The 46,904-nt window shown below is 36.5% G+C and carries 28 protein-coding genes; 13 read left to right on the plus strand and 15 right to left on the minus strand.

What is annotated here, in order from left to right; all coding sequences use genetic code 11:
- Positions 1–247 precede the first annotated feature (247 nt).
- From FLACOL7796_RS01235 to FLACOL7796_RS01285, 11 genes are all read left to right on the plus strand, one after another.
- The gene (locus FLACOL7796_RS01235; RefSeq protein ID WP_173968997.1) at positions 248–3,340 is read left to right on the plus strand and encodes a SusC/RagA family TonB-linked outer membrane protein; all 3,093 of its coding nucleotides are present in this window, start codon (positions 248–250) and stop codon (positions 3,338–3,340) included.
- Positions 3,341–3,351: 11 nt separating this feature from the next.
- Positions 3,352–5,292 (plus strand): RagB/SusD family nutrient uptake outer membrane protein, encoded by a 1,941-nt coding sequence (locus FLACOL7796_RS01240; RefSeq protein ID WP_173968998.1) that lies wholly within the window; start codon positions 3,352–3,354, stop codon positions 5,290–5,292.
- Between the two features lie 148 nt (positions 5,293–5,440).
- Entirely contained in the window at positions 5,441–7,156 is a 1,716-nt protein-coding gene (locus FLACOL7796_RS01245) for a glycoside hydrolase family 43 protein (protein WP_173969000.1), read from the plus strand.
- A 54-nt stretch (positions 7,157–7,210) separates the two neighbouring features.
- Positions 7,211–8,452, plus strand: coding sequence for an SGNH/GDSL hydrolase family protein (locus FLACOL7796_RS01250; protein WP_173969002.1), 1,242 nt, complete (start codon positions 7,211–7,213; stop codon positions 8,450–8,452).
- A gap of 96 nt (positions 8,453–8,548) precedes the next feature.
- Positions 8,549–11,209, plus strand: a complete 2,661-nt coding sequence (locus tag FLACOL7796_RS01255) for an alpha/beta hydrolase-fold protein (RefSeq protein WP_232067264.1) — start codon at positions 8,549–8,551, stop codon at positions 11,207–11,209.
- A 61-nt stretch (positions 11,210–11,270) separates the two neighbouring features.
- Positions 11,271–12,827, plus strand: coding sequence for a glycoside hydrolase family 43 protein (locus FLACOL7796_RS01260; RefSeq protein ID WP_173969007.1), 1,557 nt, complete (start codon positions 11,271–11,273; stop codon positions 12,825–12,827).
- Positions 12,828–12,871: 44 nt separating this feature from the next.
- A complete protein-coding gene (gene xyl3A, locus FLACOL7796_RS01265) occupies positions 12,872–15,466 on the plus strand; it encodes a xylan 1,4-beta-xylosidase (protein ID WP_173969008.1) in 2,595 nt (864 codons plus the stop codon).
- A gap of 60 nt (positions 15,467–15,526) precedes the next feature.
- Positions 15,527–17,470 carry a glycoside hydrolase family 97 protein gene (locus tag FLACOL7796_RS01270; RefSeq protein WP_173969010.1) on the plus strand — a complete coding sequence of 648 codons (1,944 nt, stop codon included), beginning with the start codon at positions 15,527–15,529 and terminating at the stop codon, positions 17,468–17,470.
- Positions 17,471–17,711: 241 nt separating this feature from the next.
- On the plus strand, positions 17,712–21,833 hold the full coding sequence (locus tag FLACOL7796_RS01275; protein WP_173969012.1) for a hybrid sensor histidine kinase/response regulator transcription factor: 4,122 nt from the start codon (positions 17,712–17,714) through the stop codon (positions 21,831–21,833).
- Positions 21,834–22,395: 562 nt separating this feature from the next.
- Positions 22,396–25,404, plus strand: a complete 3,009-nt coding sequence (locus FLACOL7796_RS01280) for a SusC/RagA family TonB-linked outer membrane protein (RefSeq protein ID WP_173969014.1) — start codon at positions 22,396–22,398, stop codon at positions 25,402–25,404.
- 13 nt (positions 25,405–25,417) lie between these two features.
- A complete protein-coding gene (locus tag FLACOL7796_RS01285) occupies positions 25,418–26,911 on the plus strand; it encodes a RagB/SusD family nutrient uptake outer membrane protein (RefSeq protein ID WP_173969016.1) in 1,494 nt (497 codons plus the stop codon).
- Between the two features lie 162 nt (positions 26,912–27,073).
- On the opposite strand, the gene FLACOL7796_RS01290 is transcribed toward FLACOL7796_RS01285, so the two are convergent.
- Complete coding sequence (locus FLACOL7796_RS01290; RefSeq protein WP_173969017.1) at positions 27,074–28,543, minus strand: MFS transporter; 1,470 nt, start codon at positions 28,541–28,543, stop codon at positions 27,074–27,076.
- Positions 28,544–29,266: 723 nt separating this feature from the next.
- Between FLACOL7796_RS01290 and FLACOL7796_RS01295 the strand changes: the two genes are divergently transcribed.
- On the plus strand, positions 29,267–30,562 hold the full coding sequence (locus FLACOL7796_RS01295; protein ID WP_173969019.1) for a glycosyl hydrolase family 8: 1,296 nt from the start codon (positions 29,267–29,269) through the stop codon (positions 30,560–30,562).
- Between the two features lie 74 nt (positions 30,563–30,636).
- Here FLACOL7796_RS01295 and FLACOL7796_RS01300 read toward each other — a convergent pair whose 3' ends face one another.
- From FLACOL7796_RS01300 to FLACOL7796_RS01310, 3 genes are read right to left on the minus strand one after another with little or no spacing between them, the layout of a single operon-like run.
- Positions 30,637–33,294, minus strand: coding sequence for a S9 family peptidase (locus FLACOL7796_RS01300; protein ID WP_173969021.1), 2,658 nt, complete (start codon positions 33,292–33,294; stop codon positions 30,637–30,639).
- Between the two features lie 18 nt (positions 33,295–33,312).
- Complete coding sequence (locus FLACOL7796_RS01305; protein ID WP_173969023.1) at positions 33,313–34,719, minus strand: RagB/SusD family nutrient uptake outer membrane protein; 1,407 nt, start codon at positions 34,717–34,719, stop codon at positions 33,313–33,315.
- A 10-nt stretch (positions 34,720–34,729) separates the two neighbouring features.
- Entirely contained in the window at positions 34,730–37,747 is a 3,018-nt protein-coding gene (locus FLACOL7796_RS01310) for a SusC/RagA family TonB-linked outer membrane protein (protein ID WP_173969025.1), read from the minus strand.
- A 512-nt stretch (positions 37,748–38,259) separates the two neighbouring features.
- Between FLACOL7796_RS01310 and FLACOL7796_RS01315 the strand changes: the two genes are divergently transcribed.
- On the plus strand, positions 38,260–38,598 hold the full coding sequence (locus FLACOL7796_RS01315) for a hypothetical protein (RefSeq protein WP_173969027.1): 339 nt from the start codon (positions 38,260–38,262) through the stop codon (positions 38,596–38,598).
- Between the two features lie 378 nt (positions 38,599–38,976).
- On the opposite strand, the gene FLACOL7796_RS01320 is transcribed toward FLACOL7796_RS01315, so the two are convergent.
- From FLACOL7796_RS01320 to FLACOL7796_RS24620, 11 genes are all read right to left on the minus strand, one after another.
- Positions 38,977–40,107 (minus strand): relaxase/mobilization nuclease domain-containing protein, encoded by a 1,131-nt coding sequence (locus tag FLACOL7796_RS01320; protein WP_173969028.1) that lies wholly within the window; start codon positions 40,105–40,107, stop codon positions 38,977–38,979.
- The gene (locus tag FLACOL7796_RS01325; RefSeq protein WP_232067265.1) at positions 40,092–40,484 is read right to left on the minus strand and encodes a plasmid mobilization protein; all 393 of its coding nucleotides are present in this window, start codon (positions 40,482–40,484) and stop codon (positions 40,092–40,094) included. Before FLACOL7796_RS01325 ends, FLACOL7796_RS01320 begins: the two co-directional genes overlap by 16 nt.
- 285 nt (positions 40,485–40,769) lie before the next feature.
- Positions 40,770–41,231, minus strand: coding sequence for a hypothetical protein (locus FLACOL7796_RS01330; RefSeq protein ID WP_173969033.1), 462 nt, complete (start codon positions 41,229–41,231; stop codon positions 40,770–40,772).
- A gap of 138 nt (positions 41,232–41,369) precedes the next feature.
- Positions 41,370–42,080, minus strand: coding sequence for an HNH endonuclease (locus FLACOL7796_RS01335; protein ID WP_173969034.1), 711 nt, complete (start codon positions 42,078–42,080; stop codon positions 41,370–41,372).
- A gap of 111 nt (positions 42,081–42,191) precedes the next feature.
- On the minus strand, positions 42,192–42,803 hold the full coding sequence (locus FLACOL7796_RS01340; protein ID WP_173969036.1) for a hypothetical protein: 612 nt from the start codon (positions 42,801–42,803) through the stop codon (positions 42,192–42,194).
- Between the two features lie 161 nt (positions 42,804–42,964).
- The gene (locus tag FLACOL7796_RS01345; protein ID WP_173969038.1) at positions 42,965–43,834 is read right to left on the minus strand and encodes a DUF4238 domain-containing protein; all 870 of its coding nucleotides are present in this window, start codon (positions 43,832–43,834) and stop codon (positions 42,965–42,967) included.
- A 52-nt stretch (positions 43,835–43,886) separates the two neighbouring features.
- On the minus strand, positions 43,887–44,606 hold the full coding sequence (locus FLACOL7796_RS01350; RefSeq protein ID WP_173969040.1) for a hypothetical protein: 720 nt from the start codon (positions 44,604–44,606) through the stop codon (positions 43,887–43,889).
- Positions 44,607–44,908: 302 nt separating this feature from the next.
- Positions 44,909–45,229 carry a hypothetical protein gene (locus FLACOL7796_RS24870; protein ID WP_173969042.1) on the minus strand — a complete coding sequence of 107 codons (321 nt, stop codon included), beginning with the start codon at positions 45,227–45,229 and terminating at the stop codon, positions 44,909–44,911.
- Positions 45,180–45,788: an AbaSI family restriction endonuclease gene (locus FLACOL7796_RS01360; RefSeq protein ID WP_173969044.1), complete on the minus strand. Its 609-nt coding sequence runs from the start codon at positions 45,786–45,788 to the stop codon at positions 45,180–45,182. The genes FLACOL7796_RS24870 and FLACOL7796_RS01360 overlap by 50 nt, the downstream gene beginning before the upstream one ends.
- Before the next feature lie 200 nt (positions 45,789–45,988).
- Entirely contained in the window at positions 45,989–46,537 is a 549-nt protein-coding gene (locus FLACOL7796_RS01365; RefSeq protein ID WP_173969046.1) for an ATP-dependent Clp protease proteolytic subunit, read from the minus strand.
- A 158-nt stretch (positions 46,538–46,695) separates the two neighbouring features.
- The coding region (locus FLACOL7796_RS24620) for a hypothetical protein (RefSeq protein ID WP_232067266.1) at positions 46,696–46,904 on the minus strand (209 nt) is incomplete at its 5' end.

Here is a 46,904-nt window from a genome sequence, read left to right on the forward strand (position 1 = left end):
TTTGTTAACTTTTGTAAAAATTCATTTTATAATTAATAACAATCAATCTCTTCTGAAATAGTTTTTTGATAAAAATTCAATTTTTTAATTATAAAACTAACTTTTACATTTTTTTTAAAGCTATTTTTTTTGTAATTATCAATAAAAATCAACACAACCGATTGTGTATTATTTGTTTTTCTATATATTTGTTTGAAATACACTTATTAACTAAACCAAAGTTCTAACTTAATTTAAATCAATTTTTATGACTAACTTTTTTGTTACAAGTAAGCAAAAGCGTTTCAAATGCTTTTGTTTTTTGATGTTAATGTTTGCGTTTTCCTATCATGTGAATGCGCAGACAACAGTTACAGGTATGGTCTCAGATGCAAATGGGCCAATTCCTGGGGCGAATGTAAATTTAAAAGGTACAAAAAATGGAGTAAGCACCAGTTTTGATGGTAATTATTCTATTAGTGTTCCTGCAAACGGTATTCTTGTTTTTAGTTTCATAGGTTTGAAAAGCAAAGAAGTTGCTGTAAACGGACAAAAGACGCTGAATGTTACCCTTGAAGAAGATTTGAGTACATTAAAAGAAGTTGTTGTTATTGGTTATGGTACTCAAATGAAAGAGTCTGTAACAGGATCAGTAGCTTCTATAGGAGGTAAAGAATTAAATGAAGTTCCTGCTGCAAACGTAACACAGGCTTTGCAAGGCAGACTTCCGGGAGTAGAATTAACGCAAACATCATCAAAACCGGGTGCTGCTATGCAAATTCGTATAAGAGGAACCAGATCTCTTACAGGAAGTAATGATCCTTTGATTGTACTAGACGGAGTACCGTTTGCCGGTTCGATAGGAGATATTAATCCGGTGGATATAAAATCTGTTGATATCTTAAAAGATGCCTCTGCAACGGCTATTTATGGTTCGCGAGGAGCAAATGGGGTAATTATGATCACCACTAATAAAGGACGAAAAAATCAAGCTGCTACTTTTAGCTATAATGGCTTTAGCGGTATCAAACAAGTTTTTGGCAGATACCCAATGATGAATGGGGCTAAGTTTGCAGCTCTTCGTGATTATGCAGGATTATATGTAGATGGAGTAGATGAAAAAAGAACCACTAATATAGACTGGCAGGATTCGCTTTACGGAGCGGGTGAAATGATCAGTCATGATGTTAGTGTTGCGGGGGGAACTGAGAAAGCTTCCTATAATGCAGGATTGGGATATTACAAAGAAGAATCGGTTCTTCCGGGGCAAAAGTATGAGCGTTTTAGCCTTAGAGGAGGTTTAGATCAGCAAATTGGACAAGCGTTTCGCATTGGTTTTACAACCAATAGTAATTACGCAGTTACAAACGGAGACAACATTGGTACAGGAACTATTCTGGGAACTTCACCATTAGCTAATCCGTATAATGCTGACGGATCTTTAAAGAGAATAGTAAGTATGGCAGCTGATGATCAGTGGGTGTACAACAGAAAATCGATTAACAGTTTAGGCGATGCTTATGTAAATCAAAACAGAGCTTTTAGTTCTTATAATAACGTTTTTGCCGAATTAAAAATTCCGGGAGTAAAAGGTTTAAAATACCGTCTTAACACCGGACTTAATTTACGTACCTCAAATAACGGATATTACGAAGGACAAGGAGTTTTTGATGTAAATCCGGCTACTTTATCCAATGCATCAATAAGTAATGCTTTGTCAACACAATGGCTTATCGAAAATCTTTTAACTTACGACAGAACATTTGCAGAGAAACATACTATAAACTTTGTTGGACTTTATTCAAACGAACAATATACAGGAAACAGCTCTCAGGTTTCAAGAAACGGAATTACCTCGGATGCATTTCAGTTTTATAATTTAGGACAAAGTGAAGAAGAAGCTGTTATTAATCCGGCAAATCAGGATTATACACAATGGGGACTTCGTTCTTATATGGCCAGATTAATGTATTCCTATGACAATAAATATTTCATTTCAGGAACTATACGATCTGACGGATCTTCAAGATTATCCGACGGAAATAAATGGGTAACCTATCCAGCGGTTTCTGCAGGTTGGAACGTTTCAAACGAGTCATTTATGAAAGGCATAAAAGAAACGGTTAATCTGGTAAAACTACGCGTAGGTTACGGAGAAACGTCTAATCAGGCAGTTGCACCTTATGCCACTTTGGGAGCTTTAAGCACAAGACCTTACAATTTTGGAAGCACTAATTCTACAGGGGTATATGTAACAGAATTACCAAACCCGAATTTAGGATGGGAGTTTTCTACCACTTGGAATTATGCTTTAGATTTTGGCTTGTTTAATAATCGTTTGACAGGTACTGTGGAATATTACAATACACAAACAAAAGATCTTTTACAAAGAGTTGGTTTGCCTGCAACATCCGGAGTAAGCGGATATGTGGCTAACGTAGGAGCAACAGAAAACAAAGGATATGAAATATCTTTAAACGGAGTAATTCTTGACAATCCTGACGGATTAAGCTGGACGGTTGGATTTAACCTTTATGCCAATAAAAACAAATTGGTTTCTCTTGCTTCAGGAGCTGAAAGAGACGAATCAAACTCTTGGTTTGTAGGGCGTAATATTAATTCAATCTATGATTATGAAAAAGTTGGAATCTGGCAGGAAGGCGATCCTTATATGTCAATTTTAGAACCTGGACCAACGGGTATTAACCAACAAGGAACCGTTGTGGGATCAATTAAAGTAAAATATACAGGAGATTATAATGCAGACGGAACACCAACAAGAGCCATAAATGCAAGCGACAGACAAATTATAGAAACAGATCCTGATTTTCAGGGAGGTTTCAATACAAACTTAACCTATAAAGGATTTGATTTTTCATTAGTTGGAGCTTTCAAAAGCGGAGGTGTTTTAATAAGCACGCTGTATGGCGGTGCGAGTTACCTTAACTTAATGAACGGTAGAAGAAGTAACGTTGATGTCGATTACTGGACACCGGACAACAGAGATGCTGAATTCCCAAACCCAAGAGGTATTAGAAGTGGAGACAACCCAAAATACATTTCGACAATGGGGTACTTTGATGCTTCTTACTTAAAGATCAGAGCCCTTACACTTGGATATTCAATAGATAAGCGTTTTGTTAAAGATTTAGGTATAGATAAACTAAGACTTTATGTTACGGCGCAAAATCCATTTGTATTCTTCTCGCCTTATCATAAAGCATCTGGGATGGATCCGGAAACAAATTCATTCGGAGATGAAAATCAGGCAGTAGCCTCCTACCAAAGAAGATTTTTGGTTATTGGTACTAACACGCCCAGCACCCGAAACTTTTTATTTGGACTTAACTTAACATTTTAATCAAAGAAACTATGAAACGATATATTTTTAGAAATTTAATAATAGGTTCAGCAGTTTTACTTTCCTTTTCCAGCTGTACGGATATCTTAGAAGAAAAACCGCATGATTTTTATGAACCGGGTTATTTTAAAACAGAACAAGGAGTAATACAAGGATTAACATCTCATTACGCCCACCTTCGTTATATTTACGGACAAGCCTACTTTTATAATGCCACTCAAACCGGTACAGATGAGGCGACTTACGCTCAAAGTGCAGATGGAAATTTTAAAGATCATGATTTATCAGGAGTTGGTGTAATTAATCCAAACTCAAGCCGTTCAGATGTTTTATGGAACAATTCATACAATGATATCAATACGGCCAGCGGTATAATTGAAAACGGAGCTGAGGTAGGAGTATCAAGCAGTCTTATTGCCGAGTCTAAATTTTTCAGAGCTTTCGATTATTTCTTATTGGTACAAACTTTTGGAGGAGTGCCTTTAGATTTAGGAGCCGGAGAATTGAAATTCAACAGTAAACCTTCGAGATCTTCTAAGCGTAATACCGTTCCAGAAGTGTATACAAAAGCTGTTTTTCCGGACTTGAAAGCCGCGGTGAGCGAATTGCCAACTGCGCCACGATTAACAGGAACAGCAACCAAAACATTAGCCCGTTTAATATTGGCAAAAGCGTATTTAACCTATGCATGGTGGTTAGAAAATCCTAATAATATTGCAACTTATCCAGAAGCTCCACGAACAGATCCTGACGGGCACAATGCGCAGTGGTATTTTCAGGAAGCCTATAATTTAGCAGTTGAAGGAATAAATAATCCGGGAGCTTATGGCCTGTTAGATTCTTTTTATGATGTAAATGCAGGGGCAAGCGATAGAAATAAAGAAGTAATGCTTTATGCAGATCATACCGAGTCAAGTGAATATTATAACGGAGGAAGTTTAACTTACGGAAGCGGTGGTGCACCGGATAACTTTGCCGGATGGATGGTCACTTGGAATTATACTGCTTTGAGAAGTAAAAATGGAGCAGCCGCAGTTTCTTCAGTACAACGTGAAGCCAATCAATTTTTAGGACGTCCGTGGACAAGAATGGTACCTCCAATTGAAGTATTCACCAAAACTTTTGCAGACAAAACAAATGATTCAAGATACGACGGAACCTTTGCAGCAGTTTATCGCGGTAACTGGAATTTGCAGGGAACAGGACTTACAACCGTAGCAACACTTACCAACGCAAACGGATTAACGATCAAACCTGGTGATGCAGTATTGACATTTTTAAATGATGAACCAGCAACACCAATTACTTATCCTTCAGGACAAGGAGACAGCGGTGTAGGAGCAGGAGTACTTCCGGGAAGAGCAGATTATGTAATTTCTCCTAACGGAATAAGCCGAATTGTATATCCGGGCTTTTGGAAGTTAGGTCCATATCGTACTGATAATGCAGGGGGATTAGGACAGCCAAATGCAGCAAGCACAAGACCATTTCCTGTAGCAAAATTCTCTGAATTGTATCTGGTAGCCGCAGAAGCAGCTGTAAAAGGCGCAACGGGATCTCTAAGCGCAAGAACACTTGTAAATGTAATCAGAGCCAGAGCAGGAAAATGGCGTTGGGATAATAATGGAAATGTAGCAAAAATTGCAGATAACAGCGCAGCGATGACAGCTGCTACTCCTGCAATAATTGATATTAATTATATCCTGGCAGAACGTTCACGTGAATTTTTCGGAGAAGGATATCGTTGGTATGATTTAGTGAGAACACAAAAATGGAATGAAATTGCCGGAAAATATTCAATAGGAGGATCTAATTACGGACAGCATACACCAGAGGTTGTAACCAGAATTATTGATGCGCATCATTACCTGCGACCAATTCCGCAAGGTCAGTTAGATGGTATGGAAATGAGTGCAAGTGAAAAAGCGGCCTATCAAAATCCGGGTTATTAATTTTTAACTTTTTTAGCAAATTGAGAACATACTTATAAGAGTTGATTTTACAGTTACTTTATAATGGTTTGAGTTTGTTAGCTAGAAGCCGGGGGGCATTTCTCTCGGCTTTTTAATATTTTTTTCAAATAAGTAAATAGTATAAAAAATGATGAAAAGAAATATAGTTTTTTTACTGGCAGTAGCACTTTTGTGTTGTTACACAAGTACTGCTCAGAGAAAAAAGCAATCTAAAAACACAGCAGTTTTTTCAAATGTCATTTACAACGGAGATGATCAGATTTATAAAAACAATCCCTTAAAACCAGATGAGTTTTATACACCAATTTTGCAGGGATGTTATCCTGATCCTGCCATTACAAAAAAAGGCGACGATTATTATATGGTGTGTTCCTCATTTGCGATGTTTCCCGGCGTGCCTATTTTTCACTCCAAAGATCTGGTGAACTGGACAGATTTAGGAGGAGTTTTAAATAATGTATCGGAATTTAATCCGCATGATACAGGTATTAGTGCCGGTGTATATGCGCCCGGAATTACGTACAATCCGCATAATGATACTTTTTATATGATTGTTACGGCATTCTCCGGCGGTCTTGGAAACATTATCGTAAAAACAAAAGATCCAATGAAAGGTTGGGGAAGTCCAATAAAATTAGATTTTGGCGGCATTGATCCTTCTATCTTTTTTGATGAAAACGGCAAAGGTTACATCATTCATAATGATGCGCCTGATAAAGGAAAAGAATTGTACGAAGGACATCGTGTAATTAAAATTTGGGAATACGATCTTAGTACAGACAAAGTAATTCCCGGTACAGATAAAATCATTGTAGATGGAGGCGTAGATCTTTCTAAAAAACCGATTTGGATTGAAGCGCCGCATTTATATAAAAAAAATGGAAAATATTATTTAATGTGCGCCGAAGGCGGAACTGGAGGCAATCACAGCGAAGTTATTTTTAGCAGTGATAATCCAAAAGGACCATTTAAACCATCATCAAACAATCCTATTCTTACCCAGCGTTATTTCCCAAAAGACAGAGCCAACAAAGTAGATTGGGCGGGTCACGCAGATCTAATTCAAGGTCCTGATAATAAATATTATGGAGTCTTTCTAGGCATTCGTCCAAATGAGAAAGACCGGGTAAATATTGGTAGAGAAACTTTTATATTGCCTGTAGACTGGTCGGGTGAATTTCCTGTTTTCGAAAACGGATTAGTCCCGATGCAGCCAAAATTAAAAATGCCCGCCGGAGTTACCAATAAAACAGGAAAAGACGGTTTTTTTCCTAACGGCAATTTCACTTTTAGTGAAAATTTCACCTCTAAAAAATTAGACTACAGATGGATTGGTCTGAGAGGACCTCGCGAAAACTTCAGTACATTAAGTAAAAAAGGCTTAGAAATCACACCATTTGAAGTAAACATAAAAGAAGTCAAGCCAACTTCGACACTTTTTTACAGACAGCAGCACAATACATTTTCTTTTACCGCAACAGTAGATTTCAAACCACAGTCAGAAAAAGATTTGGCAGGAATTGTTTGCCTTCAGAATGAGCGTTTTAATTATGTGTTTGGTATCACAAAAAAAGGAAACGATACTTTTATTGTACTTGAAAGAACAGAAAAAGGACAGTCAAAAATTATAGCAAGTTCTAACATCAAAATAACAAATTCATTACGCCTACAGGTAAAAGCCGCGGGAGACAATTATGAATTTAATTATGCTGCCAATGGCGTTGATTTTCAAACCTTAGGAGAAACTGTTTCAGGAGATATACTTTCTACAAATGCCGCCGGAGGTTTTACAGGAGCACTGGTAGGTTTATATGCTACTGCTGCAAATGATGCTCATCCATAATTAAGAGAAAAAGGATTTTCTTAATTCGAAACTGAACTTTTAATCTATAATAAAATGAATGTAAAAATAAAGTCTCTTAAATGGCTAGTACTTTTAAATCTGCTGCTTTTAATGGGATGCACTACTAATAAACCATCCGTTAAAACAGCAGATAAAAAAGAAGTTCAAAATTTTACAGGCACCTGGGCAACCGCTCAAATGCTTGTAGAACCCCATAATATGGCTCCTGCACCCGGATTGGCGCAAAATACACTTCGTCAGATTATTAAAGTATCATTGGGCGGTAGAAAAGTCAGACTTCAATTTTCTAATTTGTTTAGCCATCAGCCTACAGTTTTAAAATCGGTAAGTATTGCAAAGGTTATTGAGGCTCCAACGGTCGATGCAAAAACGCAGAAAACACTAAGTTTTAAAGGAAAACCACAAATAATTTTGGCACCCAATGAAGAGGTTTTTTCAGATGTTGTAGATTTTGAATTAAAACCCGGACAGCTTTTGGCCATTACCATTCATTACGGAGAAGTTTCCTCAACAGTATCAGGACATCCCGGTTCTCGTACAACGTCTTATATTTTAGAAGGAGATCAGATGCAAAACGAATCTTTTTCAGCAGCAGTAAAAACAGATCATTGGTATTCTATTATGGGAATTGATATTGTTGCCGGAAAAAAGCAGAGTAATGTAGTTTGTTTAGGAAATTCAATCATTGACGGGCGAGGATCAGGAACAAACAAGCAAAATCGATGGACAGATATTTTAGCAGCACGATTAAACGCCAATAAAAACACAGCACATATAGGAGTTTTAAACTTAGGAATTGGAGGAAATTGTGTCGTAAAAGGAGGTTTAGGCCCAACCGCTTTAAAGCGTTTCGACAGAGATGTACTTTCTCAAAAAGGAACCAAATGGCTTATTATTCTCGAAGGAATAAATGACATTGGAGGCATTCGAAAAGAAGAAGATGCCCCAATTACAGCAAAAGAAATTATTGATGCTTATAAAATAATGATTGATAAAGCCCATGCAAAAGGAATAAAAGTATTTGGAGCCACCATTTTACCATTCGAAAAATCTTTTTATGACGCCCCATTTAAACAACAGGCAAGAGATATTGTCAATCAATGGATTCGTACCAAAGGCAACTTTGATGCTGTAATTGATTTTGATAAAGAAATGGCTTCGGACATTGGTTCTAAAACAATTTTGTCAGACATGCACGATGGCGATTTTTTACATCCAAATGAAAAAGGCTATCAAAGAATGGGAGAAGTTATTGATTTGGGTTTATTTAAATAACTGTTTCCAGAACTAATTTTTAAGTACAAATTTTAATTAAAGTATAAAATGAAATCAATAATCAGGTTTTCAATAGTGACAATTCTTTTTTTAACAATGCAGAAAGGATATTCTCAGGATTCCGATTTTCATATTTATTTGAGTTTAGGACAATCCAATATGGAAGGTTATGCTAAAATAGAACCACAGGATAAAACCGATGTTAATCCTCGTTTTCAGGTTTTAGCTGCAGTAAATTGCCCCGAACTGGGACGTGAAATGGGAAAATGGTATACCGCAATACCACCTTTGTGCAGATGTACCACCGGACTCACTCCAATGGACTCCTTTGGAAGAACGATGGTTGCAAATCTTCCCGAGAAAGTAAAAGTAGGGATTCTCAATGTGGCTGTTGGAGGTTGTAAAATCGAGCTTTTTGATAAAAATAAATGCGAAAGTTATGTAGCAGATTCTCCGGATTGGTTAAAAAATATCGTAAAACAATACGATGGAAATCCATACGGAAGATTGGTAGAAATGGCCAAAATTGCCCAGAAAAAAGGAGTCATAAAAGGCATTTTATTGCATCAGGGAGAATCGAATACAGGCGATACGCTTTGGCCACAAAAAGTAAAAATAGTATATGATAATTTAATAAAAGACCTGAATCTCGATCCTAAAAAAGTACCGTTACTTTCCGGAGAAACCGTAAACGAAGATCAGAAGGGTAAATGCGGCAGCATGAATAAAATAATTGCAACATTGCCTGAGGTAATTTTCAATTCTTATGTTATTTCCTCAAAAGGCTGTAAAGCTGAACCGGATTTTCTGCATTTCAACGCTGATGGTTACAGAGAATTAGGCCGACGTTATGCCGAGAAAATGTTATTGTTATCAGGTTACGCTTTATCTAATAGCAAAGAACCTTTTATCGTTCAGGCGCCCCTTGGATTTGATGTCGTTAACCCCAATATAAAAGCGGGAAAAATTGAAACTATAACTTACGAATCAAAGACAGTAGGTTCGGTTAGAAAAGCTACTGTTTACACTCCTGCCGGATTCAATAAAAAGAAAAAATATCCCGTTTTATACCTTTTACACGGAATTGGCGGTGATGAGAAAGAATGGCTAAAGGAAGGAAATCCGCAGATTATCTTAGAGAATCTTTACGCCGAGGGAAAAATCGAATCCATGATTGTTGTCATGCCAAATGGAAGGGCAATGAAAGACGACAGCGCTTCGGGAAATATAATGGCTGCCGATAAAGTGCAGGCTTTCAGTGTTTTTGAACAGGATCTTTTAAAAGATTTAATTCCGTTTATTCAAAAAAAATATCCCGTTATAAAAGACAGGGAACATCGCGCAATTGCCGGATTATCTATGGGAGGCGGACAATCATTGAATTTCGGATTAGGGAATTTAGATCAATTTGCCTGGGTTGGAGCATTTTCCGCAGCGCCAAATACGAAAGCCCCGGAAGAATTACTTCCAAATCCTGAAGAAGCAAAAAAGAAACTCAAACTGCTCTGGATTTCATGTGGCGATAAAGACTGGCTTATCGAGAACAGCGCCCGAACACACAATTATTTATTCAAAAATAATGTACCTCATATTTATTACATAGAACCTGGCGTGCATGATTTTAAAGTTTGGAAAAATGGTTTGTACATGTTCTCACAATTTTTATTTAAACCAGTCGAGCAGTCAAAATTTGCAGCCTATACTATTTTAGGCACTCCAGCCCAAACCAATATCCGTAATGCCGACTATCCTCAAATACTACCCGATAACAAAGTAATTTTCAAAATCAAAGCGCCTCAGGCTTCAGGATTGCAAATCGATTTAGGAAAAAAATACGATATGGTTAGAAATTCAGAAGGATTTTGGACCGTAACAACTGATGTTATAAATCCGGGATTTAATTATTACTCCTTACTTATTGACGGTGTGGCTGTAGCCGATCCGGCAAGTCAGTCATTTTATGGTATGGGACGTATGGCCAGCGGTATTGAAATCCCTAATAAAGAAGGAGATTTTTATGCCCTAAAAAATGTTCCTCATGGAGAAGTACGGATCAAACAATACTTTTCAAAAGTAACCAATTCGTGGCGTGAAATGTATGTCTACACACCACCCGGGTATGAAAATAGCACCGAAAAATACCCCGTTTTATATTTATTGCACGGAGGAGGAGAAGATCAGAGGGGATGGGCATCTCAAGGTAAGGCCAATTTAATTCTCGACAATTTGATAGCCGAAAATAAGGCAAAGCCAATGCTCATTGTTATGCTTGACGGAAATATGTCAGGAAATGCAAGGTTCAATGAAAATGCGCTCAAAGCATTTGAAAACGAATTAAAAACAGCAGCAATACCTTTTGTAGAAAGTAATTTTAAAGTAGCAAAAGAGGCTAAAAACAGAGCTTTAGCAGGTTTGTCGATGGGAGGATTACAGACACTTTACGCAGGAATTAAAAACTCGGATATGTTTTCTGGTATTGGAGTATTCAGTTCAGGCTGGTGGGCCAATAATCCCGCTTTATCAGATCCATATTATGAGTTTATGAAAAACAATACAGCGGCTATAAATTCAAATATAAAACAATTTTGGATCTCAATGGGAGGTAAAGAAGACATAGCTTACGAGAATTGTAAAATAATGATCAAGAAATTCGATCAGATGGGCATCAAATATAAATACAGCCAATATCCAGGCGGACACACCTGGCCTGTATGGCGACATGATTTATTTGAGTTTGCCCCACTGCTATTCAATTAAAACATATTTTTATTTAGAAGATTTTAATAAATGCCCTGAATGAAATCAAAAAATAAAAACCATGAAAATACTATATAACCTATTAGCGATTTTTCTAATCCTTACCGGATCTAATGCTCAGGATAAAAAAGCGCAAAATCCTGTAATTTTTGCCGACGTTCCTGATTTGTCCATCATTAGAGTGGGGAATGATTATTATATGAGCAGTACCACGATGCACATGAGTCCGGGAGTTCCAGTCATGAAATCAAAAGATTTGATCAATTGGAGAATAATAAGCTATGCCTCTAATACTCTGGGCAATTCAGACGAACTGAATCTGGATAATGGAAAAAACAATTACGGTCGGGGCTCCTGGGCAAGTAATATTAGATATCATAACAATACTTTTTATGTAACCACTTTTGCCCAAACTACCGGAAAAACCTATGTATATACCACAAAAGATATTGAGAAAGGCCCGTGGAAAGAAATGAGTTTTAGTCCCGCCTATCACGATCACAGCATCTTGTTTGATGATGATGGCAAGGTTTATATGGTGTATGGAAACGGTAAACTTTTTATCAAAGAATTAAAGCCTGATTTATCAGGAGTAAAAGAAAACGGATTAGATCAGGTTTTAATCGAAAATGCCAATATTCCGGCAGGAAATGACATTATGCTTGGCGCAGAAGGCTCTCAGTTGTATAAAATAAAAGGCAAATATTACCTCTTTAATATTCTCTGGCCAAAAGGCGGAATGCGCACTGTGCTTATTCACAGAGCCGATAAAATTACGGGTCCCTGGGAAGGAAAAATTGCTCTTCAGGATTTAGGAGTAGCGCAAGGAGGATTAATTGATACTCCTGAGGGAAAATGGTTTTCCTACCTCTTTCGCGATTATGGTGGCGTAGGGCGAATTCCGTATTTTGTTCCGGTTAAATGGGAAGACGGCTGGCCTGTTTTGGGCCAAAATAATAAAGTACCTCAATATTTGGATTTACCCCAAAGTAAAGGATTAATACCCGGAATTGTAAACTCTGATGATTTTGACAGAAAAAAATCAGACCTGGATTTGCCTTTAGTCTGGCAATGGAATCATAATCCGGACAATTCATTTTGGTCTGTTAAAGAAAGAAAAGGTTATTTAAGATTAAAGACCGCCTCGATCACAAACACTTTTACCCAGGCCAAAAACACACTCACTCAAAGAACCTTTGGCCCTGAAAGTTCGGCAACGACTCTGCTGGAAATTTCTAAAATGAAAGAAGGCGATTTTGCGGGACTTTCTTTACTGCAAAAAGATTTTGGTCTGGTAGGTATAAAAGTCGAAAACGGATCTAAAAGAATTGTCATGATTGAAACGGTAAACGGCAATTCAAAAGAAATTCAAAGCATTCCCTTCACCGGAAATAAAATTTATTTTAAAGCAACGTGCAATTTTAAAGACAAAGCCGATTTAGGCCGATTTTACTATAGTCTGAGCGGAAAAGAATGGATCGGTATCGGAGATGAAATAAAACTGCCCTATACACTTCCTCATTTTATGGGCTATAGATTTGGGCTTTTTAATTATGCCGAAAAAGATTTAGGAGGTTATGTCGATTTTGATTATTTCCGCCTTGAGGATAAAAATTAAACGATTAACAAAGCGTAAAATCTTTCATTCAAAAGAAAAAAAACATGAAAAATAATTATCTGTATCTTTTAAGTTTACTATTTTTTTTCAATTTAAATGCACAGCAATATCCTTATAAAGATCCGTCGCTTAGTTCTAAAAAGCGCGCCGAAGATTTAATTTCCCGATTGACCCTGGAAGAAAAAGCAGCCTTAATGTGCGATCAAAGTGATGCAATACCCAGATTGGGAATCAAAAAGTTCAATTGGTGGAGCGAAGCTTTGCACGGTTATGCCAATAATGATAATGTTACCGTTTTTCCTGAACCCATTGGTATGGCGGCTTCTTTTGATGATCAGTTGGTTTTTCGTGTCTTTGATGCGGTTTCAGATGAAGGTCGTGCAAAATACAATCAATGGATACAAAACGGCAATGAAAACAAACGTTTTTTAAGTCTTTCAGTCTGGACACCCAACGTAAATATTTTTAGAGATCCACGCTGGGGACGCGGACAGGAAACCTATGGCGAAGATCCTTATCTTACCTCAAGAATGGGAGTTTCGGTTGTAAAAGGACTTCAGGGACCCGCCGATGCAAAATACCGAAAGCTTTTGGCCTGCGCCAAACATTTTGCCGTGCACTCCGGCCCTGAATGGAGCAGACACGAACTCAATTTAAATAATGTAAATCCGCGTGAATTACACGAAACCTATCTTCCCGCATTTAAAGCATTGGTGCAGCAGGCCGATGTGCGTCAGGTAATGTGTGCCTACCAGCGTTTAGACGACGAACCGTGCTGTAGCAATACCCGATTATTACAGCGCATTCTTCGCCATGAGTGGGGATTTCAATATCTGGTAGTGTCAGATTGCGGCGCCGTTACCGATTTTTATACCACACATAAAGTCTCATCAGATGAGGTACATGCAGCATCAAAAGCCGTATTGGCAGGAACCGATGTTGAATGTGTCTGGGACAAATATCCCTTTAAAAAATTACCCGAAGCCGTTGAGAAAGATTTAATAAAAGAAGAAGAAATCAATAAAAGTCTGCTTCGCGTTTTAATCGGACGTTTTGATTTGGGCGAAATGGATGACGACTCGATTGTACCCTGGGCTCAAATTCCGGCAACTGTGCTTAACAGTAAAGAACATCAACAATTGGCATTAGAAATGGCGCAAAAGTCTATGACACTTTTGCAAAATAAAAACAATATTCTTCCATTAAATAAAACCATAAATAAAGTTGCAGTTATAGGCCCAAACGCAGATAATGAACCGATGTTATGGGGAAATTATAACGGAACACCAAACAAAACCATTACCATTAAAAAAGGAATTGAAGCAAAACTTACCCAAAATAAAGTCCTGTATGATAAATCTTGTGATCTTGTCGAAGACAAAGTAACGGACACTAATTTTGATCAATTTTCATTTGAAGGAAAAAAAGGAATGAAAGCCACGTATTGGAACAATCCCGACAGAGAAGGAAAAAGTATTGTTTGGCAGCAAATTTCAAACCCTATAAAAATGACCACAGCAGGTCAGCATGAATTTGCTTCGGGAGTTAAACTCGAAGGATTTTCAGCCAAATACGAAACAGAATTTACAGCAAAAGAAAACGACACACTTGTATTTAAAACCGGAGCAACCGGCACTTTCGAATTATTAGTCGATGGTAAATCGATCGCAAAATATACCAACTGGCGTACCGTTCCCGGCAAGATTCCCTTTGCAGTTCAGGCAGGAAAAAAATATCAAATCGAAATTCTTTTTGCCCAATCAAACAATTGGCAGGCAAATCTTGAATTTGATTTCGGAAAAGAATTTGACATCGATTTCAAAGCCTTAATCGAGAAATTAAAAGGCATTGACACCGTAATTTTTGCCGGCGGACTTTCAACTTTACTTGAAGGCGAAGAAATGCCCGTTTCTTATCCCGGTTTCAAAGGTGGCGACAGAACCAATATTGAACTTCCTGCCGTACAGAGAAAATGTTTAAAAGAACTTAAAGCAGCAGGAAAAAAAGTAATTTTTGTAAACTGCTCAGGATCTGCAATAGCCCTAACGCCTGAAACAGAGAGCTGCGATGCTATTTTGCAAGCCTGGTATCCTGGAGAATCAGGTGGTCAGGCTGTCGCCGATGTTCTTTTTGGGGATTATAATCCTGCCGGAAAACTGCCCATTTCATTTTATAAAAACTCAGATAAATTAGGCGATTTTGAAGATTATTCCCTTAAAGGACGCACATATCGTTATACCACAGATGTTTTGTTTCCCTTTGGATTTGGTTTAAGTTATTCTAAATTCGATATTTTAGCAGGAAATATCACTAAGAATAAGATCAAATCAAATGAAGATACTCAGTTGAAATTTTCAATAAAAAACACCAGCAAACGCGAGGGAACAGAGATTGTTCAGGTCTATGTTCGAAAATTAAATGACACAGACGGACCGTTAAAAACATTAAAAGCGTTTAAACGAATAGCATTAAAAGCAGGCGAAAAACAAAATGTTACGATCAATTTACCGCCTTCTTCGTTTGAATTTTATGATGCTAAAACCAGAGCAATGAATATCGCTTCGGGAGACTACGAAGTGTATTATGGCAAGAGTTCTGATGCTAAGGATTTAAAAATGGCTAAAGTGGTTGTTCAGTAAACAAAAGAATGTACCTTAAATTTATTTACCAATAAAAAAGTAATTAATATACAGTGAATTATGAGTTTTAAATATGTTTTATGTTTATGTCTGTTTAGTTTTTTAAACCTAAAGGCACAATCAGTTGTAAAAAGTCCCGACGGAAAACTAAAGGTGACTCTTTTTGTTACCAATGGGCAGCCTTTTTACAGTCTTTCCTATAACGAAAAAACGTTTTTAGAAAAATCGCCGCTAGGTTTAAAAACCAATGTGGAGGATTTTACAACAGCATTGGTTTTAAAATCCGATCCCGTTCAAAATAAAATTGACGAAAAATACCAGCTTGTCAATATCAAAAACAGCAATGTACATTATCAGGCAAACCAAGCCATTTTTTCTTTCACTAAAGAAAATAAAGCAGCTATCGATATCATATTCAGGGTAAGTGATAACAATGTTGCTTTCCAATATAAAGTGTATCCGCAAAAAGAAAGTCGTTCCTGCGTGGTACAGGAAGAGGTTTCAGGTTTTCTTTTGCCGGAAGGCACCACTACATTTCTCTGTCCGCAAAGCAAACCAATGACAGGATTTGCCAGAACTGCCCCGAGTTATGAAACATCTTATACATTAGATGCGCCTATGGGCAAAAACGGAATTGGCGAAGGCTATACATTTCCTTGTTTGTTTAAAGTAAAGAACAATGGCTGGGTTTTAATATCAGAAACAGGTGTAGATAGCCGTTATTGTGCCAGCAGATTAATAGGACACGAAAAGGGATTGTACAGTATTGGTTATCCTATGGCGGGAGAAAATAACGCAAACGGAACCACTGCTCCCGGTATACCGCTTATGGGAGAAACGCCCTGGAGAACTATTACCGTTGGCGAAACTCTGGCACCAATTGTAGAGACTACGATTCCGTTTGATTTGGTTAAACCAAAGTATGAAGCATCAAAACAATACCAATATACCAAAGGTTCGTGGAGCTGGATCATGAAAATGGATGACAATACGACCTTTCCGGTACAAAAACAATATATCGATTTTAGTGCTGCAATGGGATATGAAACCATTTTGGTTGATGCGCTTTGGGACACTCAGATCGGGAAAGATAAAATCGCCGAACTCGCCCGTTATGGCGCCCAAAAAGGTGTTGGTTTGTATTTGTGGTACAACTCAAACGGATATTGGAACGATGCGCCACAAGGGCCAAGAGGCATGATGGATAATAGTATTGTTCGCCGTCATGAAATGGCCTGGCTAAAAAGTATTGATGTAAAAGGGATTAAAGTAGATTTCTTTGGAGGAGACAAACAAATGACCATGAAGTTATATGAAGACATCCTGAAAGACGCTAATGATTTTGGATTGATGGTTATTTTTCACGGTTGTACTTTGCCAAGAGGCTGGGAGCGTATGTATCCTAATTTTGCTTCAAGCGAAGCAGTTCTGGCGAGTGAAAACCTGCATTTCGGACAAGGGAGCTGCGATAATGAAGCCACAAATGCTGCAACGCATACTTTTATTCGAAATACAGTAGGAAGCATGGATTTTGGCGGAAGCGCGCTAAACAAATTTTACAATAGCGAAAACACTCCCAATAAAGGTTCAAAACGAATTACTTCGGATGTATTTGCCTTAGCTACGGCCGTACTTTTTCAAAGCGGCGTACAGCATTTTGCATTGGCACCAAACAATCTGACAGATGCTCCGGTATGGGCTATAAATTTCATGAAAGAAGTTCCAACCACCTGGGATGAGGTTCGATTTTTAGAAGGATATCCGGGTAAATATGCCGTCTTGGCCCGCAGAAAAGGAACGAAATGGTATATCGCAGGCGTAAACGCTCAAAAAGAAACTTTGAATCTTAAACTCAGACTCCCAATGCTGGTTTCCGGCGCGTCATTAACCTGTTATTTTGATGATGAAAAATTAAACGGAAAAGTAAAAACGATCAAATATAAAAGCAATCAGGAAGTCGAAATAAAAATTCCTTCCAATGGAGGAATCTTACTGATCAATTAAACTCAATATGCGAATTGTAAAGAGAAAACCTACAAGATAAAGTCTGAGTTTAGGATTTGCGAAATTTAAAAAAAGAGCCTTCTGTAAAGAGGTATAATATAATTTGAAACTGGCTTTAATACATTTTTTAGGATGCTAAAAAATGTATTAGGCCTTTTAAGCTTAAAAAGAAACAGCCCCAGGAATGTGTTTTTTTTGCCAGACAAAACACATTGAATTTTAATTTAACAATCATTTTATAATGTCCTCAAAGAAATGTTTTGCCATTTTGTTTTTTATTGTAAACAGCTTGTTTTCTCAAAATACATTTGAGAATTATAGATTCCGTTTGGTCGATAGTGAAACTTCAAAAAGTGGAATTTATACCATTGCACAGGATCAATTTGGGGTCATGTGGATGGGAACAAATGGAGGAGGTTTGTATAAATACGACGGAATCAATTATGTGAGTTATGAGCAGGATTCCAAGCGCAGTAATTCGATCAACAGCAATTTAATTTATACTATTTATGTCGATAGCAAGAACCGTTTATGGGTAGGAACTGATGAAGGATTGTGTCTTTACAATCGCAATTTAGATACTTTTGAAAATATTGATCTTCGCAAACAAAACCAAAAAGAAACCGTAATTTCCGTAAAAAGTATCATTGAAGACCAGAACGGAAACATTTGTTTAGGAACATTTAATAATGGTTTGCTCAAACTCAATGTAAAGTCCAGAGCAATTACCAGTATAAAACTCGATACGCCAAATACAGTAAATTATTTGATTAATTCTTTAGTAAAAGATAAAAAAGGAACCATTTATTTGGGAACCAATTCCGGTTTAAAAGTAATTGATCCGGTAAAGAATGAGGTTAAAAAAGTAATCATCGAGAAAGACAATGCATTACTTTCGGGCAATATTATATCGATGTTTTTTGACCATAAACAAAACTTATGGATTGGTAATGGATTCAAAGGATTGGTTAAAGCCAATTTATATACTAAAGAAAAACAAGCCGTTTCTTATCCTATTACCAAAAAAAGAATCATGTCGATTTTGGCTGCTGATACCGAGACTATTCTTTGCGCAACAGAAAATGATGGTTTGATCGTTGTGGATAATCAAGGGAATGTTCAAAAAAAATATGTCAACAGCAAATACAATAATCGCAGTTTAGGATCTAACTCAGTCTGGTCTTTATTTTTAGACAAGGAAAATAGAATCTGGCTGGGATATTATAATAAAGGTTTAGGTGTTTTTGACCGAATTAACAGCAAAGTTCGGGGAATTGAAAGTTTGCCCGGAAATCCGCAATCCCTGCAAACCAATTGTGTTACCGGCATTGCCAAAGATCATCAAGGACAGTTATGGATTTCTATGGAAGGCGGAGGGGTTGATGTTTACAATCCTGAAACCAAAAATTTCAAACACATTACCAAAACAGATGATCGATTTTATTCAGGATTAACCAATGATAATATTACAAAAGTTCTGATAGATAAAAACCAAAATATCTGGCTGTCGAGTTGGAATGAGGGCATCTTTTTTTTGAAAAAAGGAAGTCGGAATTTTATTAATTACAACACAAAAAACACTCCTGATTTAGCCTCGGATAATATTATGAGCATTACCGAAGATTCAAGGGGGGTAATATGGATTGGAACTTTTTCAAAAGGATTACATTATTATACTCCATCTGACGGACGTTTTCATCATTGCAATCAGAAAATATTTTACGCCAATGGACTGGTAAATTTAGACATCAGAAAAGTAATGGTCGATACAGATGATGCTATCTGGATTGGCTCCACTACCGGTTTATACAAAGTAAGTACCAAGGATTTTGTTTCTTTTTCGGTGACTTCTCTGCGCGATAAAATGTCTAAAAAGCTCAAAAATCATAAAAGCATACATACCATTAATACTTTATATCAGAGCAAAAACAAAGAAATTTGGATAGGTACTGACGGGGCGGGATTATTTAGCTACAATAAAAAAACAGATGATTTAAAATGGTATATCAATTTTAACGGACTTCATGAAAAATCGATATCTTCTATCATAGAATCCAATGACGGGCACATTTGGTTAAGCGGAAAAAAAGGAATCAGCAGTCTGGATTTAAAAAACAAAACCACAGTAAATTATTCTACTTATGACGGTTTGCTGGGCAATGATTTTAATAATAATTCGGTTTTAAAAGATGAAAACGGAATCTTGTATTTTGGCGGTTACGAAGGTTTAAATTATTTTAATCCTGCCAATTTGGTAAGGAGTAACAAACAGCTTCCCATTTATTTTACAGATCTCAAGCTTTTTAATAAATCAGTAGGGCCGCTTGAAAAAAACTCACCCTTAATAAAAGTAATAGCGCAAACCCAAAAAATAATACTCAGGCATGATCAGTCTGTATTTACAATTGATTTTATCGGCATAAATTATTCTTTCCCGGCCCGAAACGAATTTGCATATTACTTAGAAGGTTTTGAAGATTCATGGAATTACGTGGGCAGCAAACGCTCTGCAACCTATACCAATTTAGCGCCGGGCAAATATGTTTTTAAGGTAAAAGCATCTGAGAAAAACGGAGTCTGGAGCCAAAAGCCATTAGAATTGAAAATTGAAATTTTGCCGCCCTGGTGGAAAACATCCTTTGCTTATCTTTTCTATTCATTGTTATTATTGGCGGGAATTTATTTTGGAAATCAGTATTATCAAAACAGATTCAAACAGCAACAATTAATACAATTTGAAAAGAAAAAAGCAGCTCAGATTGAAAAATTAAACGATAAAAAATTACAGTTCTTTACTAATATCTCGCACGAATTTAGAACGCCGCTTACTTTAATTTTAAATCCTTTAGCTGATATTATAAGAAATAATAGTGCAGAACTTTCAACTGGTGTTTTGAATAAACTGCAAACCATTCAAAAAAGTTCTGATCGACTTTCAAGATTAATCAATGAGCTGATGGATTTTAATCAGCTTCAGTTCAATAAAATGCCACTCAAAGTACAACAGATGGAAGTTGTGGCCTTTACAAAAGAAATTGTAAGTTATTTTCGGGAAGAAGCCCTGAGCCGGGGCATTGAATTGCAATTTGAATCAGATAAAAAAGCATTGCGAGATTGGGTAGATCCTAAAATGTTCGAGAAAATTATTTTCAATGTAATTTCTAATGCTTTTAAAGTGACTCCCGATAAGGGAAAAATAAAGGTGAAATTAGTCTATAATGAAGAGTTCATGAACTTCCCATTAATAAAACCCGATTATAGAAGCGCGTCTTTTTCTATTATTGTTGAAGATACCGGCGCGGGACTAGATAAAAAAGACATTAAGCGAATTTTTGATCGTTTCTATCAGGTAAATAACTTAAATAAAGCGTATTACGGAAGTACGGGGATCGGGCTTGAAGTGGTTCGCGGATTTGTACAATTGCACAAAGGCATTATCGAGGTAGAAAGTGTTTTGGGCGAGGGAACCACTTTTAAATTGGTATTTCCCCTTGGGAAAGATTTTTTTAATGAAAATGAAATTTTGCAGGAGGAATTTAAAAAAGAAAAGAAAATAAGTTTTACGCCAATTATTGAAAAAGAAGATGTTCAATTAACAGAAGATCAGGAAAAACAAGATCGCGTGTATACCATTTTGATTGTTGAAGATAATGCCGAACTTCGAAATTATCTAAAAAATGAACTTAAAAAAGAATACAAAGTACTCACGGCCGAAAATGGTCAGATTGGTTTAGAAACAGCTTTGCAAAAATTGCCGGATTTGATTTTGACAGATGTAATTATGCCCGTTATGAATGGTTTGGAATTATGTAAAAACATTAAAACAGATTTAAAAACCAGCCATATTCCGCTGATGATGCTCTCGGCAAAAGCATTAATAAAAGACAAGCTCGAAGGAATAGATTCGGGCGCCGATATGTACCTGAGCAAACCCTTTGATATGGATATTTTAAGATCGAGTTTAGTGCAATTGCTTAAAAGCAGGCAAATTATGTTTAATAAATTCTACAACGGTATTACTCCAAAAGCAAAAGAAAAAACCACCACACTGGATAATGAATTTATAAAAAATGTACTGAATTACATCAATGAAAATATAAGCGAATATGAGTTGAGCGTTGAGGTTTTGGCATCCAAGGTATTTTTAAGCAGAAGCCAGTTGTATAGAAAAATTAAAACACTAACGGGGGTTTCAGTAAATGAATTTATACGAAATGTTCGTTTAGAGAAAGCCAAAGAATTAATAGAACTCGGCAATGATAATATAACAGAAATTAGTATCAAAGTAGGTTTTAGTTCGCCTTCCTATTTTACAAAATGTTACAAAGAAAAGTACGGGCATTTGCCTACACACAATAAATAATTTACTGATTTTTTTTATTATCCATAAGGCGGTTTTTACCGTCTTTTTTTGCTCTAATAAGAAGAACGATTCAGATTTTGTTTGTACCATATCAGCGCTTCTTTATTAAAACATAAAAGAATTAACACTAAATATCTTTTTTAAGTAATTATCAAATAATTGTAAATAATACGCTTTTTATTTTATACTTAAAAAAAATAAGGACATTATTATTAAAATCTCATTTCTATTTTTTGAGCTAAATCACTTAAAAACCGTCAATTACGCCATTTCTGTAGTTTTCATGCTACAAAATTGATAGATTTTGCATCATTTTTAATAGATAAATTTTACACTAAGCTTATATTTTTGAATGGTAAGAAAACTAAATAACTAAGAAAACAAGTATTAACAATTTTAAAAATTACAGTATGAAATGAAAACCAAATTATTTATTGAAACCTTTTCTTAAACAAAATTACAGGAAGAAAAAACGGCTTTAAAAATGATAAAATAAGCCATACGATAAATAAAAAACTTTACAACCAAACAACTATTTAAACTAATCAAAAAACCAATTAAAATGATGTTAAAAATAAAATTTGCCATAATCGCATTGCTAATAATTAGCAGTCAGAATGTGATGGCACAATCAAAGACGATACAGGGGGTAATTACTGATCCTTCAGGATTTCCTTTGCCTGGTGCCAGTGTTAATGTAGAAGGTTCAAAAAACAGCGCATCAACAGATTTTGATGGTAAATACTCTTTACAAGGAGTGAACGCCACAGACAAAATAACCTTTTCTTATGTAGGCTTGATTTCGCAAACCATAACTGTCGGTACAAGAACTACAATTGATGTTGTATTAGCATTATCCACACAAAACTTAAACGAAGTTGTAGTAGCTTATGGTACTCAAAAAAGAGCTAAGGTTACCGGAGCAATCTCAACAGTAGGTTCAAAAGATATTGCCGCTGTGCCTATTACTAATGCTGAGTCTGCTTTGCAAGGACGTGCGGCAGGTGTTACTGTTGTAAACGGTGCGCCGGGTTCAAGTCCTACTGTTAGTATTCGTGGTTTATCCACCATGGGAAACAGTGCTCCATTGTATGTAATTGATGGAGTTTTAACAGGTAACCTCTCGGGTTTAAGTCCTAATGATATTGAGAGTATGTCAGTTTTAAAGGATGCCTCTACTACTGCTTTATATGGTTCAAAAGCTTTTAACGGGGTAATTGTGGTTACTACTAAAAAAGGTAAAAAAGGTCCTGGGCAACTAAGTTTTAGTACTTATGTGGGCGGACAGGCCGTTACAAAAAGATATGATGTATTAAATACACAGCAATATCTGCAATATGCCAAAGATTTAGGAAGTGATTTAACAGCAAGAGCGGCTGAATTTGGAAATATAAATACCAACTGGCAAGACCAGATTTTTCAAACTGGTTTGATGCAGGATTATAATCTAAGTTTTTCAAATGGTACAGAGACTTCAACAAGTCGTTATTCTGCCGAATATATGAAACAAGAAGGTGCTATTATTAACACTGGTTTTGAACGTTATTCTTTTAGAGCTAATAATACACAGGATATTGGAAAACTTAAAGTAGGAAGCAATATCGGTGTATCTTTCAGTACCATTAATCCCGAGCGTAGTGCAGGAGGTAGAACCTTACTCGAGCACGCTATTAAAATGGCGCCTTATTTTCCTATCTACAATGCAAATAATTTAGGAGGATATCAAGGTCCCAGCGCAATTGATGGTAACGATGCAGAAAATCCTGTGCGTGTAGCTAATTTAGGATCTCAAAAAATCAATAATTTATCGATAATAGGAAACATCTACGCTGAATTAGAAATTTTCAAAGGCTTAAAATTCAGATCACAAGTTTCCTTAGATTATTATACAAGCAAGGATCATACTTTTGTTCCTAGTTTTCAGGATGGTTCTTATCATAAACAAGCATTTTCTACAACAAATGAAACCAATGGACAAGGTCAGACTATTGTTTTTGATAACAGCTTAACTTATAAAACTACTATTGCAGGAAAACATAATCTTGAAGTATTAGGAGTTATTACTAAAATTGATGGAAAATCGCAAACTTTAGCAGCAGGAAGCCGTTACAGTATTTCGGATGAAATTGATCAGTTAAGATATAATGAAGGTAGTTTAACTTCTGCCAATTATGTAGAAAAAAATATTGGTTATATCGCCCGTATCAATTATGATTATAATGATAAATATCTGCTTGCCGTTTCAGGACGTAGAGACGCTTCATCTCGTTTTGGAGCCAATAACCGCTGGGGTAACTTCTACTCAGTTGCCCTAGGATGGAACATGGCTAAAGAAAGTTTTATGGAAAATTCTATTTTCAGCACACTAAAACTTAGAGCCAGTACCGGTACAACAGGAAATGACAGAATAGAGAACTATCAGTACGCCGCTACATTACTTACTACTTATAATTATCCAATTAATGGAGGAAATGCACAAGGTGTTTCTATGGGAGTTGCTTCTAATCCTAACTTGAAATGGGAGTCTAAAACAGATAGAAATATAGGTTTGGATTTTGGTTTGTTTGAAGATAAATTCACGGGATCTTTAGAATATTTCAACAATAAAAGTAGTGATATTCTTTTTGCAGTGCCCCTTGCTGCTTCTGTAGGATCTGCCGGTGGCGGAACTCAAATTCAAAATGTTGCCGATGTGAAAGTAAGCGGATTTGAAGTATCCTTAGGTTATAATGACAGAAAAGGAGATTTTACATGGTCTGCCGTAGCTAATTTAGGAACAAGTAAAAACGAAGTAACAGGCTTAGCGCCAGGAGTAACTAGTGTGTTGGGTGGTCCAACAGCCAGAGCTGGTTTAGAGAACTTTTCCAGACTAGAAGTAGGTCAGCCGTTATTCTATTTTTATGGATATCAAACCAATGGAATTTATCAAAATCAGGCAGAAGTAGATGCTGTTTTCGGATCAGGTCAGACCACGATCAAACCAGGAGATATTAAAATTGTTGACCGCGATGGTAATAAAATAATCAATTCAAATGACAAAACAAATATCGGGAATCCATATCCGGATTTTACTTACGGTTTAAACCTTACTGCAGCTTACAAAAATTTCGATTTTAACTGCTTTATATCCGGAGTTCAGGGGAACGATATTTTCAATGCAAATACTTTTGACCTAAAAGGAATGAATCGTTTGTTTAATGCAAGTACCGATGTATTAGACAGAGCAATTGTTGTAAATGGCGTTGTCACAAATCCATCTGCTACTTTACCAAGAGCACAGGGTGCAGATATCAACTGGTCTTCTGCAAATCAGCGTTATGTTGAAGATGGATCCTATACAAGACTAAAAAATATAGCCCTAGGATACACATTTTCCGGAGATGCATTTAAGGCTTATTTTTCAAAAATAAGATTCTATGTAAGCGGGCAAAACTTAATTACAATTACAAAGTATAGCGGTTTAGACCCTGAGATCGCACGTGCAGACGCCAATGCAAATTCTGCAGGTATTGATTTAGGAAGATATCCACAGCCAAAATCTGTGATTTTTGGACTTGATGTTACATTTTAATATATAAAAGAAAATGAGAAAAATAAAATATATACTTATAGTTCTGACAGGAGTTTTAACTATAACTTCATGTGATTCTGGCGAATTAGAATTAACTAATCCCAACACTTTAGCACCAGAAACTTTCTTTATAAATGAAGCCCAAGTGCAATCCTCTGTAAATGCATCTTATGCCAATCTGCAGACAAGAGGGCTTTATGGCAGGAATTTTTCTTTTGCTATGGATCTTATGGCTCAGGATGCTTTAGGAAATCCACAGTTAGAAGGAAACAAAAAACCTTTTCAGGATTTTTCTTTTAATGCAGGAAATGATATTATTCAGTATTATTGGGAATCCTGTTATAAAGGGATATCCAGAGCTAATTTTGTACTGGATAATGAGGCGAAAATAAATGCTCTTTCAAGTTCGGATTTTTCACAAGAGAAAAAGAACAAATATTTAGGAGAAGCTCATTTTTTAAGAGCCTATTATTATTTTTTGTTAGTGAAACGATTTGGAGATTTACCAATTTACAAAACAGGGACCATTATCGGCAATGCCAGAAGTCCTAAGGCAGAGGTTTATGCCCTGATAGAAGAAGATCTTGTATTTGCGTCTAAAAATCTTTTGCCAAGAGCAACAGAAGTGCCAGGAAGAGCTAGTAGGGAAGCAGCTTATGCCTATCTGGGAAAAGTATTGTTGTACGAAAAAAAATACGATGAAGCGTTGGTTGCATTGAATAATGTTACAGGATTCAGTCTTGAGGATAAAGGCAGTTTTTACAACAACTTTATGGTAGAGACAGAACACGGCAAAGAATCAATTTTTGAGATTGAGTTTGACGAGAAAAATGGAACAGGTGATCAATGGGGGGCTGTTGGTGATAGCGAGGGAACTGGTTTTGAAGAATCAACCCTTAGAGGACAGGAATATGGAAACCTGAGCTGGTACAATGTGTATCCGTCAGACGATTTGTTAGATTCGTATGAAGCAGGAGATTTACGTTTTGGAGATACTTTTTATGTACCAGGCTCAACCTATTTGAAAGGAACCAAGGTAATGCTGGCAAGTAATTTTACTACCTCTGCAGGTATTAGAAGAGCGGGCTGGAAAAAATATCAAAACTATTACGAAAGAGAAGATGAAGCAACACGCTCAAGTATTAACTTCAAGGTGATGCGTTATGCAGATGTACTGCTTATGAAAGCAGAATGTGAAAATCAAAGAGCAGGAGGTTCACAAACAGCTGCCATTGCCTATATTAAAGAAGTGAGAGATCGTGCAGGTTTAACCACTAATATTACCGCTACAAAAGATGCAGTTTTTGCTGCAATAGTTCATGAGCGTAAAGTAGAATTTGCCGGAGAACAAAGCCGTTTTGATGATATTATCAGATGGGGTAACGCAAGTGTAGAATTAGCAGGAACTGGTTTTCAGGCTGGTAAAAGCGAGTTATGGCCAATACCAAACAGAGAAACATCTTCTAATCCTAATATAAAACCAAGTAATAATAATCCTGGTTACTAAACCATTAAATTATGTTAGTTTGAATTAAGTTAAGTTAGTATTTTTGGTAAACAGCGCATTTTTAATGCGCTGTTTATTTTTGTATAAGTGCAAGTCAATTATAATTTCAGAAAGCTAAATCCAAAATCTATGTTCAATAATCTAAAATCTAAAATCTGCAATCTAAAATCTACTTCTCCTCTCCTCCAAATCCGTTTCAATTTGAATTTCCATTTTTTTATCTATTACATAAAAACATAATAAGACAGCACTGATAATAAAGATAAAACCCGGATAAATACTTACCGAAAGTTTAATCCCTTCTACCGCGGCCGGCACCTGATTAACCTCTTCAGCCACATAACCATATTTAGATAAAAATGCGGCGCCCAGAGCGCTGCCAATACTTATTCCTATTTTTAAACCAAAAATCATGGCCGAAAAAACAGTAGCAGTTGCCCGGCGATTGTTTTTCCATTCGCTGTAATCCGCCACATCTGCAATCATAGCCCATAATAGGGGAATTGTTATGCCGTAAATAAATCCGTGTAATAATTGCGTCAGGAAAACCATAGCTACGGCAGATCGGCTATAGAAATTAAATGCCAGAAGACTAAGGGCAGATAAAAATATAAAAGTGATGTAAACATTTCTTTTGCCAAAAGAATCAGCAAGAGGTTTTGAAAACATAATCCCGAAGATCATAAAAAGAATCCCGCCCGCATTAAAAAGACTAAATGCAGAAGTAGGCGCATCCATTGGCCACTGAAAATCTACAAATCCCATTGCAGTGAGTGAATGATTCACGCGTTCAATAAAGGATGTAAAACCAATATCATTCAAAAAAAGAATTTGTGCCTGTGGATCTAGATAATATTTAAAATAAAAAACATACATACCACCCTTTAGCGACAAAGTAATAAAAACCAGAATAGTAACCAGTAACATTACCAGCCAGGGACCGTTTTTAGATAAATCCATAAAATCCTGCTTCACTGAAGATTCCTGATTCTTTGCAGGGATAATTCTTTCTTTGGTGGTCAGAAATGTAATAAGTAAACAAACGACCCCAACAACAGCAAATAAAAGCATTGTATTTTTAAAGCCAACTGCTTTATCTCCATTTCCTAAAATCAGAACAAAAGGAAGCAAAAGGGACTGAATTATAAATTGGGCAATCATGACGGCAACAAACCGATAGGAGGAAAGACTGTTTCGTTCTTTCATATCGCCTGTCAAAACACCACTTAGGGCAACATATGGTAAATTATTGGCCGAGTAAATCAGCACTAAAAAAAAATAAGTTAGTAATGCATAGATTATCTTTCCCGAGATTCCAAAATCAGGAGTTAAAAAAGAAAGCACAGCAGCAATCCCAAAAGGCAAAGAAGTCCATAGTATCCACGGCCTGAATTTTCCCCAACGCGTTTTGGTACGATCAGCGATAACCCCCATAATGATATTAAAAAAAGCGCCAATAAAACCTCCGGTAAAAATAATTACACTTGCTGTTCCGGCAGGAATTTTATAAACATCAGTATAAAAGAAAGCCAAAAATGTAAGCAGCGTCTGAAAAATTAAATTCGCTGCAAAATCACCTAAACCGTAACCTATTTTTTCTAGTACAGAAAGTTTTTTTGATATATTATTCATAAATATAGTAGCTGCTTTTTTATGGGCTTTTATCGTGTCAGGTCAATTATTTTTTAAAGTGTTTTGATCCAAAAAGCAACACTTCTTTTTTTATTCCGGGTATAAAGAATACTAATGTAAAAATAGCCTGAAAGCCCAAATAACTGTATCATTTTTGAAGCCTATAATAACATATTTGAAGCATCACTTGATTTTTAGTAAATCTATTCAATATAAATACCCGTTTTCATTTCGAATATTAAAAATATCAATTCAAAAAAGACTTCTTGTTTTTTGGTGAGGAGCATTTTTAAACTCATTTTATCCAATGCTTTTAATCTTTAAATTAAAGGATTTTAGGGGGAGTAATAACGAAGAATATATTTTAAAATAAAACATCATACAACCGATTGCGTAATAACTGGTTTTGTTTATATTTGTAATAAGCACACTTATATTTATAAGTATTCAGGATAGTGCTGCTATCGAAAATTTTGAATTAGGTTATTTTAGTTATTTAGTTTTTTATAATGCCCAAAAGTTACCAAAAAGGCATCAGTTACAAACATTCAATCTTTGTAGATTACTTGCATTATGCTAAACGCGAAAGCATTCAAAAAATAATCTGCACAATAGAAGGTAAAAGGAAGATCGGGCAAAAAATCTTCCTGATTAATTTTTCCATTTAAAGAATTTATACTTCACATTTTTTTGAATTAACAGTAAAATAATAAAAAGACAAATATGATTCTACATAAAAATTTCGCAAGTAAATACCTGACTAAAATCCGACTTTTAATACTAGTTTTTGTTTTAATTGTTCCGGTTTTTGCAATAAGTCAGAATAAAAAGAAAGCTGATCAATCAGAACTAAAAAGAGCTCAATACCGCAATCTTTTTAAAGAAGCAGGTTACAGCCAAACTGAGATCGACAAGAAATTAACCAAAGCCTATTATGATGTTTTTGAAGGACCGGACAAAGTTTATTTTAAGGAAGGCGATTCGCTAGGATACGTTTCGGATGTTAAAAACAAAGATGCCCGGACTGAGGGAATGTCATACGGAATGATGGTGGCCGTTCAGCTCGATAAAAAAGAAGTTTTTGATCGTCTCTGGCGATGGTCTGTAAAATACATGCAACATCAGCAAGGGCCAAGAGAAGATTATTTTGCCTGGAGCGTAAATCCTCAGACCAAAAAACAAAACTCTCCAGGTTCTGCTTCAGACGGAGAATTGTACTATATAACAAGTCTGCTTTTTGCTTCTAATAAATGGGGAAATAATACCGGAATCGATTATTATAAAGAAGCCAGAAGAATATTAGATGCCATGTGGAAAAAAGATGGTACGGGCAATATCTATAACATTATAAATACAGAACACAAACAGATTTCTTTTGTTCCGGAAGCAGCAGGCTACAACTGGACAGATCCGTCGTATCATGTTCCTGCATTTTACGAAATATGGGCATTATATGCCAAAGACGGCCATGAACAGTTTTATAAAGAATGTGCCGATGTTTCGCGTAATTTTTTGCACAAAGCCTGTCATCGGGTAACGGGTCTGACTTCAGATTATACTGAGTTTAATGGCGAACCACATCCAACGCCCTGGCTGCCTCCCGGATTTCGATATGATTCGTGGCGCGTTCCTATGAATGTGGCGATGGATTATACCTGGTACGGAAAAGATAAAGAATGGCAGGAAGATTATGCTAAGCGGTTTCAAAATTTCCTTAGATCTAAAGGACTCGATACTTACCAAGATCAGTTTAATCTGGACGGTTCTACACCTGAATTTATTCTTCAGGCAGGTCCGGTAAAAAAGCTCAGGCATTCCATTGGGTTAGTAGCAACAGCAGCTACGGCATCATTGGTAAACAAAGACAAAGCAAGTATAGATTTTGTTCACGCGGTTTGGAATGCCAAACTGGAACCTTACCAAGACGGTTACTTTGATCCTTATTATGATGGATTAATGTACCTTTTCAGTCTAATGCATCTTAGCGGAAACTACCAGATTATAGCCCCAAAAGGTTAACTTGAACAGCACGGACCCGGCAGGTAAAGGCAATGCAGTTCTTAAAGAAGAACTGCATTGTTTTTTTTTGTCTTTTATTTAATTGCCTCTGTAATCCAGGGGGCGGGTGTTTGGCCTTTAAGATAATAGCCAAACCATTGCTGTATCCGAAGGGATAAGTCTTTTTGATTGGAGGGATTAAGTAAGGAATGTGGCTCTTTGGGATAGAGCAGCATGACGTGTTTTTTTCCGAGCCTTCGCATGGCCAGGTAAAGCTCCACTGACTGATGCCAATCCACATGATTGTCCTCTTTACCTGTAAAAGAGAGAAGGGGCGTGGTAATCCTATCGGCATACACCAAGGGAGAATTGTCCTTGTAGAGTTCGGGTATTTCATAAGGGGACTGCATCATCCTGAGTTGTCCTTTTTGAAAATAATTCATAGTGGGACGACCTGTTTTCCAATTTACAGTGAAATAATAGCTGGTAAGATCCGTTACTGCAGATCCCGCTACTGCAGCGGCAAACAATCCAGTTTGAGTAATGATATAAGTAGTCTGGTATCCGCCGAAGGAATGTCCCATGAGTCCAATTTTATCTGTATAGACCAGATTTCTGGAAATCACTTCCTTTGTGGCAGCCATGGTGAAATCCAGGGCGGATTGCCCCTCGTGCTGGTCTTTTCGGATAATATCGGGACATAGCACAAAATAGCCCTGACTGGTAAGTACTGTGGGGTTGTAACCGTCTTCGGCCATCATCGATGGATTGATGAATTTATGGAGCTGACTTGCCTGCTCCTCATAAATATGCACAATCATGGGGTATTTTTTTTCAGGATTGTAATGGGCCGGATAATACAGCAGGGACTTTGATTTTTCTCCCTTTTCATTGTAATAAAACAGCAATTCGCTGGTCCCCCAACCGTACTTGGATTGGTGTGGATTACTTTGAAAAACGGTTCTGGCCTTTTTGTTCTCAAGAGATACGACCCTTGGAGATTCATTGAATTTTTGATCCTGGTATATAAAGCTTTTTCCATGGTCTGTAGCCTGTAATTTAGTAAGATAACTGTCCCTATACACTATAGGAATTACCCAGTCAGTATCCTTCCATCTGAAATAGCCAGTCTTTCCATCATCGCCTTTGGCTTGGAGTAAAAGGCCTTTTTCCATCTCGATGAGAGTGTGTGTCCATCCGTTATAATTGGCTAGAAGATCCTGCTCAAATCCTGATCGATTGATCCTGAATTGTATTTTTTGCTCACGGCCATGGGTCATCCGGGTAGCTTTTGACCCATCGGGGGCGATGCGCCATAAATCATACTGGTCATAGAGTATAATTTCCTTGTCTTGTAAGCTCCAGCCGGCCACTCCATAGGGCTCCGCTATACTGGCCATTGATGGCAGTTTAGCGCTAATATTGATGTGCGCTTTGCAGCGCAGATCATAAATCCACCAATTGTTGTCTCTAAAGTAGGTAATGTAATGGCCACTAGGGGAAGGTGTAGGTAATACCTGGGAGGGAACAGTGGGCTGCTTTTCCAAAAGGAGTTCTTTTTTTGCGGTGTTTAGATCCATGATATAAAAATCCCGCGGTCCTTCTAAATCAAATTGAGGCTCATAGCACTGCGCATTGGAGAGAATTGCATACTGCTGATTTCCCCCAAGCATTACCTGGGGCAATTCAGAAGAGGACAGCTCTAGCAATTGATCTGTTAGGGGAAACCATACCGCGAGCGTGCTCTGCTGCTCCAATGGCGGTCTTTTGCGCTCCATGGGATAAATCCACTTGGCATTGGCATTCCAGAGCTCCACCGAAGAATCAGTATCGGGTAAAACAGGATCTTGCCGGACTCCTGTCTTTGGACCTATGCCAAAAAACACCTTGCTGAGATCCTCACTAATGCTAATGGGATATTGATCGCTTCTGAGTGTTTTATCAGCAGGGAAGCCGCTCATTTTCTCGCTGTTCATCTCATAGAGCAAGTGCTTGTCTAGCCTGTAGTAAAAAAGCAGGCTCTTGCAGGACAAGTGAGGATCAGTGGCAAAAAAAGCCAGCGCCTTTGTTTTTTTCTGCCAGGTTGGTGTGGTAAAGGCAAGGCGGCTTTTGCGGATAATCCAGCGCCGGGTATTTTGCTTGGCAAGCTCGAGCAGTGCCAGGGAATTATACCCATCTTCTGTGGTGCTGTAGAGGACTTTATGGCCATCGGGGCTCATGGAAAAACTCATCACGCCTTTTATTTGCTCAGTGGTTTTACCCTTAGCATCCAGCAGGAGCAAATCGGCCTGAGATCCCGTAGACTTTATCATAAGGATTAACTGATCTGAATCAGGCGCATAGGCATATTGGGCAACCGATGGAATATATTGCTGTTTTTGGGTATTGAGATTCAAAAGCAGAAGGCCCTTAGGACTCTCACAGACAAAACGATCCCCTGCGAGGAACTGTCCATTAGAAGCGCCGGGAAAACTATAGATTTTTTTATTGGAGGTATTCTTAACAAATAGCGTATCCTCCCCAGAGGGGTAGATCATGTTAAAACTAACCCAGCGGCCATTGGGCGCTGCCTGGTTTAACTGTAATTCTCCAAAGAGCTTATAATCTGCCTGGGTGAGCTGTTTTTTTTGCACCACCTGCCCCCATAAGGGACAGGTTACTAATGGCAAAATAAAAATAAAAAAACAAATTAAAGCTAAAATTAAAGAGAGTGATATGGAGAAATTGGCCTGTTTTTTAGTGATATAATTCATGGCATTGTAATTCTGGGATTAATAGCCCTTGTTTTGGGGCAGCAGTTTTGGATTCAGGCTCAGTTCGGCCTGTGGAAGGGGAAAAAGAACATCGGTGCTGTTCCATCCGGATTTTACACCTGATAATACCTTATCCAGGTTTCCTGAGCGCTTAAGGTCAAAGAAACGGTGTCCGTATTCGGTAAAGAATTCCCATCTTCTTTCCCCCTGGATGGCCTCCAGGAGTTCTTCGGAGCTAAGAGCAGAGGTATCTGCAAGACCAGCGCGATGACGGATTTCGTTGAGATCTTCCCTGCTCCCGATAATATCCCCTTGATGGGCCCGGGCCTCTGCGCGGATCAGGTATTGCTCGGCCAGGCGCAGTACTATGGAATACTCTACAGAGGAAGCAGTAGCATTGTTTTGTTTGTATTTAAAGGCATGATACCATGCAGAAGTACCTTTTGATACGCGTGCTGTCCAGTGGGTTTTGCGAAGATCATCGGTCCCGAAGGAATCCATAAGCGCAGGGCTTAAGGATACCGAAGCAGGAGGCCCGGTAAAGAAAATAAAAGTGATGGCCTGATCTGTATTTTTACCCGCCGGGGAGGGCTGGAGTTGCCAGATGGTTTCTTTGGAGTCCTTTAAAAAAACCGTATAAATTCCTTCTAGCCTATACAGGCCTGTCTCATTGAGTACCGCAGAGGCGCTATTGGCCGCCTCGGCCCAGCGTCCCCCATACAGGTATACCCTTGCCTGCAGGGCAAAAACAGCGGTTCGCTGGACACGCACCCGGGTATCGTTTAAAGGCGTAGGGGGCAATAACAGCGCCGCATCGCTCAAATCAGTCTCTACCAGTCTGTATATATCCTCCACAGAAAGCTTGCCGATGGAGCTGTTGGTTTTATAATCGGTGGTGGTCACATAAGGCAGATCACCAAAGAGATTTACCAGATAAAAATGCAGCAATGCCCGAATAAAAAGTGCTTCCCCCGCGAGTTGCTTTTTTTCGGCTGTAGAGAGCCCGGAAGAATTCCTGCTGCCTTCCAGTATAGCATTTGCTGCATAAATCTGATTGTAGGTAAAATTCCAAAGCTGCGCTATGGCTGTATTGGTGGCTAATAATGAGTTGTTGTAAAAATAAAGGGTCGGATCTGTAGCACTTCCAAAATAGGTAAGTTCATCGGTGTAATTGCCCAGCTGGTTACAAAGTCCCGAACTGTTGCCTGTCAGGAGTCCTGCATCCCTTATTTTGGCATAAAGATCGGCAAGGGCAGCATCAGCAGTCTGGTAATTCTCAAAGACCGTTTTATTGGTCAGCTGGGATTTTGGAAGATCAACCTCTACAAAGGAATCACAAGATACAAGCAGTAGGGTAGCAGTTGCACATAAAATGGCAAGACTGGTACTTCGCAAGTGAAAAGGTATAAGTGTTATTGTTTTCATGATAGTTGCGTTAAAAAGTGAATTGAACCCCTGCGGTGATTACCCTAAGGGGAGGAAGAGAACCAAAGCTTGTAAATTCAGGATCTCCGTCTCTGTAGCCGGTAAAGGTCAAAAGGTTCTGCCCTTGAATCATCAGCCTGCACTTGGTCTGTTTTAAAGGAAGATCATACCAGAGAGAAATGTTCTTAAGCCGGATAAAGGAAGCATCACTTATAGAGGCGGTACTCTCGCTGTAGAGACTCCCCGCGGTAAGGGCATCAAAGTTGTATCCGGCGGTCTGGATCTGATAGGGCCCAAGATCACCGGGCTGTTGCCAGGCGTGCTGAGTTACCTCTGGCTGGTTGTACATCTCCCCTGTAGCCCCCACTGGGTAATTAACATTTTTTTGTTTGACAAACTGAAAAAGAAAATCAAGGCTCCATCCCTTGTAGGAAAGCTGATTTTGCAACCCTCCATAGTACTGGGGATTAAGGTCCATAACAATTTGCTTGTCATCGGGAAAAGAAATTTTCCCATCGTTATTGATATCCCGGAACTGATACAGGCCCGTTTTGGGATCAATACCGGTATATTCATATAAAAGGGTGATATTCAAAGGCGCATTGAGGCGGTATTTTTCACTATAGGTTGATCCTTCAAGTCCCGGGAAACGAAGGAGCTTGTTGCGCGAAAAACTAAGGTTAAGACTCGAGGTCCACCCAAAGGCCCCTTTGCTGAGATTCACAGTGCGAAGGGTAAATTCCCACCCGGCGTTTTGAACCGTGGCCTCAAGGTTGGATTGCAGGGAGGAGAAACCTGTGGTGCCGGGCATAGGGATCCCCACGAGTTGATTGGAAGACCGGTTGCGGTACCAGGCTGCTGTAAAAAAGATCCTGTCCTGCAAAAATCCGGTCTCCAGGGCTAGCTCGAGTTTTCGATTGGTCTCCCAGGCAAAGTTGGGATTATAAAGTCGCGAGGGCGCCAGGCCACTTTTCCCGCCATATAATACTCCCGAAGTGGCATAGGTATCCAGGAACTGGTAGTCCCCAATCTGGTCACTTCCCGTGGTACCATAACTGCCTCGCAGCTTGCCAAAGGAAAGCCAGGAGAACTCAGTAAGAAAAGATTCTTTTGAGAAAAGCCATGCAGCGCCAATAGCGCCAAAAGTGGCAAATTGGTTCCCGGGGCCAAAACGGCTTGAGCCATCACGCCTTGCTGTTAGATTTACGATATAGCGCTCTTTCCAATTGTAATTCAGTCGTCCAAAAAAAGCCTGGTATTTGTACAGTATGGCATTATCGGTGAGTATCTTTATTCTGGAGGCTGCCGCTAAGTTGTAGATAAGGCTGTTGGAACTGAACCCGGTGCCGGACTCCACAAGCTGCGCGGTGGACTGCTGTTGGAAAGTACCACCCAGCAATAGTCCTAATTTGTGATTCCCTATTGCTCTTTCCCAGTTGAGCTGAGGCTCGATAATCCAGGAATTACGGCTGGTACTGCCCAAAATAAGGCTGGAGGAGGAGCTCCCCACATGAAAGGCCGGATCATAAATAGTGGAAGGGTTCAGGCGTGTTTCCCCGTGGCGCAGATTGGTATAGCCCATGCTGGTTTTAAGCAAAAGTCCTGGAAGCACTTCATAGGAGAGCATTGTATTGGCCAGAAAATCATGGGTTTTGGATTCGAACTTGGCAGGGAGATTGCGAAGGGGATTCTGCCAGGTGCTGTTGGCCCAGTTCAGGGTACCGTCAGGATTGTAAAGCTCTGGCGCGTTAGGGGCAATAGTGCGCGCTTCAGTGGTGAGATCAAAAGAGGGCTGGTCATTGTCCTGCAGGGTATAGCCGGCAGAGAACTGTATTTTGAATTTCTGATCCTCTGACTGGTGATTCATATTAAACTGACCTCCGCCTTTTTTGTATAGAAAATCTCCCGGAAAAACAGTAGACTCGCTGTGGTAGTTGCCACTTAAATAGAAGTTGGTATTGGCAGATCCCCCAGATACGCTACCCTGCATATCAGTAAAAAGAGAAGTACCACCCAGGAGTTCTTTCTGCCAGTTGGTATTGCGGTTCTGGTCCCAGGTGCCGTTAATGTCATAGGCCGACTCCGGATAATCAGTAATACCGTCATTGGCAAAGGCACGCCGGCGCATGGCCAGGTATTGATTTGTATCCATCATTTTAACAAACTGGGTCACCTTGCCCGCGCCGCTCGAAGCGCTTAGGGTAAATTTGGTTTTACCTTTTTGTCCTTTCTTGGTGGTGATCAGCACCACCCCGTTAGCCCCTCGTGAGCCGTAGATAGAAGTGGCATCGGCATCTTTGAGAACTTCAATACTTTGGATCTGCTCGGGATTGATACCGTTAAGGGCTCCGGTGGCATAGGGAAATAGGGTAGAGATCTGCGCGCTACCAATAGGATCCGAAGCATAAGGCACCCCGTCTATAATATACAGTGGCGCATTGCCTTCGGCGCGCAGGGAGTTCTGTCCTCGGATTTTGATCTCAAAATTACCTCCGGGAATCCCTGTGGTCTGGGTGATACTTACCCCGGCCATTCTGCCTTGCATGGCAGCGAGCACATTGGTTACGGGCTGTATGTCAATATCCTTGGAAGTGATGGAAGAAATACTTCCGGTACGCTCGCTTTGTTTGGTGGAATAATATCCGGCATTCACCCGGACTTCCTGCAGGGTAGTGGTATCAAAACCAAGTTTTACATTCACTGTTGTTCTTCCATTCACGGGAACCAGGGCTGTTTTAAAACCCATAAAAGAAACAACGAGCGTATCTGAAGGGGAGACCAAAAGGGAATACTGACCTGTAAAATCTGATATGGTTGAGGATTTGAGTTTGTTCTTAATGGCAATAGTGACGCCCGGTAATGGGCTTGCACCATCGGTGATAGTGCCCTGAACTTGATGTTGTTGAAAAAAAGAAGGGCTGCGCCGTTCTATGGAACTTGCGGATACAGGGGGAAAAGACAAGAAGAAAACCAGAAAAATTAGGCAATAAAAAGCTTTCCCATCCTTGTAAAATGAAAAATTATTCATAATATTGGATTGGTTAGTTTAAACAATAGTTAGATTAGCTACGGTCCTCTATGGTTGTTTGGCGACGAAAATAGAGGGCCATTTTTTATGCATTAAGTAAACGTCTTAATAGTCATAAGGAAGTTGTTTGTTTCTACATGAGTAAACGCATTAAAAGGTTAAACTTTTATTGTATTGCGATATCATGTAAATAAAGAAATAAAGCGCTAAGAATTTAAGAAGAGGATTGTTGGCCTAATAAAAAGGCGCGGAACTCATCTTATCGAACGGAGGTACTGGTATACCAAGCAACAATAAGTGAGCCCACGCCAAAAGACGTGAGCATCTTACTTATCATCTCGTTGCTAAAATTACCAGTTTTCCGTTCGAGATTCAAAGCGAATGCTTCAATATTTTTTTGAAGAGTCGCAAAAATACGATCCTTGTGGGATCATATGCAAATATAAAGTAAAATATTTAATTGTTCGTGATCGCGAACACTTTTTTTATAAGCTTTAGCTTAATTTGTTTTAATGCAAACAAATATAATTGTAGAAATGAGTGCTAAAAATGAAGATATACAAAGGAATATGCTTGTTAATAAATACATCTGCAATTACATTTCAAAACGATGGATTGTAAATCGGATTGATGAAAATGGCAAAGAAGTAACTAAAAGACAATATGCTAAAGAATGTAATTTAGCTACTTCAACAATCACTAAGCTGCAAAAAACAGATGGATATAATATTCCTTTTGCAACAATAAATAGCATTTGTAATAAGGAGAAGATAGTATTATCAACTTTCTTTTCTGACTTCGAAAAAGAATATGGGATATCAATAATTGACAAATATATAGACAAAAAATAAAATAATTGACACCTAATTTATTTGGATAATGGTGAAATTGTCTTTAGGTATGTTTATTCTAAGTCTATAAGGTAGAGGGCCTGAGTTGTTTAAAAGCTACTAATACTAAAGAAAATTTCAACGGTTTATTATTTTTTCACGACGTTGTTTAGAATATATTTTTGTTAAGACTCACTATCTACGTGATCAAATATTATAATAATTATGTATTTATACAGATGTTGAAAGGTGGGATACAATTATTAAATAGTATAGCTCTGGCCGGATTTCTTCCTTGTTTATATAGAAATACTATCAAAAATTAAATGATAGGAGAAATTATAATTTAAATGCCTTTATTAAATTCAAGTTCTCTTGTTTTTTAATTATTTACTACAATTAATTTCGAAACCGGAAGGTTTTAGATTTTTTTGTTTTTTGGGCCGGTTTATAAATTGTTGCTTTAGTAAAAGTTTTTAATAAGCAATATTCTTCAATTGATTTCACACTGTATTTTTCACCTAAAGCATTTTCATTAAAAACATTATGTGTTTTATGATCGATATATGTAATACTCTGCAGTATACCGTGTCTATTTTTTGTGAGAATAGTATTGATGCCCGCTTTTTCCAATTGTATCGTAAAATCGCTTAGCGATACATGTTTTGTTTTTAAGAGTACTTTCTCAATGCTCAATTTAAGGGATGTTATATCTGATGATTGTCTAATTGTATTGCTTTGGAATTTTTCTTCTAAAAATTTCAAAGTTGGCTGTAAATAAAAATTACTCGCCTTGATTGGAACCCCCACTGTATTTCCTTTTTCATCCAGTATTCGATATAGCAATCCTTTTGATGTAAACATTTTAGAACACTCCTTTCCAGGGTCAGCCATAACATTATACTGTCTAAGTACTGCATTAAACTCCTGAAGATTGCAATATTTATAAGTATTCAGAACCCTATTCAGAACATTACTAATTGATTTCATCGATGCTATTTTACCGTATCTTACTTTAGAAGTTGGTATTGGATCTAACGAAAATGCTTCTTTATTTTTTCTTCCCTCGGCTCTGACAAGTCTAAAAACTTTTTCTATTTCTTTTCGTGCTGGTTCTGATTTTTTTATAGCTAAAAGATGTAAATCTATTCTTTTTCCATCCCGTTGAATATTAGTAGTAATAAGGTGCAGATGCGGGTGTCCTGCATCGTGATGCTGATATATTAAATAGGGCTGTTTGCTAAAGCCTATTTTTTCCATATAAGTATCTGCAACTTCAATTAAGACTTCTTTAGAGAGGTTATCTAACGGATGAAAGTTTAAAGAAATATGGACGGTATTCCTTTTTGTAATTTCATTCAGTTTTGCGCGATTCAAAAAGCGATTCATTTTTAATTTGAAAGTCAGTTTTTCTAATTCTAATGGGAAATTAGCCGCCTTAATGCACTCACCAGCCCCAGTTTTGACTTTATTTTCATTATAGGTCAGAATGCTGGCTATCGAATGGCTCATTTTTATAATTGTAACCATTGTTCAGCAATTTTTTGATTGTGGTTTCTGATCTCTTCTATTTTGCTAAAAAGGATTTTTTTTTCAAGATCGAGTATGGAAAGCTCTTGCTTAATTTCAAAGCAGGAGTCTGCTGTATTGATATTTTTTGCTATTTGATTAATATTTTTTCCAATAGCATTTAATTCATTGTTTAACACGATTGTTTCTTCCATCAAATCATCTAAAGATCGATTTCGGTAAGTGGTTACAATTGGTTTATTAAATAAATGTTTTCGAATGAATTCACTTAAGCCGCGGCATGTACTTACTGTAAACTTGCCTTTAAGTTGACTGTATTCTTGCATTGTAAATCGCACTGTTACATTGCGATTTCTGTTTGATTTTTCTTTTCTCATCATCTTTCATTTTCATTATTATCAAAATTTTATTTTATTGTGTCTGTTGTCAAGTTGCCCTTTTCCGAGATATAATAGAAAAATAGTTGGAAGGATATGTATAGATACTTGACACTGGTAAGAGCGTTATGATCTCAGGTTAAATAAAACTAAAACGAATTTATAAATAAAAATGCAGATATGAAATCCTCATCATTTTTTGATTGGGATCGAGATGATTGATTCAGAAACCTTGAATCTATTTGTAGTGAAAAATAAATATGATTTGGTTAAGTTAATCGAGATTTAATTAACATTTTCCTTGTGAAGTCTGATCATTTCATAGAATTGATTTTCAAATCTTTCAGTTCTCCATATTTTTTCCTGCTCTTTTTTTTCCTCAATCTGTCTTTCTAAATTGCTATTGTATTGAATAAGCTGTTCTTTTGTTTCCTTTTCCTGATTTTTTAGAGTTTTAGTAAACTGATTTCTTTGCTCTAAGTTGGCTTTATATTGGATGTAAAATGCCAAGAAAGTTAAAATGGCCCCTGCTAATGCTATAAAGGGACCAGCTATACCATTTATAGTATCTCCAATAGCTCGCTTTTTATTGTAATCAACAAAAGATATACTTTCTCTTGTTAACAGCCAGGGAAGAAAAATTACCGATATAAAACCTATAATTAATATGATATATAATCCTGTTTTTAAATAGCCTTTTTCCTTTTGTTCAATATTTTTCCAAATTTCTTTTAAATCTTCAAACATAATTTTTATTAATTATAAATTACTTTAATTAGCAACTCTATCACTTAAAATATGTCATGCTAAAATCACTCAATTAAGAATTTTTGCATTGTACTTTACGTCTAAAAAATGTAATGCATTTATAGTGCAGAGATGCCATTATGATAGGTCTTTATTTCGATCTTTTTTAACACCTTCCAAAAAATCTTTTTTAGCCGCAATAACTATTGAGCACATATTTTTATGATAAATAAGAGCTGCAACCACGCAAATGCAGTTCTCTATATCTCCATTGTCTTCAAGATAGTCGGAATCTGTACGATTCATGGTTCTAATATTATACATAAATATATCTTCATGACCTGAAACTAAAAAATCATTTTCTCTTATTACATAATCATAAAATAATCGACCAATTCCCATAAGTTTTTCGTTCTCCTCATCTCCTTCAGCAATTATTTCAACTTCAAATTCTTTTGGTAATGGTTTTTTATATTTATTATAAAAAATTCCCTTAAAGTTTTTTATGTGTAATTTTTTTAAATCATCATAACTGAAGTCAACAGCCATTACTTTATCACCTGCGAAAAATAATCTGTCAGCCCAGCTTTTTCGACGTATTATGGACTTAACTGATTTTCTAGTCAATTCAGTTTGATTATCATCATTATTGTTCATTACGCCAATAGCATCTCGTATTTCTTGGTCAATTTGAGAGTATTGATTGTTACAGTCAAAACATGCTGGCACGACTAATCTGTTAACTTTAAACTCATCTCCGTAACCAGCAAATAAATTTTGAGCTGGAATGTGTTCACGTGTAATATTTTCCTCTGGGAAATCATTTCCACAATTGTAGCATATTGGCATCTTTAAAATATTAGTTTTGTAAATTAGACATAGCGGGTTGTAGGTTTAAGATAAAATCTTTTAATTTAAAATTTGGCATTTTTGCTTAAAGAGCTGTAATAAGTCGAGTTGCTAACCTTCCAAATCTCTTTTGAATTGATTTTTGTAATAGTCGACTTGGACATCATAATCTATTGGTTTATAACCTAAATTCATTTCAATAATAATTTCTTCTTCTATTTTTTCAATCAGCATAGACATTTCTTTAGGATTTGGAATTATTACATTTGCTTCTTTTTTTCTCATTACTCCGCCATTTGAATGTACATACATATACATATTGTAAAAGACGTCTGAAATTGTATGCAACTTGATTTTTAAATTATTTGAATTTGTGAGATAAGCATTAGATAGGATTTTTAGTCTTGCAATTTTACTTGTGACAATTTCTCGGTTATTTATTTCTATAAAGTGTATTTGCTGCTTCATAGTTTTTCTCATCTCTTTCGTAATTTCATTACTTGTTTCAAGTGAGTTTAGATTTTTTTCTATACCGTGAAAAAGGGAAAAGAGGATTCGATAGTAACCAATTATAAATTGAAGTATTTCTAAAATTTCTTCAAGTTTAGCCAGTCTTAATTGTCGTTTCAGATTTTTTCTAGTCATTACAATCGTGATTATTGAAATTGTAATAGCAATTAATGAAATTAACATTGTAATGATTTTAAAAGATTCAGCTTCCATAAGTTTCTTTTTTAGAAAAATGTTGATTTGATTTTTGTTAACGTTCCTTTGCAGGAATAGGCGTGAGGTTAAATTAAGTCTTATCTTAGGATTTGCTCAAACACCCCAAATACAAAACACTTTTAAATTATGTTAAATGCCTAAATCTCTTATACCATGTATTATATTGCGTTATATCTTATTATTTTAAATATCTCTGCTTTTAGCTCTTCTATATTTTGTTTTTCTAATAAAGTGTCTAATTGTTCTAAATATGACTCATCTGTACAGCTTACATATTTTTGAGCTTGCTTATATACAACGGCGTCAACAAGCATTCTTAAATATGGAGGAAAGTCGCTTGTACGGTTTGCTTTAATAAATAATCTATTACCTGACAGCGGGAATAAATAGTCGTCTTGATAGACTTTAGGATTTTCGCTTTGAAATACTACTGGATTGTCAGAACATAGAAAAGGAAAATTTTCATGATTTTGAACTATTGAATACGGTGTTGTACAATTAACTCCACGAATTGAATCCATCAAGGAGTTATAGTATTTAAAACCTTTCATGAACTCTGGATTATTTTTAAATTCCTCTTCTGTCACTTTCTGTCGTTCCCCACTTTTATTTACAATCTTTAAGCCTAAACTTCCTAAGTCAGTATTTTGTAAAATTTCTTTCAAATCATTTGTTCGATGTGGTAATCTCCAATACATGAGGCTTACAAAGTGATTGATTCGTGGCATCTCTTCTTCAGTTACATTATAATTTGTTGTGTAATCTGAATTAGTAATTCTTTTAATTAAAGTCGCCATTTCATTGTCAAAATCCGAATAGCTAGACTCTATATAATCATTTTTTTTATCTCCAAATATTACAGTATTAGCGTTTTTTTCGAAAAAGAAAGATTCTGGTGAAAATTCTTTTCCATTTTTTAGAAAACGTTTTTCTTGAACATTAAAGATTTTTAAAAATCCAGATTGCTTAGTAAAACCTTTGAGATAAAAAATAGGTAAATAATGATGTCTCCAGGAAATATTATTCATTTGCACATAGATTATAAAAATGAATGTAGCGTTTTTTCACTTGGTAATTTTTCTATTCTTCAATATATGTTTTATTTCCATATTTGTCTAAATACAGAAGTTTCATTTCGCTTGTTGGAATATAGCCTTCAATATTCTTATCGTAATTTTCTCCGTGATAATAGATGTCATAAAATCCATCTTTTTCCTCTCCAATGTCAAAAACATCACCTTTAATTAGATACATTTTTATTTTGGTAGAATAATCACTTTTTTTATAGATATAGCTTTTTTCAGTTATTATTTCTCCTGAATTTGCACTTATATCAGTATCTTCTCTTTTTACAGTTGAAATTTCTTTATCGTTCGAAGCATCTTGGCTCAAATTTTCCGCCCCTTCATTTTTACTTGCTTGTTTATTCATTGCATTTTGTATCATTTTGTAATTCATAAAAATGCTTTGTAATTCTTCAACAGGTACAATTCCCTCAACAAGAAGTTGGTTGTCTTTTTTTATTTTTTGAAGTGTGTATTTGTAATCTAATTGTTTTGTCATCATTTCATTTATGACAGAAATTATCAAATTTCCTCTGCTCTTTTCTTTCAATGTTTTTATCAATTCTTCAGAGAACTTAAACGAAATCTGCGTAGCACAATCGCATTTTTTTAAATCTTCATCTTTATCTGTTGGTCTTACGTTTACAAGCTCAATATTTTCATTAACAAATTTATCAATACTTTCATCATCTTCTACACCTAACATTGCAAAAGCCATTCCTGAATTCTTTTTCATTTCTTGAGTGATCAGGTCTTTTGCTAACTTTATTGCTTCTTCATTGTCAAATCTGGTTGATTTGAACAGCTGGAAAAAATTAGTAATAATATTATTGATAGTAGAGTAAATTTAATTTTCATTTCTTATTTTGTTTTACTTTGTTTTTTACACATTTTTGATTTGCTTTTTGCTAATGTTTCGCGACTTTTTGAACTTTATCATCACTGAGTTCTTTCGTTTAAGATAAAATTTAAAAAAAAATTTAAACCTAAATTTTCCATACAAATTTCAATCTTGCAAAACGGCCCTTATAAATCGTTTTAATATTCATTTATAGTAAATTCAGAACTGCATCTCTTCCAAAATAGTCCATTTGAAGCATTACTTTTTAATCTATCTATTTCGTAAATACCTTTAAATTTATATCCAACATTTCCTAGTACATCTTTGTTATAAAAAAATACAATTCGTAATTCAGTAGTTTTTATTATATTATTAAAATGACTACTTCGTTTCACATTATCAAAATGTGATTCATTAATAATATTATCATTATCACTAAAAATATTTAACCAACCACTTCGACTTTTTTCAGCTGGCCACCAAATTATAAAGTTTTTTTTTCGGATGTTTGATTGCACCTTGTCTTAAAAATCCACGTTTTGTTTTTGAAAAGTCTGCATCAAAAAGATGACAAATGTCTTCAATACTTTTAAATATAATTTCATCTACTTCGTGAATTTTCTTTTTAGATTTCCAATAATTAGGATTTTGTTCACGTTCTGGTTGCCAAGGTTTGAATGTTCCATTTTGTTTTTGACTTTCAGTTTCTTCTCTAATAAGGTTTACTATAGAATCTATGTCATTGTGAATTTTTGAAAGATCATTTCTACAATCGATAACAAAAAGACAATGTCCGGTTTTTTCTTCAATTTCGTTTTTTCTAATTTCATCTGCAATTATTCTCTCAGGGGAATCATAATGTGCAGGTTCGTTAACTTCTATATGGATTTTAAATTGCGGAAGATAGACATCTGTTAAAGCATATTTTTCAATGTGACGGTTTACATATTGTTGCGGAACGAATTTTATTTCGTCATTATCCAATTTATGCCATAATCTTGTTAGACAGTAATTTTCTAAAGCTTTAAAACTCGTTTTTTGAAGTAGTCTGGAAATATATTCAACTTTTGGATTCATTTTGTTATTTTTTTTGCTCGGAAAGGTAGTTTATGATGGTTTATGCCTTGAAGATGTAGTGGATGAAGGAACGCTAAATTTTCGGTTAATGACTATCACAAGTAAAAAAGCAATTTGAAATAAAGCCAAATCCTAAAATATTATCAAACGAAGTTTAGTGGGCTGTGGTTCTTTGTCGTGTTGTCAAATTTGCCATTGCTTTATTGCCCAATCTGAGGAATTATAATGGCTGTATCCAGAAATTTTCTACTAGATTTTTGTCCAAATTTTTTTTGAATTGCTATTTCACTTGTCAAATTGAGGTTTTCATATGTTGTTTGTAAACTGTCAATTTCGGTTTGGTCCAAAGTAACTTTACTTGTTAAAATGCCAAGCATTTGGTTGTTAAAATAGTCAATATTTTGTTGCTGCTCCTTAGTTAATGCTGTCATATTCTGAAGTCTTACTTTGTGAAGTAAAAAATGGCTATTATCTGAAACATAACGGTTGTCAAACGAGACGAAGATTACTACTGCTGATGATTCAATTGGTCCGCAGGAATGTATATACAACTTAGCTTTTTTGTTACTAGGTAAATTTGTAATGAACTTATAGAATTCTAATGCTTGAAATATTTCTCCACCGGGACTCCCAAACATAATATGAACTTCCTCACTACCGCTGTCTAAAGCCATAGATATTTGGATTTCAAGTCCAAGTCTATTTAGTTTGTTAATTCTATTTCCGCAAAATATTATTTCTGTCGTCATATTCTTATGTTTTTATAGGTAGATTACTATAATCACTAATATTTGTTTGTTTGGCTGTATCGCAGATTAAGGAAATCTAAACTTTTGTTTATAGTAGTTTACCAAGTATATAGCCTGCTTCAAATTAAGTCTAAACCCGCCATATTTTCAAACTGGGATTATATGCAGTTTTTATAAATATTCTGTATTGGTTCTATAAAAAGTTTTATCTTTTCATTATCAATCTCCTTCAAATCGTCAATTAGTATGCTGTAATGAGATTTGTGTAGTTTTAACTTACCAATAGATAATGCAAATAAAAACTCTAATATAGCTTCGCCTTGATATTCATTTTTATGCTTTATAATTGTTTTTAAGAGTGTATACA

This window comes from Flavobacterium bizetiae, assembly GCF_902804475.1.
Lineage (GTDB): Bacteria > Bacteroidota > Bacteroidia > Flavobacteriales > Flavobacteriaceae > Flavobacterium > Flavobacterium bizetiae.

What these genes read in the sequence shown, in the direction of transcription:
- FLACOL7796_RS01235 (WP_173968997.1), top strand. Translation starts at nt 248, where the DNA reads ATGACTAACTTTTTTGTTACAAGTAAGCAAAAGCGTTTCAAATGCTTT.
- FLACOL7796_RS01240 (WP_173968998.1), top strand. Translation starts at nt 3,352, where the DNA reads ATGAAACGATATATTTTTAGAAATTTAATAATAGGTTCAGCAGTTTTA.
- FLACOL7796_RS01245 (WP_173969000.1), top strand. Translation starts at nt 5,441, where the DNA reads ATGATGAAAAGAAATATAGTTTTTTTACTGGCAGTAGCACTTTTGTGT.
- FLACOL7796_RS01250 (WP_173969002.1), top strand. Translation starts at nt 7,211, where the DNA reads ATGAATGTAAAAATAAAGTCTCTTAAATGGCTAGTACTTTTAAATCTG.
- FLACOL7796_RS01255 (WP_232067264.1), top strand. Translation starts at nt 8,549, where the DNA reads ATGCAGAAAGGATATTCTCAGGATTCCGATTTTCATATTTATTTGAGT.
- FLACOL7796_RS01260 (WP_173969007.1), top strand. Translation starts at nt 11,271, where the DNA reads ATGAAAATACTATATAACCTATTAGCGATTTTTCTAATCCTTACCGGA.
- xyl3A (WP_173969008.1), top strand. Translation starts at nt 12,872, where the DNA reads ATGAAAAATAATTATCTGTATCTTTTAAGTTTACTATTTTTTTTCAAT.
- FLACOL7796_RS01270 (WP_173969010.1), top strand. Translation starts at nt 15,527, where the DNA reads ATGAGTTTTAAATATGTTTTATGTTTATGTCTGTTTAGTTTTTTAAAC.
- FLACOL7796_RS01275 (WP_173969012.1), top strand. Translation starts at nt 17,712, where the DNA reads ATGTCCTCAAAGAAATGTTTTGCCATTTTGTTTTTTATTGTAAACAGC.
- FLACOL7796_RS01280 (WP_173969014.1), top strand. Translation starts at nt 22,396, where the DNA reads ATGATGTTAAAAATAAAATTTGCCATAATCGCATTGCTAATAATTAGC.
- FLACOL7796_RS01285 (WP_173969016.1), top strand. Translation starts at nt 25,418, where the DNA reads ATGAGAAAAATAAAATATATACTTATAGTTCTGACAGGAGTTTTAACT.
- FLACOL7796_RS01290 (WP_173969017.1), bottom strand. Translation starts at nt 28,543, where the DNA reads ATGAATAATATATCAAAAAAACTTTCTGTACTAGAAAAAATAGGTTAC.
- FLACOL7796_RS01295 (WP_173969019.1), top strand. Translation starts at nt 29,267, where the DNA reads ATGATTCTACATAAAAATTTCGCAAGTAAATACCTGACTAAAATCCGA.
- FLACOL7796_RS01300 (WP_173969021.1), bottom strand. Translation starts at nt 33,294, where the DNA reads ATGAATTATATCACTAAAAAACAGGCCAATTTCTCCATATCACTCTCT.
- FLACOL7796_RS01305 (WP_173969023.1), bottom strand. Translation starts at nt 34,719, where the DNA reads ATGAAAACAATAACACTTATACCTTTTCACTTGCGAAGTACCAGTCTT.
- FLACOL7796_RS01310 (WP_173969025.1), bottom strand. Translation starts at nt 37,747, where the DNA reads ATGAATAATTTTTCATTTTACAAGGATGGGAAAGCTTTTTATTGCCTA.
- FLACOL7796_RS01315 (WP_173969027.1), top strand. Translation starts at nt 38,260, where the DNA reads ATGCAAACAAATATAATTGTAGAAATGAGTGCTAAAAATGAAGATATA.
- FLACOL7796_RS01320 (WP_173969028.1), bottom strand. Translation starts at nt 40,107, where the DNA reads ATGGTTACAATTATAAAAATGAGCCATTCGATAGCCAGCATTCTGACC.
- FLACOL7796_RS01325 (WP_232067265.1), bottom strand. Translation starts at nt 40,484, where the DNA reads ATGAGAAAAGAAAAATCAAACAGAAATCGCAATGTAACAGTGCGATTT.
- FLACOL7796_RS01330 (WP_173969033.1), bottom strand. Translation starts at nt 41,231, where the DNA reads ATGTTTGAAGATTTAAAAGAAATTTGGAAAAATATTGAACAAAAGGAA.
- FLACOL7796_RS01335 (WP_173969034.1), bottom strand. Translation starts at nt 42,080, where the DNA reads ATGCCAATATGCTACAATTGTGGAAATGATTTCCCAGAGGAAAATATT.
- FLACOL7796_RS01340 (WP_173969036.1), bottom strand. Translation starts at nt 42,803, where the DNA reads ATGGAAGCTGAATCTTTTAAAATCATTACAATGTTAATTTCATTAATT.
- FLACOL7796_RS01345 (WP_173969038.1), bottom strand. Translation starts at nt 43,834, where the DNA reads ATGAATAATATTTCCTGGAGACATCATTATTTACCTATTTTTTATCTC.
- FLACOL7796_RS01350 (WP_173969040.1), bottom strand. Translation starts at nt 44,606, where the DNA reads ATGAAAAAGAATTCAGGAATGGCTTTTGCAATGTTAGGTGTAGAAGAT.
- FLACOL7796_RS01360 (WP_173969044.1), bottom strand. Translation starts at nt 45,788, where the DNA reads ATGAATCCAAAAGTTGAATATATTTCCAGACTACTTCAAAAAACGAGT.
- FLACOL7796_RS01365 (WP_173969046.1), bottom strand. Translation starts at nt 46,537, where the DNA reads ATGACGACAGAAATAATATTTTGCGGAAATAGAATTAACAAACTAAAT.